The 46,918-nt window shown below is 52.2% G+C and carries 41 protein-coding genes, 14 tRNA genes and 2 riboswitches (1 of these 57 running past the window's edge); of the genes, 5 read left to right on the forward strand and 50 right to left on the reverse strand.

What is annotated here, in order from left to right; genetic code table 11:
- The 8 genes from EDM60_RS20165 to EDM60_RS20200 all read right to left on the reverse strand — a co-directional run.
- Positions 1-917, reverse strand: the 5' portion of a protein-coding gene (locus EDM60_RS20165) for a VWA domain-containing protein (protein WP_122965586.1). The gene continues 493 nt to the left of window position 1, outside the view; only the first 917 of its 1,410 coding nucleotides appear in the window; its start codon is at positions 915-917; its stop codon lies beyond the left edge, outside the window.
- Between the two features lie 118 nt (positions 918-1,035).
- Positions 1,036-1,260 carry a hypothetical protein gene (locus tag EDM60_RS20170; protein WP_122965587.1) on the reverse strand — a complete coding sequence of 75 codons (225 nt, stop codon included), beginning with the start codon at positions 1,258-1,260 and terminating at the stop codon, positions 1,036-1,038.
- Between the two features lie 98 nt (positions 1,261-1,358).
- The gene (locus EDM60_RS20175; protein WP_122965588.1) at positions 1,359-2,294 is read right to left on the reverse strand and encodes a type II secretion system F family protein; all 936 of its coding nucleotides are present in this window, start codon (positions 2,292-2,294) and stop codon (positions 1,359-1,361) included.
- Between the two features lie 4 nt (positions 2,295-2,298).
- Complete coding sequence (locus tag EDM60_RS20180; protein ID WP_122965589.1) at positions 2,299-3,225, reverse strand: type II secretion system F family protein; 927 nt, start codon at positions 3,223-3,225, stop codon at positions 2,299-2,301.
- Complete coding sequence (locus tag EDM60_RS20185; RefSeq protein WP_122965590.1) at positions 3,203-4,591, reverse strand: TadA family conjugal transfer-associated ATPase; 1,389 nt, start codon at positions 4,589-4,591, stop codon at positions 3,203-3,205. The genes EDM60_RS20180 and EDM60_RS20185 overlap by 23 nt, the downstream gene beginning before the upstream one ends.
- Before the next feature lie 12 nt (positions 4,592-4,603).
- Positions 4,604-5,761 (reverse strand): CpaE/TadZ family protein, encoded by a 1,158-nt coding sequence (locus EDM60_RS20190; RefSeq protein ID WP_122965591.1) that lies wholly within the window; start codon positions 5,759-5,761, stop codon positions 4,604-4,606.
- Positions 5,762-5,764: 3 nt separating this feature from the next.
- Positions 5,765-6,625, reverse strand: a complete 861-nt coding sequence (locus EDM60_RS29490; RefSeq protein WP_122965592.1) for a CpaB family protein — start codon at positions 6,623-6,625, stop codon at positions 5,765-5,767.
- A 122-nt stretch (positions 6,626-6,747) separates the two neighbouring features.
- Complete coding sequence (locus tag EDM60_RS20200) at positions 6,748-7,200, reverse strand: prepilin peptidase (protein ID WP_233454110.1); 453 nt, start codon at positions 7,198-7,200, stop codon at positions 6,748-6,750.
- Between the two features lie 511 nt (positions 7,201-7,711).
- On the opposite strand from EDM60_RS20200, the gene EDM60_RS20205 reads away from it, so the two are divergent.
- Positions 7,712-8,857, forward strand: coding sequence for a response regulator (locus EDM60_RS20205; protein ID WP_122965593.1), 1,146 nt, complete (start codon positions 7,712-7,714; stop codon positions 8,855-8,857).
- A 96-nt stretch (positions 8,858-8,953) separates the two neighbouring features.
- On the opposite strand, the gene EDM60_RS20210 is transcribed toward EDM60_RS20205, so the two are convergent.
- Together EDM60_RS20210 and EDM60_RS20215 are read right to left on the reverse strand one after the other, a co-directional pair.
- Positions 8,954-9,685, reverse strand: a complete 732-nt coding sequence (locus EDM60_RS20210) for a polyphosphate polymerase domain-containing protein (RefSeq protein WP_122965626.1) — start codon at positions 9,683-9,685, stop codon at positions 8,954-8,956.
- Between the two features lie 98 nt (positions 9,686-9,783).
- Complete coding sequence (locus EDM60_RS20215) at positions 9,784-10,143, reverse strand: response regulator (protein ID WP_122965594.1); 360 nt, start codon at positions 10,141-10,143, stop codon at positions 9,784-9,786.
- Positions 10,144-10,485: 342 nt separating this feature from the next.
- Here EDM60_RS20215 and EDM60_RS20220 point away from each other — a divergent pair, with 342 nt between their 5' ends.
- The 4 genes from EDM60_RS20220 (at position 10,486) to EDM60_RS20240 (ending at position 13,903) form a co-directional block, all read left to right on the forward strand.
- The gene (locus EDM60_RS20220) at positions 10,486-11,313 is read left to right on the forward strand and encodes an AraC family transcriptional regulator (protein ID WP_122965595.1); all 828 of its coding nucleotides are present in this window, start codon (positions 10,486-10,488) and stop codon (positions 11,311-11,313) included.
- Positions 11,314-11,399: 86 nt separating this feature from the next.
- Complete coding sequence (locus tag EDM60_RS20225; RefSeq protein ID WP_122965596.1) at positions 11,400-12,380, forward strand: ABC transporter substrate-binding protein; 981 nt, start codon at positions 11,400-11,402, stop codon at positions 12,378-12,380.
- A gap of 130 nt (positions 12,381-12,510) precedes the next feature.
- Positions 12,511-12,849, forward strand: coding sequence for a cupin domain-containing protein (locus tag EDM60_RS20230; RefSeq protein ID WP_122965597.1), 339 nt, complete (start codon positions 12,511-12,513; stop codon positions 12,847-12,849).
- Between the two features lie 745 nt (positions 12,850-13,594).
- Complete coding sequence (locus EDM60_RS20240; RefSeq protein ID WP_233454113.1) at positions 13,595-13,903, forward strand: DUF3139 domain-containing protein; 309 nt, start codon at positions 13,595-13,597, stop codon at positions 13,901-13,903.
- Between the two features lie 106 nt (positions 13,904-14,009).
- On the opposite strand, the gene ggt is transcribed toward EDM60_RS20240, so the two are convergent.
- The 40 genes from ggt to EDM60_RS20440 all read right to left on the reverse strand — a co-directional run bounded on the left by ggt (position 14,010) and on the right by EDM60_RS20440 (position 46,893).
- Positions 14,010-15,620 (reverse strand): gamma-glutamyltransferase, encoded by a 1,611-nt coding sequence (gene ggt / locus EDM60_RS20245; protein WP_122965600.1) that lies wholly within the window; start codon positions 15,618-15,620, stop codon positions 14,010-14,012.
- A gap of 39 nt (positions 15,621-15,659) precedes the next feature.
- Positions 15,660-16,190, reverse strand: coding sequence for a chromate transporter (locus tag EDM60_RS20250; RefSeq protein ID WP_122965601.1), 531 nt, complete (start codon positions 16,188-16,190; stop codon positions 15,660-15,662).
- The gene (locus EDM60_RS20255) at positions 16,187-16,768 is read right to left on the reverse strand and encodes a chromate transporter (RefSeq protein WP_122965602.1); all 582 of its coding nucleotides are present in this window, start codon (positions 16,766-16,768) and stop codon (positions 16,187-16,189) included. Before EDM60_RS20255 ends, EDM60_RS20250 begins: the two co-directional genes overlap by 4 nt.
- A gap of 22 nt (positions 16,769-16,790) precedes the next feature.
- Positions 16,791-17,777, reverse strand: coding sequence for an ABC transporter ATP-binding protein (locus EDM60_RS20260; protein WP_122965603.1), 987 nt, complete (start codon positions 17,775-17,777; stop codon positions 16,791-16,793).
- A complete protein-coding gene (locus EDM60_RS20265; protein WP_122965604.1) occupies positions 17,774-18,748 on the reverse strand; it encodes an ABC transporter ATP-binding protein in 975 nt (324 codons plus the stop codon). Before EDM60_RS20265 ends, EDM60_RS20260 begins: the two co-directional genes overlap by 4 nt.
- A 35-nt stretch (positions 18,749-18,783) precedes the next feature.
- Positions 18,784-19,614: an ABC transporter permease gene (locus EDM60_RS20270; protein ID WP_122965605.1), complete on the reverse strand. Its 831-nt coding sequence runs from the start codon at positions 19,612-19,614 to the stop codon at positions 18,784-18,786.
- Complete coding sequence (locus tag EDM60_RS20275) at positions 19,614-20,570, reverse strand: ABC transporter permease (RefSeq protein WP_063229594.1); 957 nt, start codon at positions 20,568-20,570, stop codon at positions 19,614-19,616. The genes EDM60_RS20270 and EDM60_RS20275 overlap by 1 nt, the downstream gene beginning before the upstream one ends.
- 43 nt (positions 20,571-20,613) lie before the next feature.
- On the reverse strand, positions 20,614-22,176 hold the full coding sequence (locus EDM60_RS20280) for an ABC transporter substrate-binding protein (protein WP_122965606.1): 1,563 nt from the start codon (positions 22,174-22,176) through the stop codon (positions 20,614-20,616).
- A 112-nt stretch (positions 22,177-22,288) separates the two neighbouring features.
- Positions 22,289-22,765: an Lrp/AsnC family transcriptional regulator gene (locus EDM60_RS20285; RefSeq protein ID WP_063229596.1), complete on the reverse strand. Its 477-nt coding sequence runs from the start codon at positions 22,763-22,765 to the stop codon at positions 22,289-22,291.
- A 255-nt stretch (positions 22,766-23,020) separates the two neighbouring features.
- Positions 23,021-23,491, reverse strand: a complete 471-nt coding sequence (locus EDM60_RS20290; protein WP_063229597.1) for a nucleoside deaminase — start codon at positions 23,489-23,491, stop codon at positions 23,021-23,023.
- Between the two features lie 144 nt (positions 23,492-23,635).
- Positions 23,636-25,525, reverse strand: coding sequence for an ABC transporter permease (locus tag EDM60_RS20295; RefSeq protein ID WP_122965607.1), 1,890 nt, complete (start codon positions 25,523-25,525; stop codon positions 23,636-23,638).
- Positions 25,500-26,270 carry an ABC transporter ATP-binding protein gene (locus EDM60_RS20300; protein ID WP_122965608.1) on the reverse strand — a complete coding sequence of 257 codons (771 nt, stop codon included), beginning with the start codon at positions 26,268-26,270 and terminating at the stop codon, positions 25,500-25,502. Before EDM60_RS20300 ends, EDM60_RS20295 begins: the two co-directional genes overlap by 26 nt.
- A gap of 69 nt (positions 26,271-26,339) precedes the next feature.
- A complete protein-coding gene (locus EDM60_RS20305; RefSeq protein WP_122965609.1) occupies positions 26,340-27,356 on the reverse strand; it encodes a sensor histidine kinase in 1,017 nt (338 codons plus the stop codon).
- Entirely contained in the window at positions 27,353-28,051 is a 699-nt protein-coding gene (locus EDM60_RS20310; RefSeq protein ID WP_063229601.1) for a response regulator transcription factor, read from the reverse strand. Before EDM60_RS20310 ends, EDM60_RS20305 begins: the two co-directional genes overlap by 4 nt.
- 150 nt (positions 28,052-28,201) lie before the next feature.
- The gene (locus tag EDM60_RS20315) at positions 28,202-28,717 is read right to left on the reverse strand and encodes a sigma-70 family RNA polymerase sigma factor (RefSeq protein WP_122965610.1); all 516 of its coding nucleotides are present in this window, start codon (positions 28,715-28,717) and stop codon (positions 28,202-28,204) included.
- 396 nt (positions 28,718-29,113) lie between these two features.
- Entirely contained in the window at positions 29,114-30,409 is a 1,296-nt protein-coding gene (gene purB / locus EDM60_RS20320) for an adenylosuccinate lyase (RefSeq protein ID WP_063229604.1), read from the reverse strand.
- A 2-nt stretch (positions 30,410-30,411) separates the two neighbouring features.
- Positions 30,412-31,569, reverse strand: a complete 1,158-nt coding sequence (gene purK / locus EDM60_RS20325; protein ID WP_122965611.1) for a 5-(carboxyamino)imidazole ribonucleotide synthase — start codon at positions 31,567-31,569, stop codon at positions 30,412-30,414.
- Positions 31,566-32,054 carry a 5-(carboxyamino)imidazole ribonucleotide mutase gene (gene purE / locus EDM60_RS20330; protein ID WP_122965612.1) on the reverse strand — a complete coding sequence of 163 codons (489 nt, stop codon included), beginning with the start codon at positions 32,052-32,054 and terminating at the stop codon, positions 31,566-31,568. Before purE ends, purK begins: the two co-directional genes overlap by 4 nt.
- A gap of 181 nt (positions 32,055-32,235) precedes the next feature.
- Positions 32,236-33,783: a M1 family metallopeptidase gene (locus EDM60_RS20335; RefSeq protein WP_122965613.1), complete on the reverse strand. Its 1,548-nt coding sequence runs from the start codon at positions 33,781-33,783 to the stop codon at positions 32,236-32,238.
- Between the two features lie 19 nt (positions 33,784-33,802).
- Positions 33,803-35,263 (reverse strand): M1 family metallopeptidase, encoded by a 1,461-nt coding sequence (locus tag EDM60_RS20340; RefSeq protein WP_233454111.1) that lies wholly within the window; start codon positions 35,261-35,263, stop codon positions 33,803-33,805.
- A gap of 99 nt (positions 35,264-35,362) precedes the next feature.
- A complete protein-coding gene (locus tag EDM60_RS20345) occupies positions 35,363-36,658 on the reverse strand; it encodes a histidine--tRNA ligase (protein ID WP_122965615.1) in 1,296 nt (431 codons plus the stop codon).
- Positions 36,659-36,942: 284 nt separating this feature from the next.
- Entirely contained in the window at positions 36,943-38,319 is a 1,377-nt protein-coding gene (locus EDM60_RS20350) for an NCS2 family permease (RefSeq protein ID WP_063229610.1), read from the reverse strand.
- Positions 38,320-38,439: 120 nt separating this feature from the next.
- Positions 38,440-38,541, reverse strand: a riboswitch (purine riboswitch).
- 89 nt (positions 38,542-38,630) lie between these two features.
- Positions 38,631-40,169, reverse strand: a complete 1,539-nt coding sequence (gene guaA / locus EDM60_RS20355) for a glutamine-hydrolyzing GMP synthase (protein WP_122965627.1) — start codon at positions 40,167-40,169, stop codon at positions 38,631-38,633.
- 232 nt (positions 40,170-40,401) lie between these two features.
- Positions 40,402-40,504: riboswitch (purine riboswitch) on the reverse strand.
- Positions 40,505-40,524: 20 nt separating this feature from the next.
- On the reverse strand, positions 40,525-42,759 hold the full coding sequence (locus tag EDM60_RS20360) for a transglutaminase TgpA family protein (protein WP_122965616.1): 2,235 nt from the start codon (positions 42,757-42,759) through the stop codon (positions 40,525-40,527).
- A 4-nt stretch (positions 42,760-42,763) separates the two neighbouring features.
- Positions 42,764-43,969, reverse strand: a complete 1,206-nt coding sequence (locus EDM60_RS20365) for a DUF58 domain-containing protein (protein WP_122965617.1) — start codon at positions 43,967-43,969, stop codon at positions 42,764-42,766.
- Between the two features lie 14 nt (positions 43,970-43,983).
- Complete coding sequence (locus tag EDM60_RS20370; RefSeq protein WP_122965618.1) at positions 43,984-44,937, reverse strand: AAA family ATPase; 954 nt, start codon at positions 44,935-44,937, stop codon at positions 43,984-43,986.
- Between the two features lie 237 nt (positions 44,938-45,174).
- Positions 45,175-45,251, reverse strand: a tRNA-Arg gene (locus EDM60_RS20375).
- Between the two features lie 182 nt (positions 45,252-45,433).
- Positions 45,434-45,509 (reverse strand) — tRNA-Gly (locus EDM60_RS20380).
- Between the two features lie 51 nt (positions 45,510-45,560).
- Positions 45,561-45,639 (reverse strand) — tRNA-Leu (locus EDM60_RS20385).
- A 63-nt stretch (positions 45,640-45,702) separates the two neighbouring features.
- Positions 45,703-45,778: transfer RNA gene (locus tag EDM60_RS20390), tRNA-Lys, on the reverse strand.
- Positions 45,779-45,783: 5 nt separating this feature from the next.
- Positions 45,784-45,858 (reverse strand) — tRNA-Gln (locus tag EDM60_RS20395).
- Positions 45,859-45,862: 4 nt separating this feature from the next.
- Positions 45,863-45,938 (reverse strand) — tRNA-Thr (locus EDM60_RS20400).
- Between the two features lie 15 nt (positions 45,939-45,953).
- Positions 45,954-46,029: transfer RNA gene (locus EDM60_RS20405), tRNA-Phe, on the reverse strand.
- Positions 46,030-46,069: 40 nt separating this feature from the next.
- Positions 46,070-46,146 (reverse strand) — tRNA-Asp (locus tag EDM60_RS20410).
- Between the two features lie 46 nt (positions 46,147-46,192).
- Positions 46,193-46,269 (reverse strand) — tRNA-Met (locus tag EDM60_RS20415).
- Between the two features lie 73 nt (positions 46,270-46,342).
- Positions 46,343-46,418: transfer RNA gene (locus EDM60_RS20420), tRNA-Val, on the reverse strand.
- 102 nt (positions 46,419-46,520) lie between these two features.
- A tRNA-Glu gene (locus EDM60_RS20425) sits at positions 46,521-46,594 on the reverse strand.
- Positions 46,595-46,606: 12 nt separating this feature from the next.
- Positions 46,607-46,691 (reverse strand) — tRNA-Leu (locus tag EDM60_RS20430).
- A 9-nt stretch (positions 46,692-46,700) separates the two neighbouring features.
- A tRNA-Met gene (locus EDM60_RS20435) sits at positions 46,701-46,777 on the reverse strand.
- Positions 46,778-46,802: 25 nt separating this feature from the next.
- Positions 46,803-46,893 (reverse strand) — tRNA-Ser (locus EDM60_RS20440).
- Positions 46,894-46,918 lie beyond the last annotated feature (25 nt).

Here is a 46,918-nt window from a genome sequence, read left to right on the forward strand (position 1 = left end):
TTAGAATCCGCCAACTGCTTCGCTGCTGCCACCGGATCTCCGCCGCATGTCTCGATTCCGTCGCTGACGAGAAAAATCAGGTTGGTATTCTTGTCCCCGGCAAGCTGACTCAAATCTTTCTCTGCCTCCTGCAAGGAATGAGCGATCGGAGTCCAGCCCGTCGGTTGGAATTGATTCAAGCTTGCGGCGAGCTTTCCGGCGTCGTATTTTTGCAACTGGTACACCAGCTCGCTGCTGCTGCAAGAAAGCGCCTTGTCGGAGTCTTTGCCGCTCCCTTCGTTCCCGTACACGCGGAGGGCCACATTCGCCTCTTTGGGCAACGTCTCGGCAAACGCTTTGATCGCTTCCTTGGCCGCGTCCATTTTGGTTTTGCCGTCCATCCGGCCTGCCATGCTGCCGCTCGCGTCGAGAATAATTTCGACGTTGTACTGCTCCTTGAACTGAAAGCGGGGATCGTCGATTTCAGGACTTCCGAACGAAGCCATTTTGATATCTTCGATCAGCCGTTCCGGATCGGGGTAGTCTTCGGCGAATAGCCCGAGCAGCGCCATATAGTACATGCCGACAACCTCCTGATCGGGGTTTTCGATGGCGGGCAGCTCCTGCAAAAACGTCTGCAGCTCTTGTTCATGCTCGGAATAGTTGCTTCCCGCATAGCGCCCGATAGGAAAACTGGCAATCTCGGCGGCCGTCTCCGGAATTTTTGTGGCTCCCTCAGGAAGCAATGCTTTCAGGGAAGCGATTTGCTCCTCCTTCGACGACTTCTGCTCCTGATTGACTGGCTGTTCCACCTGCTCGTTGGACACCGCTTCCGGTGGCGTCGTCGGTTCCTGCGTGCTCGACGGCTCGTCGCTGGAGCAAGCATGCAAGATGACCATCAGCCCGAGGGCTGCAATCAGTACCTTGATAGCTTTCATCTGTATGTACCTCCGTCATTTCAGAGCTGCTTGTTGTTCCCAGGCAAAAAACAGGGAAAGTTAGTGGTGAAAATCAGCTTCCACCACTAACCGTAGGCACCGGAATTGACGCTTGGCATTAGTCACCTGTAATCTTGTCGCCAATGTGCTCAATGACATCGGACAGCGTGCCGGAAACGGCGTTGCCCACGTTTTCATCTTTGCTGAAAAAGGTCGCTACAGCGCCAAGCACCGCCAGGACGACTGCAGCCAGTGCGATCCATTCAATCGATTGCGCTCCCTTTTCGTTGCGCAGGGAAAAGCTTGCTTTTACAAACAGTTTTTGCATCAATGTTGTCACCATCGTTTTTTCCTCCAAACGGGAATGTATTTAATAGGTAAAAAATGACTCCCGGACGCCTCTGCCTGCATCACCTCCCTTACAGGCATCCGATCCAGCATTTATTGGAAAATGCCCGTAAACGTCTTGGCATTTTCCAAAATGTTCAGTACCATCAGGCCGCCGATCATCAGCATGGCGGTCGGGGCGACGACGAGCGTGGTAATCAGCGTGACCTTCGGCGAGGCCTTCGCCGCTTTTTCCTTGACCAGCTCTTTGCGCATTCGCCGCATGTTGTCCGCCTGCACCTTGAACGTCACCGAGATCGGCACACCCAGGCGCATTCCTTGGATCAATGCCTTGATCAACAGTTGAAATTCCGGGTTGTCGTTGCGCCGCAGCAGTTGCTCGTACGCTTTTTCCCGCGGCACGCCAAGGTCGATCTCCTGGTTGAAGCGCGAGAACTCTTCCTGAATCGGCCCGCTGAAAAAGCGGATGACTTCGCGCAGGGCGTGATCGAGACTGACTCCGGCCTGCAACGTCACGCTGACCGTATCGAGAAATTCGGGCAGATCGTAGCGGATTTGCTGCTGGCGCTCGCTCGCCTTTTTCTTCAACCAGAGGATCGGCAAAAAATAGCCAGCCAGCGGCCACAGGATCAGCCCGAACTGGGCGAACGGAAAGCCGAGGACGAACAACAACGCCCCGATGATGATGCCGAGCAGGGCGAGCACGATTTTGACGCCTTGAAAGCGGGCTACAGTCAAATCGAGCGGGCGGCCCGCCTTGAGCAGCCAGTCCTCCACCTCGTGCGACTCGCTGAAAAAGTTGAAACGCTGCCCGAGGACCGCATAGTCATCCCCGTAGCGCAACAGCCGCTTGACCAGTCGTTCCGAGGCCGTTTCCGGCTTGCGCACATCGTACGTCCGCTGCCCCGTCACCTCGTACATATGCTCGATCAGCGTGCGCTTTTGCACAGAAAACAAATACCATTCCTTTAAAAATATGGAAAAGAACAATAAAAACAGAAACAGACAGGTGATGATTAGTGCATCCATCGTTTCACACCTTTATGTTGGTCACTTTTTTCACCAGGATGTAGGACAGCAACGTTCCGATCAGGAACAGCCCGAGCAGCACCAGCCCCATCGGCGTAAACAGCGGATCGATAAAGCCTTTGTTAATCATGTTCATCATCAGCACCAGGGCGACGGGCATGATCGGCACGAGATACGAGACGTAGCGCTGCTCGGCGGTCATCGTCTTGATTTCCTGCGAGACGAGGCGGCGCTCCTCCATCGTCTCGGCCATCTCCTGCAGCACTTCGCTCAGGTTGCCCCCTGCCCTGCGCTGGATGAGCAGCGTCGCCGCGAAAATGCGGAAATCGCGCGTCGGAATCCGCTTTTCCATCTCCATCAGCGCCCGGTCAAAACTGACGCCAAGCGCCAGCTCCCGCGACATCCGCTTGAACTCTTCTCCCGCCGGAGCGTTCAGTTCTTTTGCCACAATCGCGATCCCCTGAGTCAGCGTCAGCCCTGCGCGCAACGAGTTGGCAAGCAGGCGGCACACCTCCGAGAGCTGATCGTTCAATCTCTCCAAATATTTGTGGCGCCGGGCAAAAAAGACGGCTTTCTGGATGACATACATCGCGCCTCCGCCTGCCATGAAGTTGTAGGGAGCCGGAATCGCCACTACGCTGTGCAGGAAAAACCCAAGCCCCATCGTCCCGACGAACATGCCCGCGAAAAATTCGGAAGGGGTCAGCGGAATGTTGGCCTTTTTCAGCTTTTTGCCGATCTCCTGGGCGTATGACTTCTGGTCAAAGCGGTCGCCCCAGACGACGATGAAGCTTTTGCGCTGTGTCTTTACCTCGTACCAGTCTTCCGCTTTCTTTTTCCACTCGTTTTTCTTCGTGCGGTATCCGAGGTATTCGTACATGCCCCAAATTCCGAACAGCACCGCCAGGCTAAACAGAATAGCTAGGCTCACGTCTGCCCCCTCCTTTCGCCGTAAACATCGACTCGTCCAGCTCAATCCCGAATACTTTGAACCGCTCCAGGCTGCGCGGGATGATTCCGGTCGGGGTAAAATATCCGAGCACTTCGCCTTTGCTGCCGATTCCAGTCCGGTGAAAGCGGAAAATTTCCTGCACCTCTACCCGTTTGTCCTCCGACTTCGCCACCTCGGAGATCGAGACGATCTTGCGCGTCCCGTCCGACAGCCGCATGACCTGTACGATGATGTCGAGCGCACTGACGATGTACTCGCGGACGATGGCAGAGGGCAAATCCATCCCCGCCATGACGACCATTCCTTCCAGACGGTTGAAGGCGTCCAGTGGCGAGTTGGCGTGCACCGTGGTGAGTGAGCCTTCGTGACCTGTATTCATCGCTTGCAGCATGTCGAATGCCTCTGCGCCGCGCACTTCCCCGACGATGATCCTGTCGGGACGCATCCGCAGCGAGTTGCGCACAAGCTGGCGGATCGTAATTTCGCCTTTTCCCTCCATGTTCGGCGGGCGCGCCTCCAGTCCGACGCAGTTCGGATGGGTCAGCTTCAGCTCCGCCGAGTCCTCAATCGTAATGATCCGTTCATAGTGGGGGATCGCTCGCGCGGCCGCGTTGAGCAGCGTCGTTTTCCCGCTCCCGGTACCGCCGGAGATCAGCACGTTCATCTTCGCTTCCACGACTGCCTGGATGTAGCACGACATCGCTTCGTCAAACGAGCCGAATTGTTGCAAATCGTCCATCAAATACGGCTCTTTGCGGAACTTGCGGATCGACACCAGCGTTCCGTTCAAGCTGATCGGCGGGATGACCGCATTCACCCGGCTCCCGTCTTTCAGGCGGGCGTCGACCATCGGCGAGCTTTCATCAATCCGCCTGCCGAGCGGAGCCACGATCCGGTCGACGATGTGCCGCAAATGTTCCTCATCGCGAAACTTCAAGTCGGTCAACTCCAGCCGCCCGCGTTTTTCGATGTAGACGAGGTTGTGTCCGTTGATCGAGATTTCCGTAATCTCCGGGTCCGCAAGCAGCGGCTCCAACGGCCCCAGCCCCACCGATTCGTTGATCAGGCGAGTCAGCAGCAATTCCTTTTCGCTGCGCGGGATCACGACTTTTTCTTCCGACATGTACTGCGACACGAGACGCTCAATCGCCACCCGCATTTCCTGCGAGCCGAGGCTGGTCAGCCGCTCCAGATTGGTTTCCCGCAAAAGGCGTGTCTTGTAATGCTCTGCCAGCTCGTCAATGTAAGGATTGAAGGCGGGAGCCGCAAGTGTCGCTGCCAGTGTCGTCCGTGACGACTCATCTTCTGCTGTCTTCTGCTCTTGCTTGCGCTTGAATAAAGCCATCTAGCTCCCCCCTCAAGACAGTTTGCTTTGGACCCATTTTCGGATGTCTTTTGCCGCAGGAGTCAGTTTTTTCTCATTCGCTTCTTTTTGCAACGGCCTTCCCTGATTGACAGCCGCCTGCACCCCCGCGTGATCCCGCCTGATTTCCGCGGTAATCGGGGCGTTGAACAGCCCTTTCAGGTCGGACACGGCCAGCTCGTTATCCCGGCCCACCTGGTTGACGACGACTTCCAGCCTGCCCTCGGTATCGATGCGCAGCCGTCTGAACAAGTCTTCGACGAGCCGATAAATTTGCACAGAAGGCGTATCCAGGTTCATCACGTAGTAAATCATGTCGGCTTCCGACAAAGCGGCATAGACCAGCTCGTTCATATGGCTCGGCAGGTCGATGATGACGAAATCATAGCTGCGGCGGCTCGCCCGGATCAGGCGCGTGACAAACGCCTCGGACATGTTTTCCACAATCTCGGCGTCACGCGGGCTGACCAGCACTTCCAGCTTGGAGTGAGCCTCGCGCTGCGCCACGTTGCGGATGTGAAATTCGTTCATCTCATTCATGACCGGAATCAGGTCCCCAAGCGTGCGGTTGCTGTCAAACGACAGGAACGTCTCCACGCCCCCGTACTGCAAGTTGAGATCAATCAAAAGCACGCTGGCCGTCGATTCCAGCTTCAGCGACTGGGCAAAGCCTGTGGCGAGCTGCGTACAGCCGCTGCCTCCCTTGCCGCTGTAAAAGGAATACACCTTGCCCCGCCCGCGCACAAACGCTTTGCCGGAAGCATCCGCGCCTTTTTTGCGCTGCTGGATTTGGGACAGCTCGGATATTTTTTCGAGGCGATCGGTCAACAGGTTCAACTCGTCTGGCATGACGATGTACTCGACTGCTCCGGCGCGGACGACGTCCCGCAGCAGGGCAAAATCTTGCCTTTCCGTCAAAAAAATGACGATTCCCTCTGGCAGCTCGCTCTGTATGTATTGAACCAGCTCGACTCCGGCCCCCTCCTCGGGCTGGACGAGCAACACGACATCGGGTCCGATCCGGTCGATTTCTTTTTTCACTTCGCTGGAGGTCGTATAGCGTGTTTGCTCATACCCGGCCAAAAATTCCGTGAGCATTTCCTTGACCGAATCGTAATCTGCGACTACAAGAATTTTCACTTCTTTGCTCATGACTTACCCTCCGGTTTTGGGTGCTGGATTGGTTGGCGGCTGTACCGAAGTTGGCGGTTTCGCTGGCTGCTGCTGATTGGTCGGTGCTGGTTGAGTTTGCCCGGCTGGCTGAGCCGCTGGTGCCGTCACTGGCGGAGTCGCTGGTGTTGTGGCTGGCGGCGTTTGCGGCTTTGTTTCCGCAGGCTTTGGCTTTGGCGCCGTCTCCGTCTTGTTCGGCTCCGTGGTTGTAAACGGGTCGGGAATCCCCAGCTCTCCTTTGCCGACATTGGCTTTCAAAATGCGCATCAGCTCGGCGTAGTGCTGCTGATGGATGAATTTGGGCACATCCTCAAACGGCAGCTCCAGCGCCACGCCCTTGAATTTGTTGTCCGACTTCGCCACCATGGCGACAGGAACGTCCTTCATGAACACTTCGGTTACAGGCTGACCCGCCTTCGTAGTCGAGATGATAATATCCACACGGTCCAGCGCCTCCAGCTCCTGGTCGAACATGATTTTTCCCGACGCGTACACGGTAATCAGCCGATTGTTTTGATCGCGGACCATATTCGCCGGCTTCAAAATATTTTTCGTAATGATGTCGCCTTTCGACAAAGGGACGACCGTTACCTGATTTTTCAGACTCATCTTGTCGACAACGTACGAACCATCCGCGTACTTTTTCGGAATTTGTCTTGTCGTCAATTGATCGGGTTGGATCAAGGCACGAGAGGGAATATCGACATTCGCCTCGTAAATCTCCACCATCTCCCCGAGCTGCGCGTTCATGTCCTTGATTTTCTTCAAAAACAGAAACCCGGCCAGAGCCGCAAGCAAAAAGGATAACGCCAGAAAAATAATTGCCCGTCGTTTCGATTCCAACATGAAAAGGTTCCCTCTCTTTTTCTGTAGCTAGAATAATGTCAAATCATGCTGTACAGCCCATTTTTCCATAATAAGTAAAAACACACACTGTTACTATCGGATTATTCCCCGAGAATCACCGCCTAGTAATAGATAACCATTACCAGCAACAGTCCGGTTCCCCCCGCGATGAATGGAGCCAGCGGGATTTCCCGATCCAAAGTCACCTTTCGCGACAGTCTTGAGGCAAGCCATACGGGAAGCATGATGACTCCGGCAAGCAGATAGGCAAGCACCATCGCGAACAATCCCGCCTGCCAGCCCAACGCTGCCCCAACCACGGCAAGCAGCTTGATGTCGCCACCCCCCAACTGCCCATTGCTGATGACGGCCATCCCGAGCGACAGTCCGCCAAGCACGACGACCCCCAGGAGGTGCGCCAGCCAGTCTTCCGGCCGAAGAACCGCATGCGCGATCAGAAAATAGGCGATCCCAGGCAGCGTCAACCAATCGTAAATCAGTCGGTAGCGTAGGTCTGTATACACAGCCACTGCCATTACGAAAAGAATGGGAACGATGACATACAAGGTCGGCACGCGCCCTCCTCCCCCTTTCTTTTGGAGGAAAATTTCACCACCACTGACGATCATTTGGGGAATATTGTTGCGCATTCGGGAAAATTTTTTGGGTTATTTTAGAAAAAAATTTTGCCATTTCCGCTCGGAACAGGTCCTTTTACCTTGATCCTGCTCCCTCGCTGCCCGGCGTATTTTGCCGAATCGCGCACGGACCAAAATACTTGTATGACAAAAAGAGTGGTTCAGCAGATCCGCTTCTGCCAAACCACTCTTGCCCTGCTTTTCCCTATGCGATTTGAGCACGCGAAAGGAAACCGTCATGCCGCGATGAAGCCCGGCCGGAAGGAAAACGCGCGTGTTCATCCAGTTGAATCAGCAGCCGATATGTACCGGAGTGATGCGTGGCTGAAATCTCACCATAAGCTTTACAATTCCTTTTCGGCTGATTAAAGCAACTTTTCAGAGGCTTGTGATGTCTACAATAGAGGGAGTTTTATGCATTCAAGACAACGTAAGGAAGGAGAAGTCGATGAAAGCAATCTTGGTCGATGACGAACAACTGCCTTTGCAACATCTACAGATCATGCTTGAGCAAAAAATAGGTGGCATACAGGTGATCGGGACGTTTACCAACCCGATCCAGGCGATTGAAATGACGCATAAGCTTCGCCCGGATGTCGTCTTTCTCGATATCAACATGCCGCAAATCAACGGTCTGGAAATCGGGGAGCAGCTCCAGAATGCCGATCCTTCCCCGGAAATCGTCTTTGTGACCGGCTACGACAAATATGCAGTAGACGCTTTCGAACTGTGCGCGCTGGACTACATCATGAAGCCTGTCCAACTGAAACGACTGGAGAAAACCGTCGAGCGTCTGCGGGAAAAAATCAACATCGCGCAAACAACCGAACAGCAAGCCACGCCGCTTGTCTCCATCCAATGCTTCAACCATCTCCAGTTCCACATGTCCGGCCAGGAGCCGCAGGAGATCAAATGGCGAACAAACAAAGTGCGCGAACTGTTTGCCTACTTGTTTCATCACCGCAACAAAACGGTGGACAAAGATACGCTTTTGGAGCTTTTATGGCCCGATTACGATTTATCCAAAGGAATGCCTCAGCTCTACACAGCGATCTATTTGATCCGCCAAACGTTGAAGCGATCCGGCATCAAAACGGTTACGATCAACAAAGGCAACCTCGAAACGGGCTACAAGCTGACAGTGGAGTCCTCGTTGATTGACGTAGATGAATGGGAGAAGCGCCTGGCGCAGCTGGCTCCGCCTTCTCGCGACAACATCGCCGATTACGAGCAGACGCTTGCCATGTACAGCGGCGATTACTTTGGCGAGTACGACTATTTGTGGGCCGAGTACGAGCGGGAGCGTCTGCGCCGATTATGGCTCCAGCTCGCGAAAAAAATGAACCACTTCTATCAGGAAAAAGGCATGCTTGCTGAAGCGATTCAAGTAAACGAGCGCATTCAGCTTTTGCATCCTTTGGACGAGGACTGCTATTTCTCCCTGATGCAGCTCTACGACGCCATGAATGATCCCGCATCGGTCGAAGAGCAGTATGAATTGCTCGCTACGCGCTGGGAGCAAGAGCTTGATTCCGCTGTGAATGAGGATATTTCGAACTGGTTTCAAGCGTGGAAAGCAAAGCAGTATGCGTAAGGCTACGCACAAGCGCTACTCGAAAGCCCTTCCCGGCCCATTTGTCAGGAAGGGCTTTGACATCTGCGAAAAAGACTGCATTCCACGCTCGCACTGTTAATTGTTTAAATTTTTAGTTTTTTCTCTGCATACAGCGTATTTGGAGATCAGCGTCCGCTGGTTGCTCAAATTTTGCAGCAAATATTGGATGTTAAAAGGAAGGAAATGATCGAACTTGACTTCCATAATCAGCATCGGCTGTGGAATGACGCTCACCATCGCGAGCTGGTCGTTGAACAGATCATCGAAATCAACAGTGGTCATCAGCTGCTTGTCGAAGGTCACTCGCACATTGCCTGTTTCCATCGCATACGCTTCCCGGATGTAGTCGGTTACAATCCGTGGGGCAAAAAGGGGCTGTCGGCTCTCCACATAAAAATCGCGGAGCAAACTGCTCTCCGTCTCCTTGAGAAAATCGGTTTGTCCCGTCATGATGCTCGCATATTCGTCCCGCGCAATCGCAACCGCTTCCTTGCAAATGTACCCGCCAATCTTGCTCTTTCGCTCCATTTTGATTGCAGCGTCACTGTTGTTGTAGATGCGGATTCGATACTTTCTGCCGCTGGATGCGGCGTTCTTTTTATCTTCCAGAGCCATGTCCTGAATATCGTCAAAATACAGGCTGCGAATCTGATAGCCTGTTTCGTCAATCGAGTGCGGGTCTAGATACGCAATCAGCCGCAGCTTTTTTCTGATCGTCTCGTAGTCGCTCCAGTGAAGATAATACTTCAGCTCATGACGAAATACTTTGCTGCCCGCATGCCTTCCTGTCGCCCTGGTCCCTTTCATTTCAGCCCACCCTCTTTTCCAAATCAAAAACACCATGATTATTCGTCTCATCCAAACGAAAAATGGTGTCGTCAAGCTCGTCTTCATACATGAAATCTTTAGCCCAATGCGTTGCGAACAGCCCATTCCACACGGTCAAGCTGAAGCGGTTTGGCGATAAAATCGCGCGCACCAGCCTGAATTGCCTTGATGACGGTATCGCGCCGCACGACAGCTGAGCATATAATGATCTTCGCATCTTTGTCCATATCCATGATTTTGTGAGAGGCGCGAATCCCATTCATACCGGGCATGGAAATGTCCATAAAGACAAGCTCTGGCCTGTACAGCCCGTATTTATGGACGGCATCTTCGCCTGAATCAGCCTCCACCGTCACTTCCAGCCCCAGGGACTCCAGTATGTTGCGAAGCATGGCTCTCGTAAAAGCGGTATCATCCACTATCATGATGCTGCTCATTGACATGACTTCTCCCCATCCCGACCTGTGTTTGATCGAAAGTTTCAGCAGGACTCAATCCCTATTGAATGCCCCGTAGAAAGACAGGCAGGATTATTTTGGCTAAAATAGGAATCAAGACCTTTTCTATACGTACTCCTCATTGTACTCTGACCATCTGAACAAATTCTGAACAAGCGCATAAGTTTTACGAAAAACTGACCCGATGCCGCCCCCCGGCTGTTTGAACATGAGCCGGGAGCGGCACTTTTGTTGTGCAAATAGATTGACACTGATATTCATTATCAATAATGTGGAAATAGACGAGAGCCGGCAAACTACGATGGAAATGAGGCATGCAATGTGAAAATCGACGTTGATCAGTTAGCAAAGCATTTTGCGCACATTCCTTTTCAAGTGGAAGGAGTATATCGATATGCCAGAGATCCCGGTGTGCCTCACGCTGACTATACAGATTCTTATCCTGGATTCGTGTTCCCCCTTACAGGGAAGGTGCAATTCCAGTTTAATGGTACACCTTATATTCTTTCGCCAGGAAAAGTGGTGCATGGCGGTGCAAAAATGAGTCTGGCGCAAAAAATGTTTGGCAAAACCAACTGGGAATATATTCTCGTCCAATATCGGATATGTGACGCAGAACTGGAAGCGTCCAGCTTTTCGCATCAGCATTTTGAATTAGCAACGGGACACTCCCCCCGTCTGATCGAATTAATCATGCGTCTTTGGCATGTGTACAATCAGCGTGGCGGCATTTCCATGTTTCAGACCGAGATGCTGTTTCGAGATGTACTGAATGAGGCGTTGTTATGTGTTGCGAATCGGCAAAACAGCTATGAACCACACGCATTATTCGAACGGGTAGCTCAATATATTCATGAACACTACTATCAAAGCCTTACGATAGCATCGCTTGCAGAACAACATAACGTCAATCGCAATCGGCTTTCTTACGTATTCAGAAGATATGCAGGCATGGGACCAGCAGAATATTTATTGAAGTACCGCATCAACATGGCGCAAGAAATGCTAGTAACAAGTGAATTGCCCGTACAGCAAATTGCACAAACGGTTGGCATTGCCGATCCTTTTTATTTTAGTCGAGTGTTCAAAAAACAATTAGGCATTTCCCCCACTGAATATCGCGAGCAGTTCATCAATAATCCATGCTGATTTCAACAGGCATCCATTCTCTCCGAAAAATGGCTTTACTATACTAATGGCAAGCCAAAGAAAACATCATGTCGGAGGAATCGCCCATGCCAAAAATAAAAAGCCTGTTAATTTCCACTCTATTACTAGCAGGCATACTAGCAGGCTGCAATCAAGCACCTGCCGAAAATAAAAGCTCCGCTCCGGAAAGTACATCTACATCCACAGCCAAGACAGATACACCTGCTTGGCCAAGAACATTTAAAGATTCGTTAGGCAAAGAAATTGTGATCGAGAAAAAACCGGAGAAATTGGCCGCGCTATGGTACTTTTATCCGGAAATATTAGTGGCATTAGGCGAGCCACCTGCTGGTTCTACGGAAAAAGAGTTTCTCGCTTCTTTAGCTTATTTAAAAGGAAAGCTGGATTCAGCCGAAGAGCTGGGAGATAAAGTATCCCCTAGTATCGAGAAAATTCTTTCCATTGGGCCTGATATTATTTTGGCAACAGAACAACATGAAAAAATGTATGATTCCCTGGAAAAAGTGGCGCCAGTCATTACGTTGAACACCAAGGACATCTACAATGATTGGCAATACGGGATTCGTACAGTAGCCAAGATTATCGGCAAAGACGACGAGGCGGAAAAAGTCATCGACAAGATGATGAACGACATTACAACCGGGCGCGAAGCCTTAAAGCCGATGGCAGGCGAGTCAGTGGCTCTCATTTTGTCTTGGGATGGAAAAACGTTCAATGTACTAGGGGAAGGAAATCCAGTCTATAAACTCGCGTTCGATAAAGAAAAGGGACTGGGGCTTACACCAGATCATAAATTTACAGGTACGAACAATGAGTTTACTGCGTTTGAAGGAATTTCCACTGTTCAAGCAGACCATATTTTCCTGATCGGCGACATTACCAAAAAGGAAGCATTGATGAATGACTTGCAACAAAGCAAGGTATGGAACAATCTGAATGCCGTGAAGAAAGGCAACGTGCATCTAATGGATACTTCCGCTATTACTGGCGGCCCATTAGCTATCCAATACGCTTTGCAAAATATCACAGATGCCTTGCGTAAATAGCAAGGTCTAAAAAACGCGAAAAATCCGAGCGAAATCACTCTTGTGCAACATGCGAGTGACAATAGATGCTATCCCGCTCTTTGAACGGTAAGGGTAAGGTACAGTGCAGGCAAAAAAAGGAGGGATTCCTATGAATTACGAGGTTATTAATCTGAATGAGCAGCTATCTGCAATCAACGAGCTTTGGTCTCCGAAAGTCGTGGGGGAAATACATGACGTTCAATTCAAGCTCATTAAAATTGACGGAGATTTTGAATGGCATGAGCATGATGGTGTCGATAAAGTATTTATCGTGCTCGAAGGAGAGCTGTTCATTGCTTTTCGCGATGGTCAGGTGAAAATTTCCAAGGGCGAGATGTTTATTGTCCCGGGGGGAGCCGCGCAAAAGCCGTTCGCCGAAAAGGAAGCCCATGTCATGTTGGTCGAGCCTAGAGGCGCAGCAAACGCTGACCATTCCGAGTCCAAGTAAGCAGCAAGCAATGAGATTTGAAGCTAGTGATTGTTAAGGTACTTTCAGCATCTTTTCAAATTCGGCTATCGGTAAGTTGTCACAAACTAACGATAGCCGAATTTGCGATGCTGCCAAGTGCCTTTTTTGCCTCTTTCATTTTGCAGGAAAAGACTTTTTATAAAAGGGAATACTGCTCCTCTTACGTTTGGAGACTGTTCCTTTTCCCCCTTCTCCCCAAAAAATCTTTAATAAGCGTTACATACCACACTAGCATTTCCATAAACGCCAGGAGGACAAACAAAGCCCATATCTCCCCTTGACCAAGGCTATGCCACAAGTTATCTATTTCCGTCCCGGAAGCACGCAGCAAGGACTGTAAAAAGAATACAATCGGTCCAATTATGGAGGACAATATGGTCAGTATGGAAAGAAGCTTGCGCTGTTTCCGAATGAGATACACAATACTGCTGACTAGCGCTATCAAAATGAATACATAATAGAAACCCCAGACCCAAGAAGGCAACGTCTCCATGGGTTCCCTCCCTCCTATCAGAAAAGCCCCAGAATTTGTTTAATCAATCTTTCTACTTGTTCAACTGATCTGCAATCGGCAACATGGCAGGGACGGCAACCTTGGCTCCGCGAGACGTCGGCAATCTCCAATCCATCTCCTCCCTTCTGTATTGCTTCAAAAATTTGTAATTTCATGATAATATGAACGCTGTTTAGATGGCAAATTTCAGGAGGGATCGCTGTGAGAAAAATGCTTGTCATCTGCATGCTCATATTCTTGACAGTTGCTGTTTCTTACAACTTTGAATGGATCATAGGCGGCTATCCACAAACAAAATCAGATATACAAAGCAATGTACGAGAATATTTATTGAGTGAGAAAAACTACAACATTGCTGACATTGCCAGCATTGATGTCACGTACTCCAGAAAATTCGGAGATTACAGCGCCCAGGTCATTTTTTCGGATGAAAGAGAAACGAAATACTACTATCGAATAGATGAAAAAGTAAAGCAGAGTGGTTACAGCGGTAAAACTGATAAGCACAGAGAAAGCTAAAACCTTTGAAGCATGAAAAAAACTTGCGGAACCTATCCACCCCAGTAAAAAACAAAATGCCGAAGCTAAGCTCCGGCATTATTCATTCGCCAATTTTTGTACTCCCCTACCACGCGGCAATGCTGCTGTCTGCGCGCATGTCCGTCCCGCCGCTCAGCACGCCGTTTTCATCCCGCCAAATAATTTGACCGCGTCCAAAGTAGTTGCCGAGCTGCGCCCACTTGATCGTGTGCCCTTTGCGCTCCAATGCTTGCGCCAGGTGCTCCGGGAAATGCCGCTCCAGCTCCACCGTTTTGCCCTCCATCCACTGCCAGCGCGGGGCATCCAGCGCCGCTTGCGGATTCAGGTGGAAATCGATCGTGTTCATGACTACCTGCACATGACCTTGAGGCTGCATGAAGCCACCCATTACACCGAACGGACCGACTGCTTTTCCGTCTTTGGTCAAAAAGCCCGGAATAATCGTGTGGAACGTCCGCTTGCCCGGCTCCAGGCAATTGTCGTGGCCTGGATCGAGCGAAAAGTTGTGCCCGCGATTTTGCATGGCGATCCCGGTTCCTGGCACGACGACTCCCGAGCCGAAGCCCATGTAGTTGCTCTGGATGAACGACACCATGTTGCCTTCGCCATCGGCTGTTGCCAAATAAACCGTTCCGCTCGACTTCGGCTGCCCCGGCTCTGGCGTCAACGCCTCGTCGCCGATCAGCGCGCGGCGCTCCTCTGCGTACTCCTCGGACAGCAAGCCTTTGACTGCGACCTTCATTTTGCTTTCCTCTGTGATGTATTTCAACCCATCCGCAAACGCCAGCTTCATCGCTTCGATCTGCTTGTGATACGTCTCTGTCGTGTCTTTTGCGGCAAAATCATAGCCTTTCAAAATGTTCAGCGCCATCAGCCCGATCATTCCCTGACCGTTCGGCGGAATTTCCCACACGTCGTAACCGCGGTAGTTGACGCCTACTGGCTGTACCCATTCCGGCTCGAATGCCGCCAGGTCTTCTTTGCGCAAATAGCCGCCGCACTCGCGGGAAAAGGCGTCGATTTTGTCGGCAAGCGCGCCGCGATAGAAGCTCTCCCCGTTTGTCTCCGCGATCTCGCGCAAAGTAGCGGCATGCCCTGGCGATTTCCAGATGTCGCCCGCTTTTGGCGCCTTGCCCTCTGGCGCAAAAGTGGAGAACCAGTGCGCAAATTCTTCGCCTTTGCACAGCTGCGAAAACTTTTTGTACGCTGCGTTCCAGTAATGAGCGAGCGTTGGCGAAAGCGGGTAGCCATTCTCCGCGTAATCGATGGCAGGCTGCAACACTTCCGTCAACGGCAGCTTGCCGAAGCGCTTGGACAGGGCTGCCCAGGCTGCCGGAGCACCTGGCACAGTCACTGGCGTCCAGCCGTATGTCGGCATTTCTTCCAGACCTTTTGCCTTCAGCGCATCGATCGAAATCGCTTGCGGAGCTGGCCCGCTCGCATTCAGACCGTGCAGCTCATCCTTGATCCAGACCAGCGCGAACGCATCGCCGCCGATCCCGTTGGACGTCGGCTCCACGACAGTCAGGCATGCCGCCGTCGCAATCGCCGCATCTACCGCATTGCCGCCCTTTTTCAAAATATCAAGACCTGCCTGTGCCGCCAGCGGTTGCGAGGTTGCGACCATACCGTTTCTCGCAAAGGTGGTCACACGTTTTGAAGCGTACGGGTATTCCATTGCATCGTAGTTAACCATGGTTTATGCCTCCTTGATGTAGTTATCGTTGCTTGCTCGTTAGCCGATAAAGATGTACCCATACACCATCGCTGCTACCATGACAAAAGCAGGATGCACCTTCCACGTTTCCAGCAGCAGATAAGACGCAACGGTCAAAATGCCCGTCTGTATCCAGCCGATCCCTTCGACTGCCCCCAGCAAAAACTGATACGTCATCGTTCCCAGCAAAACAGTCACGACAGGGCGAACCGATTGCGTCATCGCTTTCACCTGCGGTGCGTTGCGGAACAAGTTAATGAATTGAAGCAGCAAAATCATCGCGATGGCAGTAGGCGCAACCGTAGCGAGCAGAGCGACAGTCGCTCCCGGCACACCTGCCACCTGATAGCCGATGTAGCCTGCCAGCTTGGTCGCGATTGGACTTGGCAGCGCATTGCCTACCGCCAGCACTTCCCCGAACTCCTTTATGGACATCCAGTGGTAATGATCGACGACCTCGTTTTGAATGAGCGGGATGCTCGGCGGCCCTCCGCCGTACCCCAATATGTTAGAGATAAAAAAAGCCCAAAACAGTTGCAGATAAATCATGCCGCTCCCTCCTTGCCGTCCTGCTTCTTGCGCTTGCGGACAGACCAGGTCGAGTATGCGAACGAGACAAGCAGCGCAATGCCCACGACAATGCCTGGATGCCAGTCAAGGAAAAGCAGCGCTACGAGCGACAGACCGAGCGAGATGCTCACGCCTGTTTTGCTCGCCGCTCCCTTCCAGCCTTTTGCGAGAAACTCCCACGTCAGCACGCCTGTCATGACAGCAATCACCGGGCCGATCGCCTGAATCATGCCGTAGACGCCAGGCGCGTCCTTCCATTGATAGATCACCTGCAAAAGTCCAATCATGACGAGCACGATCGGCATGACCACGGCGATATTTGCCACCAGTGCGCCCATCCAGCCTTTTACCCGATAGCCGATGAAAGCCGCCAGCTTGGTGGCAATCGGCCCGGGCAGCGCGTTGGCGAGCGCCAAATTGTCCGAGAAATCTTCATCCGATACCCATTTATACTTTTTCACGCATTCGGTATAAAACAGGGGAACCATCGTCGGTCCTCCGCCGAAACCAAATATCCCGATGCGGAAAAAGGCGAGAAACAAATGCCAGTAAACCATGTTCGTACCTCCATCCCTTGCCTTAGCGGAGCACCTCTCCCGATTGCACCAGATGACAGGATACCAGTTGGCCCCCGCCGATGTCTGACAGACTGGGCGTTTGCGAGCGGCAAATGTCTGTTGCATACGGGCAGCGCGGGTGAAACGTGCAGCCGCTTGGCGGATTCGCCGGGCTTGGCAAATCCCCCGTCAACAAAATCCGTTCGCGCTTTTGCCGCGGCTTCGCCACCGGAACAGCCGAGAGCAGCGCCCGTGTGTACGGGTGGCTCGGATTCTCGAACAGCGTCCGCTTGTCGGCGATTTCCACCACACGCCCCAAATACATCACCGCAATCCGGTCGCACAAATGTTTGACTACCGACAAGTCATGCGAGATGAACATCAAGGTCAAATTAAATTCCTTTTTTAAATCCTTCAGCAAGTTCAGCACCTGCGACTGAATCGATACGTCCAGGGCAGAAACAGGCTCATCCGCGATAATCAGCTTTGGCTTGACCACGAGCGCGCGGGCAATCCCGATCCGTTGCCGTTGTCCCCCGGAAAAGTCGTGCGGGTGACGGTTCAGATGCTCTTTTCGCAAGCCGACGATTTGAATGATGTCTTCAATGATCTTTTCCCGTTCCGGCTTCGTCCCGATGTTGTGCACCATGAGCGATTCCAGCAAAATCTGCTTGATCGTCATGCGCGGGTTCAGCGAAGCGTACGGGTCCTGGAAGATCATTTGCAAATCTTTGCGCATCAGGCGCATTTCTTCTTTGGGCAGCTTCGCTAAATCTTTCCCGTCAAACCAGACTTCCCCTGCCGTCGGCTCCAAAAGGCGCAAGATCGTTCGACCCGTCGTCGATTTTCCGCAGCCCGACTCGCCTACAATCCCGAGCGTCTCTCCGGGGTAGACAGTCAAGTCGATGCCATCCACTGCCTTGACGTGTCCGACCGTTCGTTTCAAAAAGCCGCCCCTGATCGGAAAATGCTGCTGAAGTCCTTTTACTTCCAATAGAGGTGTCGTCATTGTTGCTCTCCCTCCTCTGCATACAGCCAGCAACGGCATTTTGTCCCGTTCAGTTGCAACAGTTCCGGCGGCTTTTCGTTGCAGATCGGCATTGCCCTGGAGCAGCGCGGCGCAAAACGGCAGCCAGTCGGCATCTGATGCGGCAAAGGAACTGCCCCTGGGATGGTTTCCAAATATTCGCGTTCCTCGTCCAGCTCCGGTATGGAGTTCATCAGGCCAATCGTATACGGATGCTTCGGACTTTCAAACAAAGTATCCACATCTGTTTCCTCGACGACCTGCCCAGCGTACATGACGATGACACGGTCGCACATCTCGGCTACTACGCCCAGATCGTGCGTGATCAGCATGATCGAGGTTCCCGTTTTTTCTTTCAGGTCACGCATCAAGTCGAGAATTTGCGCCTGAATCGTCACATCTAGCGCCGTCGTCGGTTCGTCGGCAATGATCAGCTTCGGATCGCAGGACATCGCCATCGCGATCATGACCCGCTGCCGCATTCCGCCCGAGAGCTGATGCGGAAATTCTCCGTATATCTCTTCTGCGCGAGGCATGCCGACTGCCTTGAGCATGGCGATTGCCCGCTCTTTTGCCTGCGCTTTTGTCACTTGTCGATGCAGCATGACGGCTTCCTCAATTTGTCTGCCTACCGTATGCAGCGGATTGAGCGAAGTCATCGGCTCCTGAAAAATCATCGCAATCTCGTTGCCGCGCACAGCCTGCATTTCTTTTTCCGACAGCCCCAGCACGTCTTTTCCGTGAAAGCGAATCGTTCCGCTCGTATTTCCGTTGGGTGGCAAAAGCCGCATGATCGACAGGCTGGTTACGCTCTTGCCACAGCCTGATTCGCCTACGACACCGAGTGTTTCACCAGCACGGATGGAGAAGTCGACGCCGTCAACTACACTGACGACACCGCTGTCCGTGCGAAACCGGGTTCTCAGTTGTTCGACTTCCAAGATGGTCGTCATCTGCTCCACTCCTTTTCCCTGCGTAGGGCTTTTGATTATTTACGTGAGCGCGGGTCCAGCACCTGCTGCAATCCATCTCCCAGCAAGTTGAAGCCCAGCACGACTAAAAAGATCGCGATGCCCGGATAAAACGTCGCGTACGGTGCGACAGACATCAATGTTTGCGCCTGGTTCAGCATGCTGCCCCACGACGGCGTCGGCGGCTGCACACCCAATCCCAGATAGGAAAGCGAAGCCTCGGCGATAATGCCTGATGCCATGGCGAGCGTCGCCTGAATCACAATCGGGTTGAGCGCATTGGGCAGGATATGGCGGAAAATGATGCGCGCATCTTTTACCCCGACCGAACGCGCCGCTTGAATATATTCCATGTTGCGCAAAGACAGAACCTGACCTCGGGTAATCCGGATGAAGGCAGGCGCAAAGCCGATGCCGATCGCAAGCATGGCGTTGCCAAAACCGGAACCAAGCACCGCCGAGATCGCGAGCGCCAAAATCAAAAACGGAAAAGCCTGCATCGCATCGACGCTCCGCATGACTACCCACTCATCCCAAAAGCCTCGGTAATATCCTGACAGCAAACCGATCGGCACGCCGATCAGCATGGCAATTCCAACAGATATCAGCGCAGCCTGGATGGAAATTCGCGCACCGTAGACGACGCGGGAGAAAATATCCCGACCGAGGTCGTCTGTCCCAAACAAATGCTCACCGTCCGGCTGCATCATCACTTTGTTGTAATCTTGTGCATTCGGGTCAAAAGGAGCGATCTGTGGTGCGAAGATGGCTACCAGAATGAGCACAAGAATAATGACTGCTCCGATGACGCCAAGACCATTTCGGAGGAATTTGCGTACGGTTTTCATCACTCACCCGCTCCTTTCCCAGCTTTGATGCGCGGATCGATCACCGCGTACAACATATCGACAGCCAGGTTGACCATGACTACCAGCACCGCAGAGACGAGAATCGCTCCTTGTACCGTTACATAGTCCCGCTTGAACACGGATTCGACGATCAGACGGCCGAAGCCGGGAATGGAAAAGATCGACTCGGTAATGACCAATCCGCCCAAAAGACCCGCGATCATCAATCCGGAAGTCGTGACCACTGGCACCATGGCGTTGCGCAGCGCATGGCCCAAAATCGTCCGTGCTTCATTCAAGCCTTTTGCTTTTGCCGTCCGAATGAAGTCCATGCTGACCACATCGAGCAAGGAAGAGCGCAGCATCCGCATCAGGACCGCAGACTCCCTCAGCCCTGTCGCCAAACAGGGAAGAATCATCGCCAGCAAATTTTGCGTCGGATTTTCCAGAAACGGAACATAGCCGGAGGCAGGCAGCCACTGGTTGTTGACCGCAAAAAAGATAATCATCATCATTGCCAGCCAAAAGCTCGGGATGCTCATTCCGCCCAGCGCGGTAAAGGTGCTCGTGTAATCAACCCACGTACCGCGGCGCACAGCCGCCAGAATCCCGGCCGGAAACGCAATCAGGATGGCGACGAGAAACGTTCCGATCGTCAGCTCCACTGTTGCGGGTAGCCTTTGCATTATTAGTTCAGAGACCGGCACCCGGTCCGTAATCGAGATTCCCAAATCGCCCTGCAACACTTTTCCCAGCCAGGAAAAATATTGCACTACGATCGGCTGGTCCAAACCCAGCTCTGTTCGCAGTGCCTGATAGGCTTCCGGTGTCGCTTCCTGTCCTAAAATGACCCGGGCAGGATCGCCCGGGATCATGTGGATCAAAGAAAAAGTCATAATGGACACCAGCAGGAGAATCGGGATTGTCAGCAGCAGACGCCTGACCACGAACATCATGACAATTCCTCCTTGCTCTTGCCTTTATAGTGTTTCGCTTGCCTTATTGCTTGTCCAAAGTCGCGGTACGGATCAAGCCATCCGGTACATAGTTGAAGCCCGTTACTTTTTTGTTCATGCCAATCAATACGTATTGGTGGTACAAGTACACGTACCCCGCTTCATCCTGCAACAGTTTCGCTGCTTCATCGTACAAGGCTTTGCGCTTCGCTTCGTCCATTTCCCCGCGTGCCGCTACAACCAGCTCGTCCAGCTTCGGAATGGAAATGCGGCCGTTGTTGTTGGAAGTGCCGGTTACGACGAAGTCATGCAAGTTTTGGTCAGGGTCCTGACGACCGGACCAGCCCAGTTGCAAAGCGTCAAATTCGCCTTTGTCGCCTGTTTCAATCAGCTGTCCGTACTCCAGCTTCTCCAGTGTCATGTTGATGTTGTACTGCTTCAGCATGCTTTGCAGCACAGCTCCTAGCTGCTCGTTTTCCGGAGAAGTCGCGATATACAGTTTGAAGTCAAATCCGCCTGGCTTGCCGCCTTTTGCCAGCAAGTCCTTGATTTCATCCGCATTTGGCGCTGTTGGTGTGTTCAACTGTTCGTTGTAAGCGAGATTTCCTTTGGTAAACGCTGTACGCGCAGGCGCCGCATAGCCGTTGTATAGTACCTTCACGACCGCTTCCCGCTCAATGGCGCGGTCTACAGCCTGACGCAAAAACTTGTTGTCAAACGGCGGGCGGGAGTTGTTCAAGTAAATTCCTTGGAAGCCCATTCCCGACTCGGCGATCAGTTGCAGATTCGTATCGCCTTTCACGACAGGGATTTCTTTCACAGGCGTATCATCGATGATGTCCAGCGTGCCGGAGCGCAAGTTTTGCACCTTGGCTGTGCCGTTCGTGAACACTTTGTAGTTCACTTCGTCGACTTTTACCGCGCCGTTCCAGTAGTTCTCGTTTTTCTTCAGCGTCACGTGGTCGCCTTTTACCTGTTCAACAAAAGTGAACGGCCCGGTTCCGACTGGATGGTTGAGATATTGTTCGCCATGCTCCTTGACTGCTTTCGGCGAGACGATGATGCCGGAACGGTCAGTCAACACGGAGAGGAACGGAGCAAACGGCTCTTTCAATTGAATTTTCACCGTGCTTTTATCGACAACGGACACGGATTCAACGAATTTCAGCTCCCCTTTTCGGCGGGATTTTTCTCCGCTGATGTTGCGATCGAAGTTGAATTTGACGGCATCCGCATCAAAATCCGTACCGTCGTGGAACTTCACGCCTTGCTTGAGCTTGAGTGTATAAGTCTTGCCATCCGGCGTGACTTCGTACGATTCAGCCAGCATCGGCACAATCTTGCCTTGCGCATCGATATCGAACAGCTTGTCGTAAAGACTCGCGTATACTTGGCGATCATAAAGCGATGTGGAGATGCTCGGGTCCATCGATGGCGGATCTGCCTTCAGCCCGATATTGATTACTTTTTTGCCAGCAGCAGGTGCTGTTGCTGTTTTTCCGCTATCAGCCGTTCCTGCTCCGCTTCCTCCTCCACAGCCTGTTACCAATAAAACCGTCCCCAGCACGGCACCGAGCATCGCTTTGCTCATTTTGGTCGAAAACATAAGATGACCCCTTTTCTCTTTTTTTCTGTGATAAACATGACGACTTTTTCAAGACAATCCCAGCGGCTCATTCGTCCGATGGCATTCCCCCTTCCAAGGTTCCCGCTTTGTTTTAGCGGACGAAGTTGTACTTGGATTTCAAAATTTTCAGCTCATTGATGACGTTTGTCCGCAAAATTCCCGGGACTTTGTACAGCTTTTTCATCAAAAATTCCGACAATTCTTCGTAGCTTCTTACCAAGACCTGCGTGAATAACTGATAGTCACCGGAGGTCAATACGATCAGACGAATTTCCACCATCTCGTTCAGCGCGGCGACGACTTCGTCGAGCTTTTCCGCTTCGACCGCTACTTGAATGATCGCCTGAACATGCAGGCCTGCCTTGACTGGATTGACGATGCCAACCAGACTCAACGTTCCTTCGTCTTGCAGCTGCTGCACGCGCATGCGAATCGTTTTTTCGGTTACCCCGAGATCTTTGGCGATTTGGGTAAAAGGCAGGCGAGCATTTTCTTGCAGAGCGCGGATAATCCCATAATCTGTATCGTCAAGCTCCGGGTACAGGGAACGCCGGAATTTCTCCTCCATATAACCACTCCTTTATTCGTCTTACTTATCCATTTTTTAACCTTATAGCGGTTGTAAATTAAAAATTACAGTCGAATTACGTAAGGATTGTTGTTACTATAATACGAATTACGGCACGATGCAACCCTTTATTCAGAAAATTTCTTTTTGAAAGCATTTTCATTTTTTTATTTTCCTTTATCATATTTCGCGTATTCATAAACAAAAAAACAGCCACTCCCCGTAGGAAATGGCTGAACGACCAGCACCACCCGTTCAATATTCGATCCGCTTTTCCGATTGCTCCCAAGCCAGAAACGGACCTTGCCGATTCTCCAGCTCCATCTGGCGAAAAGGAATGCTTCTGCGCTCATGCGGCAACATGATTTGCTCATAAATGAACTGATCATCGAATCCGACACGCGCTGCGTCTTCTTTTGTGCAAGCGTAGTACACGGCCCGCGGACGCGCCCAGTAAATCGCCCCCAAGCACATCGGACACGGCTCGCAGCTCGTGTACAGCTCGCAGTCGTCCAACTGGAAAGTCCCCAGTTTCTGACACGCCTCGCGAATCGCCTGGACCTCCGCATGCGCGGTAGGATCGTTCGTCGCCGTCACTTCATTGCGGCCTCGCCCGACAATTTGCCCGTCCTTCACGACTATCGCGCCAAAAGGCCCGCCACGGCTGGCTGTTACATTATCCAACGCCAGATTGACGGCATGCTCCATCCATGTTTCCTGTTCCATGCCTTTCCCTCCTCGCTTTGCGCTCCTTCTATATCCTATGCCAGTTTGTGTACTTGCATTAGCCAAACTCGCTCATCGCTTTGCCGACTTATTCAGACGCGCAAAAAAGGCGCCCGCTCCCGGACCACCTTTTGCACACTAGCACTAGATTCGGTTCATCGACCGCTTCAAATGGAACAAGTACCGATTGCGGATGACCCAAAAGTAAATCGCCTGAACGATGACGAAGCTACACAACACGATGGCAGTCGGCTTGACGACGGAGGCGATGAGCATGATTTTGAGCAGGCTCTGCAACGAAACAAACGCCACGATGCTATGGATGATCGCAACCAGTATCGGTACGAAAAACAACAGCGCGATCTGCGTCGTGACAATTCTCGTCAACTCCGCATCCGTCAGCCCGATCTTGGCAATCGCTCCATAATGCCGCTTGTCATTTTCTAAGTCCGTGTACAGCCGGAAATACAAAAAGCTCGCTGCTGCTACGAAAAACAGAACCCCTACAAACAGCCCAATGAACAGCCCGGTGTTTGCCATCTGTTTCATCTGGTGATAGAGGGGAGCACGGGCGGCAAAGGAATGTATATCGTTCCGATGCTCGATTTCATCAGTCAGCTTGAGACTGATATCCTGCGTGTCCTTCCACCGCGGCACATCATAGGCAAAACGCTGTTCTTCCCGCAAATTGGTCAGTTGATCGTACACCTTGTTCGGCACGACGGCCAGACGCTCAAAATCGATGCCGCTGATCAGCGGGTTCATTTTCGTATCCGTTTTGACGATCAGCTCCTGGTTGCCCACGCGCAACGTCTTTTGCTTCACAGCGTCATCAAACCACAAGAGCAGCAAAAACACTTCGTTGTCGGCCATTTTCAGCTCGCGCGAATTGGCGGCCACGGCGATGCGGTTGTAATCGGACAGTTTTACGACCCCGATTCTCTCCATATTCGGAGCCTCGGGCAGCACGCGCATGGACACCTGATATTTTTCAAAAGAAAAGCCGCCTTGCTGCAAGCTGTTTTCAATCAACTGCAAATGCGCGTCCTTGTCAGGATTGCCTGCTTTGCTCTGGTATTCAAACGCAAACGGATTCGTCTTCACGACTGTCTCCTGGATCGAACCTGCCAAGGCAGCCAACGTCCCAATCGCACAAAAGGCGACCGTCGAAACGATACAGACCAGGAAAAACATTCTCGCGTTGTCTTTCATCCGGTACGCCAGGTCAGATAGCGTCAGGAGATTCGTGCGCCGCCAGTAAATCGCTCGACGCTTCTTCAAATATTCAATCAGGATCACGCTCAGCTGTGTAAACAGCAAGTACGTTCCTACCACTGTCAAAGCGGTCACCGGCAACACAAGCGCCACCACGTAGATGCCGTCTGCTGTCAGGGCAAGCCAATAGCTCATTCCGAGCAAGGCAACCGCTACGAGCGACAGCACGATCGACGCGCTAGGCTCCCGCTTGGGACGGCGGCTCCCCTGCAACAGTTCAAGCAGGCTGCGGCTTCTGAGCAACAGCACAGTAAACAGTGAGATCGCCGCGAACAAAATAAGAAACGCCACCACTGTCAGCCCTATCGCTTTCCAGGGCAGATAAAAACCCAATGCCTTCACATCGAGCAGAAAGCCCGCAAACTGGAAAAACAGCTTGGCCAGCACCATCCCAAGACCGATCCCAAACGCGATGGAGACGACCCCGATCAGCATGTTTTCCATGCAGATGAGCACATTGCGCTGCATCGGAGTCATGCCGTGCATGAACAAAATCCCAAATTCCTTTTCCCGCTTTTTCAAAAACGCTCCCACGCAGTAGAAGAGGAAAAAGAACGAAAACAGAAAGATGACGTATTCCGCTACGATCATCCCGGTCGCTACTGATTCATGAATCTCCTCGCCGACAATTCCCGGATGGAAAATGAACATGGCGTAGACGAAAAAGATCATGACAGAGAACACGCTGCTCATGAAAAAGGCAGCATAAGTACGTTTATTGCGCAAAACATTATTACACGCGAATTGTCGAAAGGTCATAGGTGTTCCCTCCCAAAAACGATAGCGCGTCAATAATCTTTTGGAAAAACGCCTGACGGTTCTCTCCCCGGTACATTTCGTTATGCAACTGCCCGTCTTTGATAAAAATGACCCGATGACAGTAGCTGGCTGCCAGGGCATCGTGCGTCACCATCATCATCGTCGTATTGTCCGCTTTATTGATCGCTTCCAAAGTCTCCATGACATTTCGCGAAGACTTGGAATCGAGGTTTCCCGTAGGCTCGTCGGCCAAAAGCAGCGAAGGGGAATGGATGATAGCGCGAGCGATGGCGGTCTTTTGACGCTGCCCGCCGGATACCTCGTATGTACGCTTATCCAAAATGTCCAAAATTCCCAGCTTCGTAGCCACATTTTGCAGCTTTTCTTCCATCGTCTGAACTTTGACGTTTTCCAGCGTAAGCGGCAAAACGATATTTTCACCAATCGTCAGGGTATCGAGCAAATTGAAATCCTGGAACACAAAGCCCAACTCGCGGCGACGGAAGAGCGCCAGCTTGTCTTTTTTCAACAAGTGCGGATTCGTTCCATTCAAGAGAACAGCCCCCGATGTAGGAGAGTCAATCGTGGAGATCATATTTAAAAGCGTCGTTTTCCCGCTGCCGGATGGACCCATGATACCGACAAATTCTCCTTTGCGAATCGAAAAATCGATATCGGTCAACGCGCGGTATGTCACTTTGCCTCCGTATATTTTACTCAGACTGTTCACCGCAAGCATTTCCATGCGTCTTTCCCCTTTCCTCTGACATCCCACTTTTCACTATACGAGGGCGCACGTTTTTCAACTATCGATTTAACTTTCATCATCCTTACGTTCTTGTAAGGTTGGCACCACCGCAGACAGGACAAGGCGGACTGTCGTGCCCTCGCCCACTTCGGAGTCCATTTCCACGCCATGGTGCAGCCGTCCGCAAATTTCCTTGACTAAGTACAGGCCCATCCCGGTCGATTCAGGATACTTGCGGCCATTTTCCCCGGTAAAATACGGCTTGAACACCCGTCTGATATCCTCGGCTGGTATGCCGATCCCGTAGTCTTGCACTTCCAGGACGACATGCTGCCCGCGTTCGTACGCTCGGATCGTCACCTTGTTGCTTTTCCCTGCCGAATAGCGAACCGCGTTGGTCAAAAGCTGGTTCAACACAAACGAAAGCCATTTGTCGTCGGATTCCACTCGCCAGTTCTCTTCTATTTTCAGCTCCGGATACACTTGATTGCGGATAAACAACCGCTTGTTTTCCGCCAGCACGTTTTGCGTCAATGTGCGAATCGCCACAGGCTCGATCAAAAAGTCCTGTTCAAAGCGGTCCAGCCGCGCTATGTACAGCACTGTTTCCAAGCCGCGCTTGATCCGGTCGATTTCTTCACGCACGCTCTCCGATTTCGGATCATCTTCATTTTGCAGCAGCAAATGGATGACGGAGATCGGCGTTTTCATCTGGTGCACCCATTGCTGGATAAACGTCGTGTAATCGCGCTGCTTGTTCTCGTACGCGTGCAGTTGCTCCTTGTACAGCCGATACTGCTCCAGGCTTTTCTCGTCCAAGGCGCGGCAAAGCGCTGCGTTTCCGTACGTCTGCGTCAGCTCCTCCAACGTTTCTACCGGCTTGCTCAAGCGCTGGTAAATCAACCGATGGGTCAAATAACGCACGACCAGAAAAGCTCCGGCAAAAAACACGGACAAAAACATCACGTAAATAACCAAGGATTCGTTCCAGTAGCCGTCCATGGCGAAAATCAAAATCAGCAAAAACAGCTGAACGAGAAAAAAGGCGGCAAAGGCCCATTGATCCCTGAGGAACAGCTTCATTGCCCATCCTCCCAGGTCGCTCGCAGACGATAGCCCGAACCGCGCACAGTCTCGACGGCTCCTTCCAGCCCGATGTCTTTCAGCTTTCCGCGCACACGCGTGATGTACACGTTCAACGTGTTTTCATCGACGAATTGCTCGTCCCACAGCTTTTCCAACAGGCGCTCCCTGCTCACGACGCGCGGGTATTGATTCATCAACGCTTCCAGCAGCAGCGCCTCTTTTTTGCTCAGCTCGATCTTCGTATCGTTCATCGAAAGCTCCATCCGCTCCAAAAACAGCTTCAGTCCCGCAACCTCTACCGTGCGTTCCCCTTCCTGCGGCGCGTATTGCCCGTATGCGCGGCGCAGCTGGCTGCGAATTTTCGCCAGCACCACATCGTAGTCGAACGGCTTGGTAATGTAGTCGTCTGCGCCATTTTCCAGCGCCATGACCTGATCCATCTTGCTCTCCCGCGCGGAAATAAACAAAATCGGGCAGTTGGACTCCTGCCGCATCTGTCTGCACCAGTAAAAGCCGTCAAACTTGGGCAAGTTCACATCCAGCAGTACCAGATCGGGCCGCCTGTCTATGAACACATCCATGACGCGGTCAAAATGCTCGACGTTGACCGTTTGAAATCCGTATTTTTCCAGCTGTTCTTGCAAAAGCTGGTTGATCTTCGGGTCGTCTTCCACAATCATGATTGTCGACATCAGCTTATACTCCTCTCATCGCGAATCTCCTAATTCTTCCTCTCTCTACTATACCACTAGAAAACTCGGCAACGCCAACTGCGCCAAGCTGTCCGAATCACGCCACGCCCGTTTTCGCCCAACAAAAAAAGGCGGTATTGTCATCCGCCTTCAAGCTTTTGCATCCATCATTTGCTGAAGTTTTTTGATCCCGCGAAAATGCAGGATTTTGACTGAAGCCTCTGTCTTGCCCAAAATCTCGGCAATCTCGTTCATGCGCAAATCAGCGAGATAGCGCAAAGAAATCACGTTGCGTTGATCTGTCGTCAAGGTGTGTACCTTTTGCCACAGCCCCTCCGTCGTTTCTTGCGTCAGCAGGCACTCCTCCGGCAGCTTGTCAGTCGCGGCCATTGTGCTGAAAGTGTCCTGATCAACCGGGCATTCCCGTTTTTTGCGCATGTGGTCAATCAGGGCATTATGCGCGATGCGGAAAATCCATGCCCCAAAAGGATGGCGGCCATCGTATTGATCCAGCTTCGAGTATACTTTGATGAACACAGTCGTTGTCAGGTCTTCCACGTCCCAGATGTTCTTTACGCGGTAGCGGAAATAGCGGTATATTTTGGCGGAATAATCTTCGTAAATTTGTCTTTGGTTTGGTTTCGCATAAATGAGTGCAGTAGTCATAATCGATCTCCCATTTCGTGATCCGTATGAGTTGATCTCATTGTAAAACGGATCAGAGGCAGGAACCATCGAGTTATATTTCAAGAAGCTTACACTTTTGTAAGGTACTTATAGCTTGCTTGTAAGCTCTCGCACTTATAGGTACGAGAGCCCCACTCGTTTGGTTACAGCCTGAGCCAACTTGCAAAATAATTTTCGGTAACAGGGAAGTAAGCTTTGGCGAAACGGACGAACTCCATTCTGTCCCACACTCGCTTTTTTCCGCTCAGCGTTTTACATCAAAATATATTGAAAAATCCTCCTCATACATGATTTCCACGTAAAAAGGGATGTTCTTCCGCAAAAAAAAACGCCCCCGAATCACTCGGGAGCGTTCCTTACAAGCATATTCAAACCTTACAGCAAGCCAAGACGCTGGAAAATCGTATCCACATGCTTCAAATGGTAGCGATAGTCGAAGCATTCATCCAGCTCTTCTTTGGTCAGCGTGGAGCTGACCGTTGCGTCTTCTTCCACGATGGCGCGGAAAGAGCGCTGTTCTTCCCAGGCTTGCATCGCGCGCGGCTGCACCGTATCGTACGCTTGCTCGCGGCTCATGCCTTTTTCGATCAGCTTGAGCATGACTTGCTGGGAGTAGATCAATCCGAATGTGCGATCCATGTTGCGCTTCATGTTCTCCGGGAATACCGTCAAGTTTTTCACGATGTTCATGAAACGGCGCAGCATGTAGTTCAGCGCTTGGGTCGCGTCTGGCAAAATCACGCGCTCTGCGGAAGAGTGGGAAATATCCCGCTCATGCCAGAGCGACACGTTTTCGTAAGAAGTGAGCATGTGACCGCGGATGACGCGCGCAAGACCGCAAATGTTTTCGCTGCCGATCGGGTTGCGCTTGTGCGGCATGGCGGAAGAGCCTTTTTGACCTTTGGCAAACGCTTCTTCCACTTCGCGCATTTCGCTCTTTTGCAGACCGCGGATCTCTGTTGCGAACTTCTCCAGCGAAGTTGCGATCAGAGCCAATGTCGCCATGTACTCGGCGTGACGGTCGCGCTGCAATGTTTGGGTAGAAATCGGAGCCGGAGACAGACCAAGCTTTTCGCATACGTATGCTTCCACGAACGGGTCGATGTTCGCATACGTGCCTACTGCACCGGAAATTTTGCCGTACGCCACTTCTTTTCTCGCCGCCTGGAAACGCGCCAGGTTGCGCTTCATTTCTTCATGCCACAGCGCCAGCTTCAAGCCGAAAGTGGTAGGCTCGGCGTGCACGCCATGCGTTCTGCCCATGCAAACCGTGTCTTTGTGCTCGCGAGCTTTGTCAGCCAAAATCGCAATGAAGTCTTCGATATCTTTTTCCAAAATTTCGTTCGCCTGACGCAGCAAGTAGGACAGCGCCGTGTCCACCACGTCCGTAGAGGTCAAGCCGTAGTGTACCCATTTCTTCTCTTCGCCCAATGTTTCCGAAACCGCACGGGTAAACGCCACTACGTCATGGCGTGTCTCTTCCTCGATCTCATAGATGCGGTTAATGTCAAAGCTGGCCTTGTCCCACAGCTTTTTCACGTCCTCTTCCGGGATGATTCCCAGCTTGGACCAAGCTTCACATGCGAGAATTTCTACTTCCAGCCAAGCCTTGAACTTGTTTTCTTCCGTCCAAATGGCACGCATTTCCGGGCGAGAATAACGTTCGATCATGATTATACCTCCGATGGATTCGTCCAGATTTTCAACTCATCAATGTGGGTGAGCGCTTCTTCCACAGTGGGGGCGAGCACGTTGATATGCCCCATTTTCCGCTTCGCCTTGCTCTCGGCTTTTCCGTACAGATGCAGCTTGGCCGTGCGCGGCAGCTTGTCGATTTGATCGATGACAGGCTGAAGATGCTCTCCCAAAATATTAACCATCACGACGGGAGAGAGCAACTCTGTCGAGCCTAACGGCAAGTTGCAAACAGCCCGGACGTGTTGTTCAAATTGCGAAGTCACACAAGCATCCATCGTGTAATGGCCGGAATTGTGCGGACGTGGCGCCAGTTCATTGACGTACAGTTGCCCGTCTGTGGTCAAAAACATTTCCACAGCGATCAGCCCGACTACATCAAGCTTCTCGACAATCGTGCGGGCGATTTCTTCTGCGCGTGCTTTTACTTCCGGTGCGACACGCGCCGGCACGATGCTCAGGTGCAAGATGTTTTCCTGGTGAATATTTTCCGACGTCGGGAATACAGCCAACTCTCCGTCTGGATTTCGCGCTGCAATGACCGACAACTCCATCTGAAAAGGCACGAACTGTTCCACGATCAGCTCTGTTCCTGCCTTGGAGAGTGTCTCGTACGCCTCCGCAAGCTCGTCCTCGCTGCGCAAGACCCACTGGCCTTTGCCGTCATAGCCCCCGGTCGCTGTCTTCATGACCGCAGGCAACCCCAGTTCGGCTACGGCTCCCTGCAAATCTTGCAAACTGCCGACTACGCGAAAAGGTGCGACCGGAATGCCGATTTCGCGAATCGCCGTCTTTTCGGAAATCCGGTTTTGTGTGATGCGCAAAAGGCGGCTGCCCTGCGGCACGTACGCATGGCTTTCCAACACCTCTGCTACCTGTGCATCCACATTTTCAAATTCGTAGGAAATCACGTCGCTGACAGAAGCAAGCTGCATCGCCGCTTCCACGTCATCGTAGCTGGCGACAATTTGCCGATCCGCCGTTTGTCCGCACGGAGCGTCGACGGTCGGGTCCATCGTCACAAAGCGATAACCCATAGCTCGTCCAGCGAGAGCGATCATTCGGCCGAGCTGTCCGCCGCCGAGTATTCCGAGAGTCGATCCTGGTTTGATTTGCTTGCTCTGTTTGGTCGTCATTCCAGTTCGCCAGCCTCCAACACTTTATTGCGCACTTCATCACGTCTTGCCACAAAGCGCTCTTGCACCTCAGGGTATTTGATCCCCAAAATCTGCGCAGCGAGCAGCCCTGCATTGATCGCGCCCGCTTTGCCGATTGCGACTGTGGCGACTGGCACGCCGCCTGGCATTTGCACGATGGACAAAAGCGAATCCAGTCCGTTCAGATTGGAAGACTTCACAGGTACACCGATTACTGGCAGTTCAGTCTTGGCAGCCACCATGCCCGGCAAATGGGCTGCGCCACCCGCTCCCGCGATGATGACTTCCAGCCCGCGGCTTTTTGCACTCTCGGCATACGAAAACATCAAGTCAGGCGTTCTGTGTGCAGAGATGACCTTCTTTTCGTACGGAACCTGCAATTCATCGAGAATTGCGCATGCTTCCTTCATCGTTTCCCAGTCTGACGTACTGCCCATAATGACGCCTACCAACGGCTGTAGCATGAACCATTCGCCCCCTACGTTTTGTATCATCAGAAGAAAACCCAACCGACTAACGGCTTTTTGCGCCGTACTCATCGCCTGGGCTATTCGTACTCGTTTGCTATCAACATACACAGTGTAGCAGGGAGAAAGTTTGCCTGTCAACCACGCTTCCGAACATTTTAAATTAGGTTTGATTCCATCATTCGTGTTTAACCTTTTCCAACCAGCCGTTCGCTGCTTCCGCAAGCTCCAGCTTGAGATGAAGCCAGTAATCAAAAAACGGTGTGGCATCCGCTCCGCTTGCCGCCGATACCAGTTCCTTGATCGCTGCTCCATTCGCAAGCCCGTACTGGTGCTCACTCACGTACTGGCGCAATAACTGATTCAGCCGTTCGGCTCCCCAAGCATCCCGCAAAGTCCACCACATGACGCCTGAGCGTCCGTAGACCAGCTCATTGTAGCTTTTCCAGTCCGGGAAGGCCGCCACACTCGTCTCGGCGTCAATTCCTTGCTTCGCATACGCTTCCGCCGCTCGCGACTGGCCTTGCCTCATCCGCATGTACGCCTGCGCGCGCTTGGCATCCTTTTCCTGCAAAAACGCCATCGTGGCGTAGTCGGTCAAGCTTTCATCGAGCCACGCCTCCCGCACTTCATCGTTGCCGACGATGCCGTAAAACCATTGATGGGCGGTTTCGTGCGCAACCACAGCCGCTCCCATGCTATTCGCTGTGTTGAAAAATTCCTCTTCAATAAAGACGAGACTCGGATACTCCATTCCCCCGAAAAAGCCGCCCGTCTTGACGACATCGTATTCCTTGTAGGGGTACGTGCCAAACTGTTTTCCATAGTAGTCGAGCGATTCCATCGCCGTCTGGTGCAAGCTGTTCACGACTGCCGCATCATCGCCTTGCTGCGACCAGGTCCGAACGACAGTTTCCCCCACCTTGCCGGACATCGCCTGATACGTGTCATCCATCACGACCATGGCAAAATCACGAACGTTCCAGGCATCCAGCTCGTATATACTTTGGCGCTGCGGCCTTGTTTGCGTAACGACAGCGACACTTTCCAGCCCCGTCGTAGCAAGCTGATACCCTTCCGGCAAATGAACGCGCAGATGATAGTTCGCCACCTCGCTGTAAAACGGGTCGCCGATCGCTGTGTACGGATCGAGTCGCCAGCCGCCGCTGTCCTTGACGGCGAGAATCGGCAGCCAATTGCCGAGCCACATGGCATGATCGTGGTAAGACAGCCGCCCGTTGTTATACGGCACTTGCAGGCGGAAGCTCATCTCCACAACCGTTTCGGCTTTTGCCTTGTTCGGCGGAAGCTGTGGGAGCGGCACGCGCAAAAGCGTGTTCGTTTTTCCTTCATAGCGAACATCAGCTTGGCGTCCGTTTACTTTGACAGCCGAGATCGCAATGCCGCCCGGCTCTCTTTGTTTGCCCAGCACTTGCTCCCAGTTTTCTGAGCGAAGATCCGCCTCTGTAGCGAAAGCATTCGGATACAGATGGAAAAAGGCTTTGTCATCCTGTGGTACAAAGCGGGTCGTCAACGTTCCTTTTACGACTCGCTCGTTCATATCCAGCCACACCTCTGCGCTGTACGTGACAGCTGCCGGCTTCTGCTCCGGGTTGGCGATCACCGCCACATCTGCCCCGGCTTGTCCCGCCCACGGGCTGCTCCACAAGCACACTGCCAGAGCAATCCCTACTACCATGCCGACCACCCAATGCTTGCGCCACATGGCACTCCCCTGCCTTCGCTTACTTTTGCTGCTTTTCGCGTTGTCGTTCCAGCCAGGCCGCTGCCTGTTCCTGCTGGGACATGTCCAGATTCATCCAATAGTCCAAAAATGCGCTCGCGTCCTCGCCAGCCGCTTTTGTCAAAAACGCCTTCCATTGCTCGCCGCTGACAAGCTGGTAACGGTAAGTCGCCACATACTGTCTCAAAACATCATACAGCCGCTCTTCTCCCCAAGCTCCCCGCAACAGCCACAGCATGGAGGTTGTCCTGGAGTAAACGAGATCGCTATAGTATTGATTGGCAGGAAACTCGGTGAGAGCCTGCCACGGCCGCTGATGCTCTTTTACGTAAAGCGGCACAAACGTCCCGTTGGCAAGCCGCCTGCGCACGCGCTCAGCACCGTGTAGCGGATACTGTTCCGTCAGGAAGGAGATCGTTGCATATTCAGTAAAGCCTTCGTCCAGCCATGCCTCGCGAAGCTGATCGTTGCCGACCAATCCGTAAAACCATTGGTGGGCCGTCTCATGCACCACCGTATCAATCGCGTACTCTGCATTCGCCAGAAAATGCCGCCCGTCCAGAAACACCAAAGCCGGGTACTCCATCCCGTTGATCGCCCCGCCTGTCCGAATCACATCGTACTCCGTGTACGGATATGCCCCCAAGTTTTGATGAAAATACGCCAGTGACGAAACAGCCGCCTGATGGTTTTGCTTGGCTTGCTGCACGTCATCCCCTTGGCGCCACCAAGTGCGAACTACTGTATCTCCTGCTTTGCTCTCTGTGCTCTGGTAGCTCGCATCCATGACAACAAGGGCGAAATCGCGCACATCTTTTACGCGCAGCCGTGCCGTTTTTTCTCCTTTTGACGGCGCAGTCACCTCTGCTGCTTTATCGGGTGCCGTGCTCGCCCACTGATAGCCCGCTGGAAAAGTGACGTTGACCTCGTAATCTGCGACCTCGCTGTAAAAGGGATCGCCTACAGGCTCGTACGCATCGAGACGCCACCCGCCCTGATCGTACACGGCGAGAATCGGCAGCCAGTTGCCCAGCCAGATCGCGTGCTCATCGTATGACATCCTCCCGTCGTTGTGAGGAAGCTTCATCGCAAAATCCAGCTCGATTTTGTGCGGGCCTGTCTCGCTTATCGGTTCTCCTTCTGCTGCAAGCGGTATCTCCAAAATATGCCCAGTCTTTTTGCCCGCAACCGCTTTTCCGTCGACTGTGAGCTTGTTACTATCATACGTGCCAAGTCCAGGTTCCTTGCCTAAAAGTTCCTCCCATAGCATTCCATCTTGTCGTTTCGTAAATACGTCCGGATAAAGATGAAGGTAGGCATGTTTCGGGTCTTTCGGCCAAAAGATGATGGCTATGCTTCCGCTCACTTCTTTTTTCACTGGATCAATGTGGACATTCGCCTGATACAACGGCTTTTGCAAAAGCGGCTCCTCGCTTGCCTTAGCTGGCCATCCCAAGTTCATCACCAAGCAACTGCATCCTAGCCAAAAGGCCCATTTCCGCATGCCTTCGCCCCCTTTTTTCTTTATCGTAACGAAAGTGGCAAAAAAAGGCTATCTCCTTTACAGCCTACTGGACAACCAGCTTGAAACAGAATCGAGTGCTATTGCCTCTTCACTGCCCTGCCGCATGTCCCGCACGATCACCTGTCCGCTGTTCACTTCGTTCTCGCCGTAAATCAGCGCGTAGGCTATCCCTTCCTTGTTTGCGTAGTCCAGCGCTTTCTTCAGCTTCCTGCCCGCAAGCTCCAGCTCGACCCGGAGACCGCTCGCACGCAGGCGATTCGCCAGCCCAAGGCTAAGCGTCTCGGTGCCGAGCGGGATGACCAAAACGTCAGCGGCTGCCCGCTCGCTTGCCTCCCGCATGGAGAGCGCCGCCAGAATCACATCAAGCCCAAACGAGATGCCCACCGCCGGATATGCTCGCCCATCGCCTAAAAACCGCCCAATAATCTCATCGAACCTGCCGCCACTCCCGATGCTTGAGGCAATGCTTCGATCCTGCAAAAAAATCTCGTAAACTGTGCCCGTGTAAATCCCCAAGCCGCGGGCCAAAAACGGCGAAAAGCGCACCTCGCCAGAGACGCCTGCTCCTTGCAAGTAGTCAAACAGCTCTTGCAGCTCCTGTACGCCCTGCCGGAAAGTATCAGAGGAAAACTGCTTCGCCAAAGCGTCCAAAGTCAGCGCCCCCTTTTGCAAAAAAGCTGTGATCGCTGCAACAAGCGGCTCCTCCACCTGGCGCTCCCGCAAATCGTCGCGTACCCCTTCCACGCCGATTTTCTCCAGCTTGTCGAGCGACAGCATCACATCTCCCGCCCTTTCTGCCGGTACCCCCAGCTCCTGCAACACGCCCGACAACAGCTTGCGATTGTTTACCTCGATGTACACGTCCAACCCAAGCTTGGCAAACGCTGCAAACGCCATGCTGATCAGCTCTGCCTCGGCAAGCATCGAGGACGTACCGACGATATCGACGTCACACTGGATAAACTCCCGCAGCCGTCCAGTCTTCACCGGACCGTCGCGAAACACTTTGCCGATCTCATAGCGCTTGAAGGGCAATCTCATCTCCGGGTTCATCCCGACGACTTTTGCCAAAGGAACCGTCAAATCGTAGCGCAAGGCGAGTTCCCGCTCCCCTTGGTCACTCAGCCGATAAACTTCTTTCAAAATCTCGTCCCCGCCGCCGTATTTGGATGCGAGCAGCTCATAGTATTGCAATGTCGGAGTCTCCAGCGGCTTGCAGCCGTACGCCTCGAACACCGCCTCCAGCGTGCGCCGTATCCAGTTGCGCTGCGCCTGCTCTTTTGGCAAAAAGTCTTTTGTTCCTTTCACGCTTTTCAAAACGCTGTTTTCCATGTCCCTCATCCTTTCTGTTTTCGAACCAACAAAAATAGCCATGCGAGGCAACTTCATGCCCGCATGGCTACAAAAAAATCACCACCGCAGGCACAAAGCACAAGAAGCGCTTGCACCTGCGGAAACATTTCCGAAGATACAAACGCTCTAGCCGTGGTGATGCTGTTGAAGGAACGATATTTGGCTAAACATGACAGAGGTCCCTCCACATCAAAAGATTTTTCCTATCATAGCGCAAAAAAAGCTCCCCGTCCAGTAGACGAGAAGCCATTTTCCAAAATATCCTATTCGCGCAACCAGATGAAGTAGGCCAGGAACACGAAGAACAGAACGTACATCGCCGGATGCACTTCACGCCCTTTGCCTTTCAGCAACTTCATCACTGGATAAACGATGAAGCCAGTCGCAATCCCTGTTGCGATACTGTAAGTCAGCGGCATCAACAAGATCGTCAGGAACGCCGGGAACGCTTCGTCCAGATCGTTCCAAGCCACATGGGCGATATGCGAAGCCATCAGCACACCGACGATAATCAGCGCCGGGGCGGTAACAGCCGGGGTCACAATCGCGAGCAGCGGCGAGAAGAACAGAGCCAGCAAGAACAGCACGCCTGTAACGATAGCAGTAAAACCGGAACGGCCGCCTGCTGCTACCCCTGCCGTGGACTCGACATAAGCAGTAGTCGTCGAAGTACCGAGTACCGCACCCGCCATACCGGCAATCGCATCAGAAGCGAGCGCTTTGCCAGGACGCGGCAAGTTTCCGTCTTCTTTCAACAATCCAGCTTGGCTGGCTACGCCGAGCAAAGTACCTGTTGCATCGAAGAAGTCAACGAACAAGAACGTAAGAACAACGATCAGCATGTTCACTGTAAACAAAGCAGATGGATCACCGAGGTATTGGAACGCCGCACCGAATGTCGGCGCCAGGCTCGGCGGTGCAGATACAACCTGCTCTGGCAGGCTGACCAGACCGAAGATCATCCCGACTACAGCTGTGACCACCATCCCGATGAAAATACCGGAGTTCACTTTTCGCGAAAGCAGAACGACCGTAACAATCAGACCGAAGATTGCCAGCAAGGCATTTTTCGCAGCCAATACGTCTTCTGGCTTCATTCCTTCATGGTAAAAGGTCAGATGACCCAAAGCGACAAACGTCGCATCATTTGCAACCACAATGCCTGCGTTTTTCAAACCGATAAATGCGATAAACAGCCCAATCCCCGCAGAAACCGCATATTTCAACCCTTTTGGAATCGCTTTGATGATTGCTTCCCGAACGCCAGTCAAGGACAGAATCAAAAAGATCGTACAAGAGACAAATACCCCAGCCAATGCTTGTTGCCAAGGAATGTGCATCGTCAACACGACGGTGTAAGTAAAGAACGCATTCAGTCCCATCCCTGGTGCTTGCCCGATCGGCAAACGTCCAAGAATCCCCATGAGCAGCGTTCCGATCGCTGCTGCCAGAGCTGTCGCCGTGAATACAGCGCCGAACTCAGGGTAGTTTGCTTTCAGATCCGGCGGCAAGTCTGCACCGCTGAGAATGAACGGATTGACAGCCAGAATATACGCCATGGCCAAAAAAGTAGTGATGCCCGCGATTGTTTCGCGGCGGTAATTGGTGCCCAGTTTGTCAAACTCAAAGTACTTCCGCACCGTAAGTCCCCCCATGCTTATGGTAGTGGCAATGAAAAAAGGCCCGGACGCTATTAGTATGCGCCTGGCCTCTTCACAAAACACTCCGGGAACAATTTCAAAAATAATAACAAACTCGCATCCCGTCGACATTTTGTTCGTAGCCAGGTCGTTAATGGCGACCCCGTAGAAACTCTTGAGCCATATTCTCAAGAATATACGAACCTTCCTATATTACCTGTTCACATTGAGAAGTGTATCAGGTGACATATCGAATGTCAACGAAAATACGAACGTTCATTTTTGAAATAAGGTGAACATCCGGATTTATTTTATTCCCACTCAATCGTTGCTGGTGGTTTGGAAGTGACATCGTACACGATGCGGTTTACGTTGTCGACTTCATTGACGATCCGCGTGGAGATTTTCTCCAGAACATCCCACGGAATGCGTGCCCAGTCAGCTGTCATGCCGTCGATGGAAGTAACGGCACGAATGCCTACTGTGTAGGAATAAGTGCGTACATCGCCCATTACGCCCACTGTCGTCATGTTCGGCAGAGCTGTGAAGTATTGCCAAATGTCCCGATCCAAACCTGCTTTGGCAATCTCTTCGCGAAGAATCGCGTCGGATTCACGAACGATCTCCAGTTTTTCCTCTGTCACTTCGCCCAAAACGCGAATGCCGAGTCCCGGACCTGGGAACGGTTGACGCCAAACGATTTCATCCGGCAAGCCAAGCTCTGTACCCAATTTGCGAACCTCGTCCTTGAACAATGTTTTCAAAGGCTCGATCAGTTCGAACTTCATGTCTTCCGGCAAGCCGCCCACGTTGTGGTGGGATTTGATCGTTTGCGCTGTCGCCGTTCCGCTTTCCACGATGTCCGTGTACAGTGTACCTTGCGCCAGGAAGTCCATGTCTGTCAGTTTGCCTGCTTCTTCATCGAATACGTAAATGAACTCGTTGCCGATGATTTTGCGCTTTTGCTCAGGATCGGAAACGCCTTTCAGCTTGCTCAGGAAACGCTCGCGAGCGTCAATCTTGATCACTTTCATGGAGAATTTCTCACCGAATGTCTCCATGACGCTTTCCGCTTCCCCTTTGCGCAGAAGGCCGTGGTCTACGAACATGCAAGTCAATTGATCGCCAATCGCTCTGTGGATCAACGCTGCTACGACGGAAGAGTCAACGCCGCCGCTCAAGGCACACAGAACTTGCTTGTTGCCTACGGTTTCACGGATGCGAACCAGCTCGTCCTCGATGAAAGTCGTCATGCTCCAGGTAGGCTCGCAACCGCACACGTTAAACAGGAAGTTGCCGATGAACTCGCTTCCTTTTACGGTATGACGAACTTCTGGGTGGAATTGCACGCCGTACAGCTTGCGCTCAGGGTTGCTGATCGCCGCTACCGGGCAACTGTCGCTCACAGCATCTACGCTAAAACCAGTCGGAAGCTCTACTACTTTATCGGTGTGGCTCATCCAGACGATTTCATTCGCATCCCATTTTTCGTACAGGCTGTGGGCATTTTGCAAACGCAGCTCCGCTTTTCCGTACTCGCGTTTGCCAGCTCGCTCTACTTTTCCTTCCAGCATGTGGCTCATCAGCTGCATGCCGTAGCAAATACCCAGGATTGGCAAGCCCAGATCAAAAATCGCCGGATCTACTTTAGGCGCTCCCTCTTCGTACACGCTCGCAGGTCCGCCGGAGAAAATAATCCCTTTTGGTTGCATTGCCTTGATTTTTTCTACAGGCGTATTGAACGGCATCAGCTCGCTGTAGACACCGAGATCGCGAACGCGTCGCGCGATCAATTGATTGTACTGGCCTCCGAAATCGAGTACGACGACCATTTCCAATGACTTGTCCATCATATCCCCCTTCTCCTGTTACGCACAGGACGTGAGTGTCGGCTGCAATTTTGCCGACCTCCTCGCTTGATGCATGGTCAAACAGTTTCCGCTTCCCCCGGTTCTGCATCATGCCCACTCGTCTACAAGCCGAATTGTCGCATATTTGCAAAAAAACCGGGACGGTGACTCCGATCTTTCATACGGAGGCAGCGTCCCAGCTTGTGTACACATGTGTGGTTGCATGTACAGAAATCCGAAGTGCTCTCCTCGTAGTCGCCGAATTTACGGTTCAGCGGTAGAAACTTTCAGGCCGTATTCCTGATCATTATACGAGACTCATTGATCGTCATTCTAGCAGATGGGACGGCTTTGTTCAAGGCTTCAGTTGACGGATCAATCTCTCGATCAGCTGCTCTGCCACGGAACGTGCCTTTTGTTCCAATTCCTTGTAGCCGTAAACGGTTCGCTCGTACATTTCCGTCAAGTAACGCAAGTCTTGCCGCTTGTCGGCTGGAATCGTGATTCTGCCTACATACTCCCGGAGAGTCTCACCCGATTGCCGGCGTGAGTAGACACTTTCCATCACGCGAAGCAACCAGTTGAAACGATCCTGGTACTTGTTTCCTTTATGTTGATCAATCTGTCTTCGGAGCCACCATAGTTGAATGTCTTTTCTCCTCTTCCAAGCCATGAAACCCGCAACGGCTGCCACAACCACCAGCCCCGCATTGACTTGCCACGGAATCGAAAAGCTTTTCCCAGGGACGGCATCTCCCTCTTCCAGCTCATTGAAGCGCCCGTCTCCTCTGTCTGGCGAAGTCTGGTTGCCCAGATCCGGCACAGGGATCGGCAATTGCGGTTGGGAGGTTTGCAAATCGTAGTTGAATCGCACTGGCGAGATAAAGGTGCTGGTCGCTTCAAAAGGAATCCACCCGTGACCCGGGAAGTACACCTCTACCCATGAGTGGGCATCTTTGTTGCGAATTTCCATGATGTCGCGGTTTTGATCGTCGCTGCCTACTCTCTCCCCCGGAGCGAAGCCTTTTACCCAGCGCGTCGGGATGTCCAGAGAGCGCAACATAACCGCCATGGAGGTGGAGAAATGATCGCAGTACCCTCTCATGCTGTCAAAGAGAAAATGGTCGACAAAATCTTGACCCTCCGCAGCTACAGGCACATCTTTCGTTTCATACTTATATTTTCCACTCGAACGCAAGTAATTCTCGATCGCCCGGACTTTTTCGTACGGGGTCTTGGCATTTTGCGTAATCGACTTCGCCAGCTCTTTTACACGCGGCGGCAAAGTTGCCGGAAGCTGCAAGTACCGCTCTTTGATCTCTTCCGGATAGTCGGTTCCCGCTTCGGTCACTGCCTTTTCGCTGACAACCGGAACCTCTGCATTCACCTTGTACTGGTTGAGCTTGAGCAGCAATGTGTTAGGAGCGTATTCCGTTTTGCCATTTTGCGATCTGGGCTGGATCAGGTTGATTTTGCCTGCCCGCACCTCTAGCTGTTGGTTCAACTGATCATACACGACAGTAGCATTCGGCGGAGCGTAATTGCTCACCTTGTTCAATTGCCCCGGATAAAAGACAGTGGCAAACTGCTGCGGTCCTTTAAATTCCAGCGTTGCTTCTACCTTTTTCATTTCGAACCCGTGGAACAGTTCATTTTTCCACTCGTAGTTTTGCGGGTCGAGAATCGCCGTGTAATCGCGTTCCCCTTTCTCCCAGCCTACACCTGTATACAGGTCTTTGGAGTCGCCGCGCCAATAGCTGCGCTCGTTCGTTGTCGCAATGAACACCAGCGTATTGTCTTGCAGAAAAGGTCCGCCCAACCGCTCGTCGTTGTTGTCGTAACCAACTTTTTTCATGACCGCTGTCGGCGTCTCGTTCCCGTTGCCCATCAGAAAAGCAATCGGATCAGGCCAGCTCGCTGCTTTCTTCGGAGCGGCATAGCCGATGCCTACGCTCACGAGAATGATCAGGAGAGAAGCCATCAGAGAACCGAAGAGAAGCCGGCTCCTTTTTTCTGCCACGGTAGCCATGTTGGTCATCTTCATCAAATGACTGACAGCCAGGAGCAAGAACCCGAAAATGAGCGTCCGCACAATCCCCTCGCTCGCATCATACGGCAAGAACGTATCAAGGACAGCCAAATACAGCTCTGTCAAAAAGACGAACCATAAGCCTTGCCGCTGCTCCAGTACCAAGTACGTCAGCATCGTAATCAAAACGATCAGCATCAGGTCAAACAAGGCATTTCGCGACAAGATGGACATCGCTGCCCAATCCTGCTGGAAAGCCAGCGGGAGGTCATGAACTATCTGCCCGTACAACTCCGCCAGCCAATCCGTCGCAAACAGCGGTGTGTCGAACAAAGAAGCATGCAAAAGCCACAGCAGGCCCAGCATTTTGATCGGTATTGTAATCCAGCGATACGGTATGGCTACGTCAATAATCAGCACTCCGGCCACGATCGCATAAAAAGGCCAAAGGATGCCTGTATCTGTCAGCTCCTGCAAAGGCAATAGCCACTCTCTTAGCATCAGGAACAGAAAAAGGGCCGAGACCCATTGCCATACCGTTGGACGTTTCCACACGCTCATGAGTCTAAGCACCTCCTATCCGCTTCCACTCTTGTTCATCGACGTGGATAGACGTACACGATACTTTGCTTCCGCCGAGCAGTTGCAGCATTCGTCTGCGCTCCTGGGAAATGGTGGCTTCGGCATGTACGTAGAACAATTGCACTCTTCTTCCTTTTTGCGACAACGCAATCAGTCGATTGACCAGGTCTTTGTCTACTCGCGGTGTGACGATAATCAGCGTTACACCTTGTTGCTGTTCCAGCGCTTCTCGCCCTACAACCCGTGCGAACGACTCGCTTCCTTGCGGCATGACTCGCGCCAACTGATCAAACACACGCAGGAAGTGGGCATGGGACAGCGCCGGAGCAATCGAGATGCGTTCCTTTTGCCTGTACACCAGCCCGTAGTGATACTGGTTCCGGTTGGCATACGCGATCAGGCTTGCACTTAGCTTTACCGCCGTTTCGAAAAGCTGGGCTGGCTGGCCCTCGTAGCTTTCCTTTTCTACATCAAGGAAAAAGACAGCCTGATTCATCGCCTGATGCTCAAATTCCTTTGTTTTTAAGCCAGTCCCTCTGGCAGATGCACGCCAATGAATCTGGCTCAGCCGGTCACCGCGCTGATAATCGCGTACGCCCCTTACCGCAGCGACGTCGTCGGAGCGCTTGTGTGACACGTGGACATTCCCGCTGAAGCTGCCATCGCCCAAAGCCCAATGCGTCAATTCCTTATAGCGTGGATAGACGAGAAACTCCTGGGGGAATGAAAACACTTTCCGCCTTTCGCAAAATCCGAAAAAATCTCCTCCGCTGACAACACACTGATCCAGCGTGTAAAAACCGCGTGGCAGACTGGGAATGACGTAGCGAAACTCCATCTCTTTTTTAAACCAAGGAAAAATCAGCTGTCTGTGCGGCTCATACACGCCTGCGAGACGCTCCGGCAACGGCTCCACAACCATATGCCACCCGAGCGGAAACCGGATTCTCCGACGCAGACGAACCGTCACAACGACGTCCTCGCCGTCCTGCAAACGGTTGCGATCGATGTGGCGTTCTACCTCCAGCGTAGAGAACATGAGAAAATACGCCAGAGCCTCATATACCAGAAACACCAGACTGCTGTAAAAAAGAAACCAGCTGGAAAAACCGCCCTGAAATTTGGCGAAAACATAGGTGATCACCACAAGCAGGACCGCTTTGAGCTTACCCCATCTTTGCTGTCTCATTCGCAGTCACCGCCTCAGCTCACCGGCACTCGGGTTTCGGTCAAGATCACGGTCAGTACCCGATCAACGGTTGCTCCTTCCAGACGTGCTTCCGGCTTCACGATCATCCGATGGGCGAATACTAACGGCACCAGTTCTTTGACATCATCCGGGATAACGTAATCTCTGCCGCGTACAAATGCAAGTGCCTGCACCGCTTTATACAAGGCAAGTGACCCGCGTGGACTTACACCAAGGTAAATATGGTGGTGTTCACGTGTACGGTGGCAAAGCCGCACAATGTATTCTTTTACCCCTTCCGACACCTTGATCGCAGCAACTTCTTTCTGGAGCTGCGTCAAGTCTGCTGCCGACAAGACAGGCTCAAGCTCTGTGAGCGGATTCACATCTGAGAATCTCGACAACATCCGCATTTCTTCATCTACAGTCGGATATCCCAAGCGTAATTGCATCAGAAAACGGTCCAACTGTGCTTCCGGCAGTGGAAACGTTCCTTCGTATTCCAGCGGGTTTTGCGTCGCCATCACAAAAAACGGGTTGGCCAACCGATACGTTGTGCCGTCTACGGTGACTGAGCGCTCTTCCATCGCTTCCAAAAGAGCGGACTGTGTCTTTGGCGATGTCCGGTTGATTTCATCCGCCAAAATCACGTTTGCAAACAACGGTCCTTGCCGAAATTCAAACTCCATCGTTTGCTGGTTGAAGATCGCTACCCCAGTCACGTCGGTCGGCAGCAAATCGGGCGTGAATTGGATACGCTTGAACTCGCCCCCGATCGATTTGGCCAGAGCGCGTACGAGCATCGTCTTTCCGACACCCGGCACGTCCTCCAAAAGAACATGCCCATTCGCCAAAATCGCTGCGACCATCATCTCGATTACCGAACGTTTTCCAATCAAAACTTTTTCTATATTATCGATCAGTTTAGCAATTGCAGGATGCATTTGGTCCAATTTAATTGGGTTCACGTTGATACATCTCCTGTTCCATCTTATTCTTCCATCGCGCATGTAACAAACTCTCGTTGTCACCTGTTTTCCCTTGTATCACCTGTATTGTTGATGTTGAAAATACAGTGTAATTCTAAAGTAATAGATGGAATTGGGAGATACAAGGAAAACTTACTTAAAATTTGTAAGAATGCAGCCGAGGTTATGCAAAAAAGAGTAGGAATTGTTCCTACTCTACGGTTTCATATGAAGTAATGGCGTGCCCTGAGAGATTCGAACTCCCGACCTTTTGATTCGTAGTCAAACGCTCTATCCAGCTGAGCTAAGGGCACTTAATTGTAAGAGTCAACCTGAAACGGTTGAATAATGATGGAGCGGACGACGGGTCTCGCTTCTACTGGCACCACTTCGTCGATTTGCTACCCGACAAGCCAGATCTGAAGTGCCCGTGACACTCTTCTTTAATGCTCTTCAAGGGTAAACCCGGAACGGGTGAGAGACCCGAGAACATCTATGGAGCGGACGACGGGTCTCGAACCCGCGACCTTCGCCTTGGCAAGGCGACGCTCTACCAATTGAGCTACGTCCGCATGTACATGAACAAAGGTTTGCTCTGGCTGCAAATCCTTTTTCTTATAAGGTGCGGGTGAAGGGACTTGAACCCCCACGGTCTCCCGCCAGAACCTAAATCTGGTGCGTCTGCCATTCCGCCACACCCGCAAGATAAAACAGAAAAGCGCATCGATATTTCTATCGTGCTACTCGACTCTTGATTGTAAAAACTGGTGAGCCATGAAGGACTCGAACCTTCGACCCTCTGATTAAAAGTCAGATGCTCTACCAACTGAGCTAATGGCTCGCAAATGGCTGGGGTACTAGGATTTGAACCTAGGAATGACGGAGTCAAAGTCCGTTGCCTTACCGCTTGGCTATACCCCAATGGTGGTGCCGGCAATAGGACTTGAACCCACAACCCCCTGATTACAAGTCAGGTGCTCTACCAATTGAGCTATACCGGCAAGATATGTTACTAATGGTGGCTCGGGACGGAATCGAACCGCCGACACGAGGATTTTCAGTCCTCTGCTCTACCGACTGAGCTACCGAGCCATAATGATTTTTATCTTATGCCATTCTTTTATTCAAAAAATGGCGGAGCTGACGGGACTCGAACCCGCGACCTCCGGTGTGACAGACCGGCGTGAACTCCAACTTCACCACAGCTCCATGTTTGGTTGCACCCAAGGGTACTTCCATTCCATCAAGGAAAATTTGGTTGCGGGAGCAGGATTTGAACCTGCGACCTTCGGGTTATGAGCCCGACGAGCTACCGAGCTGCTCCATCCCGCGACGATTAGGACTCACACGTCAGCATCACCACAAAACGCGGCGTTTTCAACTGACCGTCCTGCTAATTTATAAATGGTGGAGGCTGACGGGATCGAACCGCCGACCCTCTGCTTGTAAGGCAGATGCTCTCCCAGCTGAGCTAAGCCTCCATGCTCCCCGACTTTTGTCGGGTCCCAACCAGTTGTTGGGCCCCCCCCGCAAAATGTTCGGTGTTGCTATAACGCAACACTTCATTTTGTGAGGTGATTAAGTGACCCGTAGGGGATTCGAACCCCTGTATGACAGCGTGAAAGGCTGCTGTGTTAAACCGCTTCACCAACGGGCCATGTATTAAATATGGTGCGGTCGGCGAGACTCGAACTCGCACGGGTCGCCCCGCCACCCCCTCAAGATGGTGTGTCTGCCAATTCCACCACGACCGCAGCTTAGGATGGTAGCGGCGGAGGGAATCGAACCCCCGACCTTTCGGGTATGAACCGAACGCTCTAACCAGCTGAGCTACACCGCCATAAAAGCTTTTTGATTGAAAAATATGGCGGAGAGTGAGGGATTCGAACCCTCGCTACGCTTGCGCATACTAACGGTTTAGCAAACCGTCCCCTTCGGCCTCTTGGGTAACTCTCCGCATATATGGCTCCTCGGGACGGAC

The sequence above is a fragment of the Brevibacillus parabrevis genome, assembly GCF_003710905.1.
Classification (GTDB): Bacteria; Bacillota; Bacilli; order Brevibacillales; family Brevibacillaceae; genus Brevibacillus; species Brevibacillus parabrevis.

Bases quoted from the DNA above. Each gene is read 5' to 3' on its own strand.
- purK (WP_122965611.1), bottom strand. From the start codon at position 31,569: ATGACGACCAAACAGAGCAAGCAAATCAAACCAGGATCGACTCTCGGA.
- EDM60_RS29490 (WP_122965592.1), bottom strand. From the start codon at position 6,625: ATGTTGGAATCGAAACGACGGGCAATTATTTTTCTGGCGTTATCCTTT.
- EDM60_RS20315 (WP_122965610.1), bottom strand. From the start codon at position 28,717: ATGACTACTGCACTCATTTATGCGAAACCAAACCAAAGACAAATTTAC.
- EDM60_RS20250 (WP_122965601.1), bottom strand. From the start codon at position 16,190: ATGATTTATCTGCAACTGTTTTGGGCTTTTTTTATCTCTAACATATTG.
- EDM60_RS20310 (WP_063229601.1), bottom strand. From the start codon at position 28,051: ATGTCGACAATCATGATTGTGGAAGACGACCCGAAGATCAACCAGCTT.
- EDM60_RS20305 (WP_122965609.1), bottom strand. From the start codon at position 27,356: ATGAAGCTGTTCCTCAGGGATCAATGGGCCTTTGCCGCCTTTTTTCTC.
- EDM60_RS20280 (WP_122965606.1), bottom strand. From the start codon at position 22,176: ATGTTTTCGACCAAAATGAGCAAAGCGATGCTCGGTGCCGTGCTGGGG.
- EDM60_RS20225 (WP_122965596.1), top strand. From the start codon at position 11,400: ATGCCAAAAATAAAAAGCCTGTTAATTTCCACTCTATTACTAGCAGGC.
- EDM60_RS20360 (WP_122965616.1), bottom strand. From the start codon at position 42,759: ATGAGCGTGTGGAAACGTCCAACGGTATGGCAATGGGTCTCGGCCCTT.
- EDM60_RS20275 (WP_063229594.1), bottom strand. From the start codon at position 20,570: ATGATGTTCGTGGTCAGGCGTCTGCTGCTGACAATCCCGATTCTCCTG.
- EDM60_RS20365 (WP_122965617.1), bottom strand. From the start codon at position 43,969: ATGAGACAGCAAAGATGGGGTAAGCTCAAAGCGGTCCTGCTTGTGGTG.
- EDM60_RS20265 (WP_122965604.1), bottom strand. From the start codon at position 18,748: ATGACGACCATCTTGGAAGTCGAACAACTGAGAACCCGGTTTCGCACG.
- EDM60_RS20185 (WP_122965590.1), bottom strand. From the start codon at position 4,591: ATGGCTTTATTCAAGCGCAAGCAAGAGCAGAAGACAGCAGAAGATGAG.
- EDM60_RS20210 (WP_122965626.1), bottom strand. From the start codon at position 9,685: ATGAAAGGGACCAGGGCGACAGGAAGGCATGCGGGCAGCAAAGTATTT.
- EDM60_RS20255 (WP_122965602.1), bottom strand. From the start codon at position 16,768: ATGGTTTACTGGCATTTGTTTCTCGCCTTTTTCCGCATCGGGATATTT.
- EDM60_RS20295 (WP_122965607.1), bottom strand. From the start codon at position 25,525: ATGACCTTTCGACAATTCGCGTGTAATAATGTTTTGCGCAATAAACGT.
- EDM60_RS20215 (WP_122965594.1), bottom strand. From the start codon at position 10,143: ATGAGCAGCATCATGATAGTGGATGATACCGCTTTTACGAGAGCCATG.
- EDM60_RS20335 (WP_122965613.1), bottom strand. From the start codon at position 33,783: ATGTGGCGCAAGCATTGGGTGGTCGGCATGGTAGTAGGGATTGCTCTG.
- EDM60_RS20260 (WP_122965603.1), bottom strand. From the start codon at position 17,777: ATGACGACACCTCTATTGGAAGTAAAAGGACTTCAGCAGCATTTTCCG.
- purB (WP_063229604.1), bottom strand. From the start codon at position 30,409: ATGATCGAACGTTATTCTCGCCCGGAAATGCGTGCCATTTGGACGGAA.
- ggt (WP_122965600.1), bottom strand. From the start codon at position 15,620: ATGGTTAACTACGATGCAATGGAATACCCGTACGCTTCAAAACGTGTG.
- EDM60_RS20175 (WP_122965588.1), bottom strand. From the start codon at position 2,294: ATGGATGCACTAATCATCACCTGTCTGTTTCTGTTTTTATTGTTCTTT.
- EDM60_RS20345 (WP_122965615.1), bottom strand. From the start codon at position 36,658: ATGGAAAACAGCGTTTTGAAAAGCGTGAAAGGAACAAAAGACTTTTTG.
- EDM60_RS20290 (WP_063229597.1), bottom strand. From the start codon at position 23,491: ATGGAACAGGAAACATGGATGGAGCATGCCGTCAATCTGGCGTTGGAT.
- EDM60_RS20240 (WP_233454113.1), top strand. From the start codon at position 13,595: ATGCTTGTCATCTGCATGCTCATATTCTTGACAGTTGCTGTTTCTTAC.
- EDM60_RS20270 (WP_122965605.1), bottom strand. From the start codon at position 19,614: ATGAAAACCGTACGCAAATTCCTCCGAAATGGTCTTGGCGTCATCGGA.
- EDM60_RS20170 (WP_122965587.1), bottom strand. From the start codon at position 1,260: ATGGTGACAACATTGATGCAAAAACTGTTTGTAAAAGCAAGCTTTTCC.
- EDM60_RS20300 (WP_122965608.1), bottom strand. From the start codon at position 26,270: ATGGAAATGCTTGCGGTGAACAGTCTGAGTAAAATATACGGAGGCAAA.
- purE (WP_122965612.1), bottom strand. From the start codon at position 32,054: ATGCTACAGCCGTTGGTAGGCGTCATTATGGGCAGTACGTCAGACTGG.
- EDM60_RS20285 (WP_063229596.1), bottom strand. From the start codon at position 22,765: ATGGAGGAGAAATTCCGGCGTTCCCTGTACCCGGAGCTTGACGATACA.
- EDM60_RS20340 (WP_233454111.1), bottom strand. From the start codon at position 35,263: ATGAACTTGGGATGGCCAGCTAAGGCAAGCGAGGAGCCGCTTTTGCAA.
- EDM60_RS20205 (WP_122965593.1), top strand. From the start codon at position 7,712: ATGAAAGCAATCTTGGTCGATGACGAACAACTGCCTTTGCAACATCTA.
- guaA (WP_122965627.1), bottom strand. From the start codon at position 40,169: ATGGACAAGTCATTGGAAATGGTCGTCGTACTCGATTTCGGAGGCCAG.
- EDM60_RS20230 (WP_122965597.1), top strand. From the start codon at position 12,511: ATGAATTACGAGGTTATTAATCTGAATGAGCAGCTATCTGCAATCAAC.
- EDM60_RS20190 (WP_122965591.1), bottom strand. From the start codon at position 5,761: ATGAGCAAAGAAGTGAAAATTCTTGTAGTCGCAGATTACGATTCGGTC.